At 66.6% G+C, this 56,970-nt stretch carries 54 protein-coding genes, 1 pseudogene and 1 riboswitch (1 of these 56 only partly in view); of the genes and pseudogenes, 16 read left to right on the top strand and 39 right to left on the bottom strand.

What is annotated here, in order from left to right:
• Both trxA and Q0627_RS09520 read left to right on the top strand, forming a co-directional pair.
• Positions 1-312, top strand: partial view of a thioredoxin gene (trxA, locus tag Q0627_RS09525; RefSeq protein ID WP_291013299.1) — the 3' portion only. The gene continues 39 nt to the left of window position 1, outside the view; 312 of the gene's 351 nt are visible here — the last part of the coding sequence; its start codon lies off the left edge, out of view; it ends in the stop codon at positions 310-312.
• 316 nt (positions 313-628) lie between these two features.
• On the top strand, positions 629-1,213 hold the full coding sequence (locus Q0627_RS09520; protein WP_291013302.1) for an FKBP-type peptidyl-prolyl cis-trans isomerase: 585 nt from the start codon (positions 629-631) through the stop codon (positions 1,211-1,213).
• A 19-nt stretch (positions 1,214-1,232) separates the two neighbouring features.
• Here the strand turns inward: Q0627_RS09520 and Q0627_RS09515 are convergent, their stop codons facing one another.
• The 3 genes from Q0627_RS09515 to Q0627_RS09505 are packed head-to-tail and all read right to left on the bottom strand — an operon-like array spanning position 1,233 to position 4,479.
• Positions 1,233-1,646, bottom strand: a complete 414-nt coding sequence (locus Q0627_RS09515) for a VOC family protein (RefSeq protein ID WP_291013305.1) — start codon at positions 1,644-1,646, stop codon at positions 1,233-1,235.
• Between the two features lie 10 nt (positions 1,647-1,656).
• Positions 1,657-2,091, bottom strand: a complete 435-nt coding sequence (locus tag Q0627_RS09510) for a helix-turn-helix transcriptional regulator (protein WP_291013307.1) — start codon at positions 2,089-2,091, stop codon at positions 1,657-1,659.
• Positions 2,092-2,094: 3 nt separating this feature from the next.
• Positions 2,095-4,479, bottom strand: a complete 2,385-nt coding sequence (locus tag Q0627_RS09505; RefSeq protein WP_298809304.1) for an excinuclease ABC subunit UvrA — start codon at positions 4,477-4,479, stop codon at positions 2,095-2,097.
• On the opposite strand from Q0627_RS09505, the gene Q0627_RS09500 reads away from it, so the two are divergent.
• The gene (locus Q0627_RS09500; RefSeq protein WP_291013313.1) at positions 4,441-4,833 is read left to right on the top strand and encodes a hypothetical protein; all 393 of its coding nucleotides are present in this window, start codon (positions 4,441-4,443) and stop codon (positions 4,831-4,833) included. The two genes, Q0627_RS09505 and Q0627_RS09500, sit on opposite strands and share 39 nt — an antisense overlap.
• Before the next feature lie 4 nt (positions 4,834-4,837).
• Here Q0627_RS09500 and Q0627_RS09495 read toward each other — a convergent pair whose 3' ends face one another.
• The gene (locus tag Q0627_RS09495; RefSeq protein WP_291013315.1) at positions 4,838-5,104 is read right to left on the bottom strand and encodes a hypothetical protein; all 267 of its coding nucleotides are present in this window, start codon (positions 5,102-5,104) and stop codon (positions 4,838-4,840) included.
• Between the two features lie 156 nt (positions 5,105-5,260).
• Entirely contained in the window at positions 5,261-5,704 is a 444-nt protein-coding gene (locus tag Q0627_RS09490) for a hypothetical protein (RefSeq protein WP_291013318.1), read from the bottom strand.
• 1,059 nt (positions 5,705-6,763) lie between these two features.
• Between Q0627_RS09490 and Q0627_RS09485 the strand changes: the two genes are divergently transcribed.
• Together Q0627_RS09485 and Q0627_RS09480 are read left to right on the top strand one after the other, a co-directional pair.
• Complete coding sequence (locus Q0627_RS09485) at positions 6,764-7,120, top strand: hypothetical protein (protein ID WP_291013321.1); 357 nt, start codon at positions 6,764-6,766, stop codon at positions 7,118-7,120.
• Entirely contained in the window at positions 7,120-8,901 is a 1,782-nt protein-coding gene (locus Q0627_RS09480; RefSeq protein ID WP_291013324.1) for an alpha/beta hydrolase, read from the top strand. The genes Q0627_RS09485 and Q0627_RS09480 overlap by 1 nt, the downstream gene beginning before the upstream one ends.
• 17 nt (positions 8,902-8,918) lie before the next feature.
• On the opposite strand, the gene deoD is transcribed toward Q0627_RS09480, so the two are convergent.
• Positions 8,919-9,629 carry a purine-nucleoside phosphorylase gene (deoD, locus tag Q0627_RS09475; protein ID WP_291013326.1) on the bottom strand — a complete coding sequence of 237 codons (711 nt, stop codon included), beginning with the start codon at positions 9,627-9,629 and terminating at the stop codon, positions 8,919-8,921.
• A gap of 20 nt (positions 9,630-9,649) precedes the next feature.
• Entirely contained in the window at positions 9,650-11,353 is a 1,704-nt protein-coding gene (locus Q0627_RS09470) for a phospho-sugar mutase (RefSeq protein ID WP_291013328.1), read from the bottom strand.
• A 104-nt stretch (positions 11,354-11,457) separates the two neighbouring features.
• On the opposite strand from Q0627_RS09470, the gene Q0627_RS09465 reads away from it, so the two are divergent.
• From Q0627_RS09465 to Q0627_RS09455, 3 genes are read left to right on the top strand one after another with little or no spacing between them, the layout of a single operon-like run.
• Positions 11,458-11,718: a phosphopantetheine-binding protein gene (locus tag Q0627_RS09465; RefSeq protein WP_291013331.1), complete on the top strand. Its 261-nt coding sequence runs from the start codon at positions 11,458-11,460 to the stop codon at positions 11,716-11,718.
• Positions 11,719-11,769: 51 nt separating this feature from the next.
• Positions 11,770-12,801: an LLM class F420-dependent oxidoreductase gene (locus tag Q0627_RS09460; protein WP_291013333.1), complete on the top strand. Its 1,032-nt coding sequence runs from the start codon at positions 11,770-11,772 to the stop codon at positions 12,799-12,801.
• 43 nt (positions 12,802-12,844) lie between these two features.
• Complete coding sequence (locus Q0627_RS09455) at positions 12,845-14,125, top strand: alpha/beta hydrolase (RefSeq protein ID WP_291013337.1); 1,281 nt, start codon at positions 12,845-12,847, stop codon at positions 14,123-14,125.
• A 17-nt stretch (positions 14,126-14,142) separates the two neighbouring features.
• Here the strand turns inward: Q0627_RS09455 and Q0627_RS09450 are convergent, their stop codons facing one another.
• The 4 genes from Q0627_RS09450 to Q0627_RS09435 form a co-directional block, all read right to left on the bottom strand.
• Positions 14,143-14,466, bottom strand: a complete 324-nt coding sequence (locus Q0627_RS09450) for a hypothetical protein (RefSeq protein ID WP_291013340.1) — start codon at positions 14,464-14,466, stop codon at positions 14,143-14,145.
• A gap of 51 nt (positions 14,467-14,517) precedes the next feature.
• A complete protein-coding gene (locus tag Q0627_RS09445; protein ID WP_291013343.1) occupies positions 14,518-14,742 on the bottom strand; it encodes a DUF3263 domain-containing protein in 225 nt (74 codons plus the stop codon).
• A gap of 145 nt (positions 14,743-14,887) precedes the next feature.
• The gene (locus tag Q0627_RS09440) at positions 14,888-15,778 is read right to left on the bottom strand and encodes an adenylate/guanylate cyclase domain-containing protein (RefSeq protein WP_291013346.1); all 891 of its coding nucleotides are present in this window, start codon (positions 15,776-15,778) and stop codon (positions 14,888-14,890) included.
• Between the two features lie 41 nt (positions 15,779-15,819).
• Entirely contained in the window at positions 15,820-16,161 is a 342-nt protein-coding gene (locus tag Q0627_RS09435) for a hypothetical protein (protein WP_291013408.1), read from the bottom strand.
• A gap of 172 nt (positions 16,162-16,333) precedes the next feature.
• On the opposite strand from Q0627_RS09435, the gene Q0627_RS09430 reads away from it, so the two are divergent.
• Together Q0627_RS09430 and Q0627_RS09425 are read left to right on the top strand one after the other, a co-directional pair.
• Complete coding sequence (locus Q0627_RS09430) at positions 16,334-16,594, top strand: hypothetical protein (RefSeq protein WP_298809297.1); 261 nt, start codon at positions 16,334-16,336, stop codon at positions 16,592-16,594.
• Positions 16,595-16,777: 183 nt separating this feature from the next.
• Entirely contained in the window at positions 16,778-17,122 is a 345-nt protein-coding gene (locus Q0627_RS09425; protein ID WP_291013352.1) for an RNA polymerase-binding protein RbpA, read from the top strand.
• Between the two features lie 104 nt (positions 17,123-17,226).
• Here Q0627_RS09425 and Q0627_RS09420 read toward each other — a convergent pair whose 3' ends face one another.
• From Q0627_RS09420 to cobN, 5 genes are all read right to left on the bottom strand, one after another.
• On the bottom strand, positions 17,227-18,036 hold the full coding sequence (locus Q0627_RS09420) for a polyprenol monophosphomannose synthase (protein ID WP_291013354.1): 810 nt from the start codon (positions 18,034-18,036) through the stop codon (positions 17,227-17,229).
• On the bottom strand, positions 18,020-19,642 hold the full coding sequence (lnt, locus tag Q0627_RS09415; RefSeq protein ID WP_298809313.1) for an apolipoprotein N-acyltransferase: 1,623 nt from the start codon (positions 19,640-19,642) through the stop codon (positions 18,020-18,022). Before lnt ends, Q0627_RS09420 begins: the two co-directional genes overlap by 17 nt.
• A gap of 116 nt (positions 19,643-19,758) precedes the next feature.
• Entirely contained in the window at positions 19,759-21,387 is a 1,629-nt protein-coding gene (locus Q0627_RS09410; RefSeq protein WP_291013357.1) for an amidohydrolase, read from the bottom strand.
• A 35-nt stretch (positions 21,388-21,422) separates the two neighbouring features.
• Positions 21,423-21,950, bottom strand: a complete 528-nt coding sequence (locus Q0627_RS09405; protein ID WP_298809291.1) for an FxsA family protein — start codon at positions 21,948-21,950, stop codon at positions 21,423-21,425.
• Positions 21,951-22,083: 133 nt separating this feature from the next.
• Complete coding sequence (gene cobN / locus Q0627_RS09400; RefSeq protein ID WP_291013361.1) at positions 22,084-25,707, bottom strand: cobaltochelatase subunit CobN; 3,624 nt, start codon at positions 25,705-25,707, stop codon at positions 22,084-22,086.
• 35 nt (positions 25,708-25,742) lie between these two features.
• Positions 25,743-25,880: riboswitch (cobalamin riboswitch) on the bottom strand.
• Positions 25,881-25,898: 18 nt separating this feature from the next.
• Here cobN and Q0627_RS09395 point away from each other — a divergent pair.
• From Q0627_RS09395 to Q0627_RS09385, 3 genes are read left to right on the top strand one after another with little or no spacing between them, the layout of a single operon-like run.
• Complete coding sequence (locus Q0627_RS09395) at positions 25,899-27,047, top strand: precorrin-3B synthase (protein WP_291013363.1); 1,149 nt, start codon at positions 25,899-25,901, stop codon at positions 27,045-27,047.
• 29 nt (positions 27,048-27,076) lie between these two features.
• Positions 27,077-27,703 carry a precorrin-8X methylmutase gene (locus Q0627_RS09390; RefSeq protein ID WP_291013365.1) on the top strand — a complete coding sequence of 209 codons (627 nt, stop codon included), beginning with the start codon at positions 27,077-27,079 and terminating at the stop codon, positions 27,701-27,703.
• 3 nt (positions 27,704-27,706) lie between these two features.
• The gene (locus tag Q0627_RS09385) at positions 27,707-29,203 is read left to right on the top strand and encodes a precorrin-2 C(20)-methyltransferase (protein WP_291013367.1); all 1,497 of its coding nucleotides are present in this window, start codon (positions 27,707-27,709) and stop codon (positions 29,201-29,203) included.
• Between the two features lie 71 nt (positions 29,204-29,274).
• On the opposite strand, the gene Q0627_RS09380 is transcribed toward Q0627_RS09385, so the two are convergent.
• The 6 genes from Q0627_RS09380 to Q0627_RS09355 all read right to left on the bottom strand — a co-directional run bounded on the left by Q0627_RS09380 (position 29,275) and on the right by Q0627_RS09355 (position 34,835).
• The gene (locus Q0627_RS09380) at positions 29,275-30,102 is read right to left on the bottom strand and encodes a thioredoxin domain-containing protein (RefSeq protein WP_291013370.1); all 828 of its coding nucleotides are present in this window, start codon (positions 30,100-30,102) and stop codon (positions 29,275-29,277) included.
• Between the two features lie 160 nt (positions 30,103-30,262).
• On the bottom strand, positions 30,263-30,901 hold the full coding sequence (locus Q0627_RS09375; RefSeq protein WP_291013372.1) for a hypothetical protein: 639 nt from the start codon (positions 30,899-30,901) through the stop codon (positions 30,263-30,265).
• A 424-nt stretch (positions 30,902-31,325) separates the two neighbouring features.
• Positions 31,326-32,108, bottom strand: coding sequence for a cobalt-precorrin-6A reductase (locus Q0627_RS09370; protein ID WP_291013374.1), 783 nt, complete (start codon positions 32,106-32,108; stop codon positions 31,326-31,328).
• Positions 32,105-32,872, bottom strand: coding sequence for a cobalt-precorrin-4/precorrin-4 C(11)-methyltransferase (locus tag Q0627_RS09365; protein ID WP_291013377.1), 768 nt, complete (start codon positions 32,870-32,872; stop codon positions 32,105-32,107). The genes Q0627_RS09370 and Q0627_RS09365 overlap by 4 nt, the downstream gene beginning before the upstream one ends.
• Entirely contained in the window at positions 32,869-34,077 is a 1,209-nt protein-coding gene (gene cbiE / locus Q0627_RS09360) for a precorrin-6y C5,15-methyltransferase (decarboxylating) subunit CbiE (protein ID WP_291013380.1), read from the bottom strand. Before cbiE ends, Q0627_RS09365 begins: the two co-directional genes overlap by 4 nt.
• Positions 34,074-34,835, bottom strand: a complete 762-nt coding sequence (locus Q0627_RS09355) for an SDR family NAD(P)-dependent oxidoreductase (protein ID WP_291013383.1) — start codon at positions 34,833-34,835, stop codon at positions 34,074-34,076. The genes cbiE and Q0627_RS09355 overlap by 4 nt, the downstream gene beginning before the upstream one ends.
• A gap of 68 nt (positions 34,836-34,903) precedes the next feature.
• Between Q0627_RS09355 and Q0627_RS09350 the strand changes: the two genes are divergently transcribed.
• Positions 34,904-35,305 (top strand): TIGR03618 family F420-dependent PPOX class oxidoreductase, encoded by a 402-nt coding sequence (locus Q0627_RS09350; RefSeq protein WP_291013386.1) that lies wholly within the window; start codon positions 34,904-34,906, stop codon positions 35,303-35,305.
• Here the strand turns inward: Q0627_RS09350 and Q0627_RS09345 are convergent.
• From Q0627_RS09345 to Q0627_RS09330, 4 genes and pseudogenes are all read right to left on the bottom strand, one after another.
• Positions 35,294-35,445, bottom strand: a pseudogene (locus Q0627_RS09345) (M24 family metallopeptidase); the annotation flags it as partial. The gene Q0627_RS09350 and the pseudogene Q0627_RS09345 sit on opposite strands and share 12 nt — an antisense overlap.
• Before the next feature lie 39 nt (positions 35,446-35,484).
• A complete protein-coding gene (locus Q0627_RS09340; protein WP_291013389.1) occupies positions 35,485-35,850 on the bottom strand; it encodes a DUF5615 family PIN-like protein in 366 nt (121 codons plus the stop codon).
• Complete coding sequence (locus Q0627_RS09335) at positions 35,847-36,080, bottom strand: DUF433 domain-containing protein (RefSeq protein ID WP_291013392.1); 234 nt, start codon at positions 36,078-36,080, stop codon at positions 35,847-35,849. Before Q0627_RS09335 ends, Q0627_RS09340 begins: the two co-directional genes overlap by 4 nt.
• A gap of 92 nt (positions 36,081-36,172) precedes the next feature.
• A complete protein-coding gene (locus tag Q0627_RS09330; RefSeq protein WP_291013394.1) occupies positions 36,173-37,291 on the bottom strand; it encodes a Xaa-Pro peptidase family protein in 1,119 nt (372 codons plus the stop codon).
• A 138-nt stretch (positions 37,292-37,429) separates the two neighbouring features.
• Between Q0627_RS09330 and Q0627_RS09325 the strand changes: the two genes are divergently transcribed.
• Complete coding sequence (locus Q0627_RS09325) at positions 37,430-38,374, top strand: 5'-3' exonuclease (RefSeq protein WP_291013412.1); 945 nt, start codon at positions 37,430-37,432, stop codon at positions 38,372-38,374.
• 24 nt (positions 38,375-38,398) lie between these two features.
• Here Q0627_RS09325 and Q0627_RS09320 read toward each other — a convergent pair whose 3' ends face one another.
• The 11 genes from Q0627_RS09320 to dop all read right to left on the bottom strand — a co-directional run bounded on the left by Q0627_RS09320 (position 38,399) and on the right by dop (position 50,622).
• Positions 38,399-39,265: a DUF4333 domain-containing protein gene (locus tag Q0627_RS09320; RefSeq protein ID WP_298809276.1), complete on the bottom strand. Its 867-nt coding sequence runs from the start codon at positions 39,263-39,265 to the stop codon at positions 38,399-38,401.
• A 184-nt stretch (positions 39,266-39,449) separates the two neighbouring features.
• Positions 39,450-42,170 carry an RNA helicase gene (locus Q0627_RS09315; RefSeq protein WP_291013414.1) on the bottom strand — a complete coding sequence of 907 codons (2,721 nt, stop codon included), beginning with the start codon at positions 42,168-42,170 and terminating at the stop codon, positions 39,450-39,452.
• 146 nt (positions 42,171-42,316) lie between these two features.
• Positions 42,317-43,246, bottom strand: a complete 930-nt coding sequence (tatC, locus tag Q0627_RS09310) for a twin-arginine translocase subunit TatC (RefSeq protein ID WP_291013400.1) — start codon at positions 43,244-43,246, stop codon at positions 42,317-42,319.
• 16 nt (positions 43,247-43,262) lie between these two features.
• Positions 43,263-43,508 (bottom strand): Sec-independent protein translocase subunit TatA, encoded by a 246-nt coding sequence (gene tatA, locus Q0627_RS09305; RefSeq protein ID WP_291013402.1) that lies wholly within the window; start codon positions 43,506-43,508, stop codon positions 43,263-43,265.
• A gap of 49 nt (positions 43,509-43,557) precedes the next feature.
• Positions 43,558-44,604: a YafY family protein gene (locus Q0627_RS09300; protein WP_291013404.1), complete on the bottom strand. Its 1,047-nt coding sequence runs from the start codon at positions 44,602-44,604 to the stop codon at positions 43,558-43,560.
• Entirely contained in the window at positions 44,601-45,683 is a 1,083-nt protein-coding gene (locus Q0627_RS09295) for a YafY family protein (RefSeq protein WP_298809269.1), read from the bottom strand. Before Q0627_RS09295 ends, Q0627_RS09300 begins: the two co-directional genes overlap by 4 nt.
• 16 nt (positions 45,684-45,699) lie before the next feature.
• A complete protein-coding gene (pafA, locus tag Q0627_RS09290) occupies positions 45,700-47,058 on the bottom strand; it encodes a Pup--protein ligase (protein ID WP_291017272.1) in 1,359 nt (452 codons plus the stop codon).
• 39 nt (positions 47,059-47,097) lie between these two features.
• A complete protein-coding gene (gene prcA / locus Q0627_RS09285; RefSeq protein WP_291017270.1) occupies positions 47,098-47,883 on the bottom strand; it encodes a proteasome subunit alpha in 786 nt (261 codons plus the stop codon).
• Positions 47,880-48,755, bottom strand: coding sequence for a proteasome subunit beta (gene prcB, locus Q0627_RS09280; protein ID WP_298809264.1), 876 nt, complete (start codon positions 48,753-48,755; stop codon positions 47,880-47,882). Before prcB ends, prcA begins: the two co-directional genes overlap by 4 nt.
• A complete protein-coding gene (locus Q0627_RS09275; protein ID WP_291017266.1) occupies positions 48,752-48,943 on the bottom strand; it encodes a ubiquitin-like protein Pup in 192 nt (63 codons plus the stop codon). The genes prcB and Q0627_RS09275 overlap by 4 nt, the downstream gene beginning before the upstream one ends.
• Positions 48,944-49,122: 179 nt before the next feature.
• The gene (gene dop, locus Q0627_RS09270) at positions 49,123-50,622 is read right to left on the bottom strand and encodes a depupylase/deamidase Dop (RefSeq protein WP_291017264.1); all 1,500 of its coding nucleotides are present in this window, start codon (positions 50,620-50,622) and stop codon (positions 49,123-49,125) included.
• Positions 50,623-50,803: 181 nt separating this feature from the next.
• Between dop and glgP the strand changes: the two genes are divergently transcribed.
• Positions 50,804-53,491: an alpha-glucan family phosphorylase gene (glgP, locus tag Q0627_RS09265; protein WP_291017262.1), complete on the top strand. Its 2,688-nt coding sequence runs from the start codon at positions 50,804-50,806 to the stop codon at positions 53,489-53,491.
• Positions 53,492-53,502: 11 nt separating this feature from the next.
• Here the strand turns inward: glgP and Q0627_RS09260 are convergent, their stop codons facing one another.
• Both Q0627_RS09260 and arc read right to left on the bottom strand, forming a co-directional pair.
• Positions 53,503-55,827 carry an FHA domain-containing protein gene (locus Q0627_RS09260; protein ID WP_291017260.1) on the bottom strand — a complete coding sequence of 775 codons (2,325 nt, stop codon included), beginning with the start codon at positions 55,825-55,827 and terminating at the stop codon, positions 53,503-53,505.
• Positions 55,828-55,963: 136 nt separating this feature from the next.
• Positions 55,964-56,970: proteasome ATPase (gene arc, locus Q0627_RS09255; RefSeq protein ID WP_298809252.1), on the bottom strand; the 1,007-nt coding region annotated here is incomplete at its 5' end.

Genomic DNA, 56,970 nt, shown 5'->3' with positions numbered 1-56,970 from the left:
ACGGTCGCCGACAACGACATCGTGCTGGTCGACTTCTGGGCCTCGTGGTGCGGACCGTGCCGCCAGTTCGGGCCGATCTTCGAACGGGTCTCGGAGAAGTACCCGGACCTGGTGTTCGCGAAGGTCGATACCGAGGCCGAGGAGCAGCTCGCGGCCGGTGCGGGCATCAGGTCCATCCCGACGCTGATGGTGTTCAAGCAGGGGTACCTGGTGTTCAACCAGGCTGGCGCCCTGCCGCCGGACGCCCTGGAGAATCTGGTGAACCAGGTTATCGAGCTCGACGTCGAGAAGGCGCTCGCCGAACAGGGCTGAATTGTTCGGTTCCACACTGATCGCTCATACTGTAATGTCTTCGGTTAGCTCCACGGTGGCGCCTGCCGGTCGCTGCCGATTCATCTCACAGAAGGCGACCTCGATGGCCGATCAGCAGCAAGAACCGACCCTCGTCCAGAAGATCCTCACCAAGGTCGCGATCAAGGTCTACGAGATCAAGCAGAAATTCAGCAAGCCCGCGCAATAGTCGCAACACGCCGCCAGTCGAGACGGCCCGCATACCGAACGTGGATGCGGGCCGTTTGCGCTGGTCCCCACCGTGTGGCCGAAGGCACGCTTAGGTAGCGTGTACCCGGTGAAACTCAAGCATGGGATCGTTGTCTGTGTCGCCCTCGCCGGATTGCTGGCCGGCTGCGGATCGTCGGACTCCGACGACACCACCACGTCGTCGGCAGCCGCCGACGCCCCCGACACCAGCAGTCTGTCCTGTCCCACCGACGCTCCCGCTGCCGATACCAAACCCCAGTGGTCGATCGACGGCGAGACCGGAAAATTGGAGATGGCCGGATCGACCGACAGCGCCGGGCCGCTGATCAAGGTCACCAAACCGTTCACCGTCGCCAAGACAACGGTGCAAACGCTGACCGCGGGCACCGGTCCCGAGGTGTCCGACACCGCGACGGTGACAGTCTGCTACACCGGCGTCAACGGCCGTGACGGCAAGGTCTTCGACAGCGCCTACGAGCGCGGCGAGCCGACCTCGTTCGGTGTCGCCGGGGTCGTCGCAGGCTTCGGCAAGGCCCTGGTCGGTCAGAAGGTCGGGTCCACGGTGGGCGTGGCGATCATTCCCGCCGACGGCTACCCCGAAGGTCAGCCGGGCGCGGGGATCGAGAAGGGTGACACCATCGTGTTCGCCATCAAGATCCTCGCCGCCCAGTAGCACCGAACCGGTAGGTCGATCAGGACGGCTTCTGCTGGATCCGGACCATGTTCCCCGACGGGTCACGGACCGCGCAGTCGCGCAGGCCGTACGGCTGATCCATCGGTTCCTGAATGATCTCGACGTCACCGGCGGCCAACGTGTCGAAGGTGGCGTCGAGATCGTCCGAGGCCAGCAGCACACTCGCGTAGGTGCCCTTGGCCACCATCTCCTCGATCATCGCGCTCTCGGCTTCGGTAACGCCGGGATTGACCCCGAGTGGCGTCAGGACGAGCGCGGTGTCGGGCTGGTCGGGCGGGCCGACGGTCAGCCAGCGTTTGCCGTCGTAGCCCACGTCCAGACGCAACTCGAAGCCGAGCAGGTCCCGGTAGAAGCCGAGCGCGGCGTCGGCGTCGGTGTGTGGCAGGAAACTGGAATGAATGGTGACTGTCATGGGCTCGACGCTACGTGCGTGGCCGCGAGCCCGCTTCTCGATTCCTGACCGGTCGGGTGACCGTCTTGGCCACGCACGGCACCATGCCCTCAGTCGCGTCGGCATGCTCGCGCCGGTAGGTGCTCGGTGAGACCCCGACGAGTTCGGTGAACCTGGTGCTGAAAGTGCCCAGCGATGAACATCCGACGGCGAAACACACGTCGGTGACCGACATGTCGCCCCGCCGCAGCAATGTCATCGCCCGCTCGATACGCCGCGTCATGAGATACGAGTACGGCGCCTCCCCATAGGCTTTGCGGAATTCACGGCTCAGGTGGCCGGCCGACATGTGCACCCCGGCCGCAAGCGCGGCCACATCGAGGGGCTGCGCGTAGTCCCGGTCGATACGGTCACGCACCCGTCGCAACGCCGCCAGGTCGCGGGTCCGCTGCGTCGAGATCCCCACCGGCTACGCCCCGACGTAGTCGGCCAGATGGATGCCGGTCAGTGTCGAACGGGCGGCCACCAGATCGGCCGGAGTGCCCTCGAACACCACCTGCCCGCCGTCGTGACCGGCACCCGGACCCAGATCGATGATCCAGTCGGCGTGCGCCATCACCGCCTGATGGTGTTCGATGACGATCACCGACCTCCCCGAATCGACCAGCCGATCCAGCAGCCCGAGCAGCTGCTCGACGTCGGCCAGGTGTAGGCCGGTGGTCGGCTCGTCCAGGATGTACACCTGCCCCTTGTCGGCCATCTGCGAGGCCAGTTTGAGGCGCTGACGCTCGCCGCCCGAGAGTGTGGTGAGCGGCTGACCGAGGGTGATGTAACCGAGGCCGACGTCGACAAGTCTCTGTAAGATCTTGTGCGCGGCCAGGATTCGTGACTCACCCGCACCGAAGAACTCCTCGGCGCGGGCCACCGGCATTTCCAGGACCTCGCTGATGTTCTTACCGGCCAGGGTGTAGTCGAGGACCGCTGCGCTGAATCGCTTACCCTCGCATTCCTCGCAGGTGCTGGCCACCCCGGCCATCATCGCCAGGTCGGTGTAGATGACACCGGCACCGTTGCACGTGGGGCACGCCCCTTCGGAATTGGCGCTGAACAGTGCGGGTTTGACGCCATTGACCTTGGCGAAGGCCTTGCGGATCGGTTCGAGCAGACCGGTGTAGGTGGCCGGGTTGCTGCGCCGCGAGCCCTTGATCGCGGTCTGATCGACCCACACCACGCCCTCGCGCCCAGCCACCGACCCGGTGATCAAAGAACTCTTGCCCGATCCCGCGACGCCGGTGAGGACGGTCAGCACACCGAGCGGAATATCGACGTCCACGTCGCGCAGATTGTGCATGGTGGCCCCACGGACCTCGATGGCACCTGTGGCAGTACGTGTTTCGGATTTCAGGGTGGCTCTGTCGTCGAGATGCTGCCCGGTGAGGGTGCCGCTGGCGCGCAGGCCGTCGACGTCGCCGGTGAACACGATCTGCCCGCCCTCGGAACCGGCGCGTGGCCCGAGATCGACGACGTGGTCGGCTATCGCGATCGCCTCCGGTTTGTGTTCGACGACCAGCACCGTGTTGCCCTTGTCGCGCAACGCCAGCAGTAGCGCGTTCATGCGGGCGATGTCGTGCGGGTGCAGTCCGATCGTCGGCTCGTCGAAGACGTAGGTGACATCGGTCAGCGACGAACCGAGGTGCCGGATCAGCTTGGTGCGTTGCGCCTCACCCCCGGACAGCGTTCCCGACGGCCGCTCCAGCGACAGGTAGCCCAGGCCGATGTCGACGAACGAGTTCAGCGATGACGAGAGCGACGCTAGCAGCGGTGCGACCGACTCGTCGGCCATGGCACCGATCCATTGGGCCAGGTCGCTGATCTGCATGCGGCAGGCGTCGGCGATGTTGATGCCGTTGATCTTGGAGGATCGGGCGCCCTCGTTGAGGCGGGTGCCGTCGCAGTCCGGACAGGTTTGGAACGTGATGGCGCGGTCGACGAATGCCCGGATGTGTGGCTGCATCGCCTCGCGATCCTTGGACAGCATCGACTTCTGAATGCGTGGGATCAGGCCCTCGTAGGTGACGTTGATGCCGTCGACCTTGATGCGGGTCGCCTCCTTGTACAGGAGGGCGTCGAGTTCCTTCTTGGTGAAGCGCTTGATCGGTTTGTCGGCGCTGAAAAATCCCGACGCCCCGAAGATGCGCCCGTACCAGCCGTCGACGGTGTAGCCGGGAATGGTGATGGCGCCCTCGCTGATGGATTTGTTCTCGTCGTACAGGGCGCTCAGGTTGAAGTCGGATACTTTGCCCATGCCTTCGCAGCGCGGGCACATGCCGCCCACGACGGCGAAGTCCCGTCGTTCTTTGACCTCACGACCGCCTTTGGAGTAGCTGACCGCGCCGGCCCCGGATATCGACGCTATGTTGAACGAGAAGGCCTGCGACGACCCGATGTGTGGAGTTCCCAAGCGGCTGAACAGGATTCGCAGCATCGCGTTGACATCGGTGACGGTACCGAGGGTAGATCGCGGGTTGGCGCCGAGGCGCTCCTGGTCGACGATGATCGCGGTGGTGAGCCCTTCGAGGACATCGACGTCGGGGCGGCCGACATTCGGCATGAACCCCTGCACGAACGCGCTGTAGGTCTCGTTGATCATCCGCTGCGATTCGGCGGCGATCGTCCCGAACACCAGTGAGCTCTTTCCGGACCCAGACACCCCGGTGAACACCGTCAGTCGCCGTTTGGGCAGGTCGACATCGACGTTCTTGAGGTTGTTCTCGCGAGCGCCGAGCACCCGGATGGTGTCGTGGGTGTCGGCGGGATGAATCTGCTGCGGTCGGGCTGGCTGACGAGCGGGCATGGGGTCGAGCGTAGTACGCGGCGCCGGGAACGACCGCGATGTCAGGGACCCGACGACCCGGACGACCCTCGCCCCGACACCATCGACGCGCTTGCCGCCCATGCTGAGCATGTCCTATACGCGCTCACCGACGCTGGGTACCAGGTGACGCGGCTACCCGAGGCGATCGCCGAATCCGACACCGTCGAGAACCCGATCACGCCCGCCAAAGAGAAAGCAGCACTACTCCTTAGAGAGTACGCCGCGTACCAGCTCGCCCTCGAATACTCCCGTGCCCGTGGGGACGAGGGGTTGACCTTGACCATCGTGCTCGAGGACATCATGGCGGCAATCGAAAGCTGGCTGGAGCTGTAGCCCCTCAGGACGCCCTGCGCTTGGATACCTTGCGCAGGGCGTCCTTGTGTTCGGGGCGGATTCCCGTGCCGGGCATTGGCTGCCCGGCGAGCTTGAAGATATTCGTCGTCAGGCCGTCGACCATGTGCTTCGGTACCCCGTGGGCGCGGAGCTGTTCGTTCAGCGCTGTCCACGGGTGCGGGCTGGTCGCCCACCGGGCCCGACCCTCTCCGGCCCACCAGAGTTTCAGGCGGCGGGTCTTCGCATCGTCGTCAAGGTTCGAGGCGGCCATTCTGCGTCATCCACTCCGCCCTGAGTCGTGCGAAAACCTCAGCAGCTTCCGCCTCATCTTCGGGAGTTGGCATCATCGTCACTCCCTCAACGAACGTGACCTCCGATGGTGGCGGTGGGCCCATTCGGTAAGGGGGCCCAGACGCTGGCTCACCACTCATGTTGTCCCTTCGATTGGAGTAATCTGTCGCAGAAACACGACGTGGGTGCCATCGCCCCAAACGGCGACCTGCGCCGCGATTCGGAAGTCGCCCGTCGTCACGAACTCACCGACGTCATGCGCAATGTTACCCGCTCGCGCTCCTCGCCCAAGGATATACAGAACCGGGATCGTCGCGTCGTCAGGGATGCGCTGCTTCGCTCCAGGATTGAGTCCACCCTGGGTCGGATCGTGCGCGAAGTCGATCCCGATGCGCGACGAGCTGGCAAAGGATGACAGCGGGAGCGTGACGACTGAACCGCGCTGCATTGCGGCGACAGCCGCGGGGGTGGCTCTAGCTCCCCGGAACAGTTGGATGCCCGTAGCGGGCTGGTTAGCAATCGCGGACATGAGCGGCCCGGCAACAGCAAGGTCAGGATCGTCCATGTCGTCGGGCGTCAAACCCTCACGCTGCACGCGACGAGCAGACTCCCTGACTTCATCCACCGTTGTCGTAAATCGCCTTCGACGCCCAAGCCTTGGCCGCACGTTCCATCTGCTCGGCGCTCACGCGAGTGATCGGGGGCCAGGCCACGCGGGAACGGACGGGGTTGCGAGGTCGTCCAGCTTCTCGATACCGGCGACAAGGTTGGCGCGCTGCTGGGCGGTTAAGGAATCTGGAGCGGCAGCGTCGATGCACTGCTCGATGATCTGCCGACGATGACGCGGATCATACCCAGCCGTATACCGGAGGTCACGTAGGCGAATGCCGAGGTCTTCAACAACGTTGGCGACTACGTCCGGGTCTACGCCTGCAACAACGGGGCGAGCGAACCCTTCGTAAGGGTCGACGTCGTAAGTGTCCGCACGCCCCACAATCGTCCTGAGAAGGTCGGACGGATCAGGCTCATCCGCAGCAGCCGAGACCGTAGGCGGCTTGGGCGGCTCCCCCGGTGGCCCAGCACTCCCTGACGCAGGCACACCCTCCCGCACGTCCCGAGACTCCGGCACATGGTCGGCCGACCCGCCGCTCTCGTGCGACCCACCACCCCCGACCGACGCCAGCACCTTAGGTTTCACGGCTTTCGCCTTCGCGGGCTCGGGGCTCTTGACGGCCACCGCCTTGGTGGCGACATCGGCCACGTGCGCCGACCCCTTGCGGGTAGTGACCGGCTTGACCTTGGCGCTCTTGGCCTTGGCCGCGACGTCCGGCTTGTCGCCGGGTCGTCTCGTGGCTTCATGCCGTCGGGGCGGATAATCTCGCCGATCTTCTGGCCGAACTTCTTCTCACCCTCGGGGGTCTCCACTCTGGACGGCTCGCGCCCCGCAGCTTTCCGCATCGCCGACGAGTGCTTCGGGGAGAGCCTGCGGGGCCGCTCTCCGGGAATGGAATCTGCGCGCCCGACTCAGCGGGATCCATCCTCCGAACAGATGAATCTGATAATTATCAGATATCCGGGGAACCTTTTGGCTCCGGGCTGCGTCTGATCACCGGACAGCACCGAAGGGAAGGGAATCACGATGAGCAGTTGGCAGGATTGGTTCGGCGGAGCGGTGACTGGTTCGCTGGGTGGCGCTGTCACGGACGCCGTTGACGATCTCCTCGTTGTCGACGCGGACGAGGTCAGGGCGATCGCGCGCTGCTGGGAGGTCACGGCTGACGAGGTCGGGGGCATGACGTTCGACCCGCCCCGGCGGGTCACGGGGACCTCGAGCAGGGTGATCGCCGCGCTGCACGTCGCGGGTGATTCCGCCGCGGCGGCGGCCGACATGCTCGCCACGCAACTGCGATCGACGGCGGCCATCTGCCGCAACGGGGTGGCCACCTTGTCGGCCACCGACGAATCGGTGTGCTTGCCGATCGTGGGGCTTTGCTGATGCGGCCGACGTTGACCGAACTGCGGTCCTGGGCCACTCAATCGATCATCGACTCGGCGGGCCCGATCAGCACCGACGCCACGACCATCGGCGACAGCATCTCCATGGCCGCACTGGTACTCGACCGCGCGACCTGGCGGGGAGGCTCCCGTACCGGCGCGGACCAGGCTCTCACCACATTGCGCGACAGGGGAACCCAGTTGCGCAACATCCTCCTGCGGATTGCCGACGAGACCGCCGACGCAGGCGCCGACCTCCACGGTCGGCGTGAACGAATCCTGAGTTATGTCGCCGACATCCAGGCCGCCGGATATCGGGTGTCCGACACCGGGGTGGTCACCCACCCCGACGAATCCAACCGGCAGACCGCCGCGCGCCACACGCAGGCGATCGATCACGGACTCAATGCACTGGACGAGACCGACGAGCAGTACGGATCCACCCTGGCGGCCCTGAACAAGGCCGTACACGACCTCGCGTCCGGCGATGACACCGTCACCATCCGCGGCGGCGGACAGATCTCGCCGACCGACGCGATCAGCCTGCTCAAAGGCATGGACGTGGGCAAACGACGCGAGTTCTTCCTGTCGTTGAGCGAGTCCGACCGCGAACGCGTCATCACCGCCGACCCGAAGACGATCGCCGGTCTCGACGGCATCGACTTCCCGTCCCGGTTCGCCGCCAGTGAGATCAACATCCGCACCGAGATCGTTCGCCTGGAACGCGCAGGAAACCACAAGCGGGCCGACGCGCTGCGCCAACTGCTCGAACAGGCCGAGAACCCGGCGGCCGACAGCACCGCGCCCAAGTCCGTCGGCGACGACACCGACAGCGAACGCACGTTTCTGTATACCTCGGACAAGGGCAACGGCCACCTCATCGAGATGGTCGGTGAGCTGACACCCGAGACGCGCAACGTCACGGTCTACGTCCCGGGCACCGGCACCAAACTCGAAAGCATGGGTAGCAACGTCAAGGCCGCGCGCAATCTCGCGAAAGCCACCGGCGGCCCGGTGATCGTCTTCCTCGACGGCGACCTGCCGCAGAAGCTCGGCTATGAAACCGTCGGCAAGGAGGGACTGAAATCGCTGAAGGATTCGGCGGCCGACCCACGATTCGCCAAGGAGATGGCCCCCAGGCTGGTGGCGTTCGGCAAAACGCTCGACGCGGAGATCGACGCTGTCGCGCCCGGAGCCAAGACCACCTACATCGGCCACTCCTACGGTGGGTCGGTCGTCGGGACCGCCGAACAGCTCGGTTTGCGTGCCGACCGGGTGATCTACGCGTCCTCGGCCGGGACCGGGGCCCTCGACACCGGCTGGCACAACCCCAACAAGGACGTCGAACGCTACTCGCTGACCGCACCCGGCGACCCGATCCATTACTCGCAGCAACTGCCGTCGAACCCGCACGGCGGTGATCCCGACGCCACCGCCGGGGTCACCCGCCTGGACACCGGATACTACGGCCCCGACGAGAACGGCAACCGCACACCGGTCGCCGGAGCCGGCGGTCACGGAGACTATTGGAACGATCCCGGATCCGATGCGTTCAAGAACATGGTCAAGGTGATCCGGGGTGAGGAGCCCACGGCATACACCGAACGCGGATCCGACTATCCGATCGCGGCGGCGGTCGAGGACGTACTCGTCCCGACGACCAGATTCCACCTACCGCCCCTGGCACCCGTACTCGATCTCACCGACGGTGACCTCAACCTGCCGGGACCATTGCCCGACATCACACTGCCCTTCAAGCTCCGACTTCCCGGCCTGTCATGATCGCCTGGCCGGCGGGATCAGCCGATTTCGAGGGCGATCTCGATCATGGTGGTGAACGCCGTCTCCCGTTCGGCCGGCGTGGTCCGCCTTCCGCTGGGAATGTGGTCGCTGACGGTGAAGATGCCCAGTGCGTCGACACCGGCGGCAGCCGCATTCGCGAACAACCCGGCCGACTCCATCTCCACCGCAAGCACACCCATCCGCGCCCACTTGCCCAGCGTCTGGTCGTCGGCGTTGTAGAAGATGTCCGAGGACAGGACGTTCCCGACGTGGCTTGTCGCGCCGCGTTCGTCGGCAAGGCGTTTGGCCTGTTCGAGCAGCCGGTACGACGACAGCGGCGCCCAGGTGCCGGGAATCGAGAACTGGCTCAGGTAATTCGAATCGGTCGAGGCGCCCTGCGCGATCACCACGTCGTACAGGTCCACGTGTTCCTGCATCGATCCGCAGCTGCCGACGCGGATCAGGTTCCGGACGCCGAAGGTGTGGATGAGTTCGTGGCTGTACAGCGAGATCGACGGGATGCCCATGCCGGTGCCCATCACCGAGATCTCCCGGCCCCGGTAGGTTCCGGTGTAGCCGAGCATGTTGCGTACCCGGTTGAAGCACTGCGCGCCGTCGAGGTAGGTCTCGGCGATGAACTTGGCACGCAACGGATCACCCGGCAGCAGGATGGTCTCGGCGATCGGCACGCCCTGTGGGTCGATGTGCGGGGTGGACAGATGGGTCATCGTTCTCCTTACGCGGGTGGCTACTTCGATGGTGCCGGATCGGTCAGGCCCAGGTGCTCGGTGATCTCGGCGGCGATCCTCGCCAGCCGGTCCCGTGCGCGCTCGTGCGGAATGTCGGGACCGGTACACGGTTCGATCACCTCCAGGTAGCACTTGAGTTTGGGTTCGGTTCCCGACGGCCGCACGATCACCCGGTCGCCCTGGGCGGTGCCGATCAGCAGGCCCTCGGTCGGCGGCAGATCCGGGTTCGGTTCGGCCAGATCACGCCACTCGGTCACCGGAGCTCCGGCCAGCGTCGTGGGACGATCGGAGTCCAGCCGGGCCATCGCCGCACCGATCCGCGCAGGGTCGGCGACCCGGAAACTCAGCGGCGCGGTGGCGTGCAGCCCGTGCCTGCGCGCCAGGTCGTCGAGCAGATCCTCGATGGTCCTACCTTCCTCGCGCAGCGATTCGATGAGGGTGATCACCCGCATCATCGCGCCGATACCGTCCTTGTCCCGGACGGCCTGCGGATCGGTGCAGTAGCCGATGGCCTCCTCGTACCCGAACCGCAGGCCGGGGGTGCGGGCGATCCATTTGAACCCGGTCAGGGTGCTCCGGTGAGTCAGTCCGTGATGTTCGGCGATCCGGGCGAGCAGCCTGCTCGAGACGATGGAGCACGCGAGGGTGTCGCCGGAGCGGGCACCGTCGGCCGCGGCCTGCTCCCCCAGCACGGCGCCCAGTTCGTCTCCCGACAGCTGACGCCAACTACCGGTGCGCGACGGAATCGCCACCGCGCACCGGTCGGCGTCGGGGTCGAGGGCGATCACCACGTCGGCGTCCGACGACTTCGCCAGCACCAGTGAAAGATCCAGCGCGCCAGGTTCTTCCGGATTCGGAAACGGAACCGTCGAAAAGTCCGGGTCCGGGGCGAACTGTTCGGCAACCACGTGCACGTCGTCGACGCCGGCCCGGCTCAGCACCCGTGTGGCGGTCTCGCCGCCGACGCCGTGCATCGCGGTCAACACAACCCGGACCTGGGACGGATCGGTCCGCGTGCGGTAGGCGGCGACTCGGGTGATGTAGTCCTCGGCCACACCTGCCACGGCGTCGGCGGGATCCACCGATGCCAGCGGAATCTGGTCGGCGGGCGCGCAGGCGTCGATGCGGGCGGCGATCTGGCTGTCGGCGGGGGCCACGATCTGCACTCCCCGGGCGTGATCCTCGGCGACCGCCCGGCCACCGAGATACACCTTGTAGCCGTTGTCGGCCGGCGGATTGTGCGAGGCGGTGATCATGATGCCGGCGTCGGCACCGAGGGTGCGTACCGCGAAAGCCGTCACAGGGGTGGGCAGTCGCCGCGGCAGCGCCAGCACCCGGAGTCCGGCCCCGGCGAGCACACCGCACGTGGCGTCGGTGAACGCCGCCGAACCGTGCCGGGCATCGCAGCCGACCACGACGCGCGCATCGGGGCCGACCACATCGTGAAGGTAGGCGGCCAGACCCGCGGTGGCCGCCGTGACCACGGCGACGTTCATCCTCGACCGCCCGGCACCGACCGCGCCCCGCAGACCGGCGGTGCCGAACCGCAGCGGCCCGGACATCCGACTGGACAATTCGGCCAGCGCCGACACGTCGGTGCCGGCCCGAGTGCAGAGGCCGGAGAGTTCGTCACGGGTGATCGGGTCCGGGTCGTGACGTATCCACTCGCGCGCCGCATCCACCAACCCACCGGTTTCGCTCACGGACGTGAACCTACCCGTACCCGGCCGTGAGGGCACGCCCATGCTCGGTACCCTTAGTGCAGCCTAAGTAGTGCGCGCCATTGCCCGAAGGAGCGAAGACAACGATGACAGACAGCACACCGACCGAATCCACCCCGGTACTGACCCGCGACCAGATCGTCGGCGACCTCGCCGAGGTTCTCGACATCGCCCCCGGTGAGATCGCCGACGACACGAATGTCCTGGACATCGGCCTTGATTCGGTGCGGCTCATGTCGCTGATCGAACGCTGGCGGGCCCAGGGCGCGCACCGCGCCGACGTGGTCATCCTTGCCGGTGACCCCACCGTCGGCGCGTGGGTGCGCGAGCTCAACACCCCGTCGTAGGCGTCCCCGCCGGACCGTTAGAGTGGTCTGGACCATAGGGTGAGGAGCGCAATGAAGTTCGGTTTGCAGATCGGCTACTGGGGAGCAGAACTGCCCGTCGGGCAGCGGGAGTTGGTCGCCGCCGCCGAGGAATGCGGTTTCGATTCCGTGTTCACTGCGGAGGCATGGGGTTCGGACGCGTACACGCCGCTCGCGTGGCTGGGGTCCGATACCGAACGCATCCGCCTGGGCACCTCGGTGCTGCAGTTGTCGGCGCGTACACCCACAGCCTGCGCGATGGCCGCGCTGACGCTCGATCACCTCAGCGGCGGCAGGCATATCGTCGGGCTCGGTGTGTCCGGGCCGCAGGTGGTCGAAGGCTGGTACGGGCAGCCCTTCGCCAAACCGCTGGCCCGCACCCGCGAATATATCGACATCATGCGTCAGGTCTGGGCGCGTGAGGCACCCGTCGCCTCATCCGGCCCGCACTACCCGCTGCCCTACACCGGACCCGGGTCCACCGGGCTGGGCAAGACGCTGAAGCCGATCGTGCATCCGCTGCGCCGCGACATCCCGATCTTCCTCGGCGCCGAAGGCCCCAAGAACATCGCGCTGACCGCCGAGATCGCCGACGGCTGGCTGCCGCTGTTCTTCACCCCGCGCATGGCCGACATGTACAACGCGTGGCTCGATGAGGGATTCGCCCGGCCCGGTGCACGCCGCAGCCGAGAGGATTTCGAGGTGTGCGCGACAGCGCAGATCTACCTGACCGACGACCCCGCGGCCGTCCTCAACGGCCTCAAGCCGGTGACCGCGCTGTACATGGGCGGAATGGGCTCGGAGGACACCAACTTCCATGCCGAGGTGTATCGGCGGATGGGCTACGGCGAACTCGTCGACGAGGTGACCGCCCTGTTCCGCAGCGGCCGCAAAGAGGAAGCGGCAGCGGCGATTCCGGATGAGGTGATCTCGGAGTCGACCTTGATCGGTGACGCGGACAGTGTGCGTGAACAGATCCGGGTGTGGGAGGCGGCCGGCGTGACCACACTCCTGGTCTCCGCCGGTTCGGTGCAGCAGATCCGGGATATCGCCACACTCGCCTGAAATCCGCCCTGGCGTTTTGAGTGTACGCATGTACACTCATTGCATGGTTGACTGTTCACCGGCCGCGACGGACGCGCAACGCCGTGAAGAAGCACGGGCCCTGGCCCACCTGAGTCTCACCGAACTGGGCAAGGCCGCCCGCGGAGTGTCGAAGGTGCATCGTTCGATTGCCGCGGGTGTCTTCGGCACGCTGGGCCGGACGCCGCTGCGGACATGGTCGGATCCCACGCGCGCGGTGCACGATGCGATCAGCGAGGGCGTCTACGCGGCCACCGCCGGCTCGCTCGAGACCGCCGGTGGCGTCGCGGGTTCGGTGGTCGGTGGCTGGGGCCGGCCGCCGTCGCATACGGTGCCCGGCGCACTCGGGATCGCTGTGCTCAACGGGTTGATCGGCGACGAGCTCACCGCATCCGGATCGCCGCTCGCCTCGTCGATGCAGATCTGGCATGGGGGCCGGCCGGTCGAACCGACAGTCGAAGCGTTGCGGTCGGCGTTCGGTGCGCCCTCCGACGTCGCCGCGGTTCCCGGTCATCTCGTGGTGTTCATGCACGGTCTCATGGAAACCGAGATCGCCTGGAACGCAGGAGAAAAGCCCGGCTATGGGCTGCGGCTGCACGAGGAGATCGGGGCCTGTCCCGTTTACGTGCGGTACAACTCCGGCAGGCATATCAGCGACAACGGGCGCGAACTCGACAACCTGCTTTCCGCGCTGGTGGTGTGCTGGCCGGTGCCGGTCCACACACTGACACTGGTCGGTCATTCGATGGGCGGGCTGGTGGTGCGCAGTGCCTGCCACCACGCATCCGACGGCCATTCGCTGTGGCTACGCGTGCTGCGCCACACCGTGTGCCTGGGTTCTCCGCATCTGGGTGCGCCCCTCGCGCGGGGCGTCAACGCGGCAGCCGTGGCGCTGCACACGACGCCGGTGACCCGGCCGTTCGCCAACCTGCTGCGCAGGCGCAGTGCGGGTGTGCGGGATCTGCACCACGGCACCGTGCTCGCCCGCGACTGGGAACAGAATCCGGACCCGGACAGGTGGTCTCAGCCGATGGCGACCGATGTCTGGCTCTCGCCGCACGCCCGGCACCTGTACGTGATCGCGACGGTCACCCGAAGCACCCGGCACGTCGTCGGCAAGGTCGTGGGCGACGGGCTGGTCCTCGCCGACAGCGGTCGTGGCCGCAACAAGCGGCGCCACGTCGGCTATCTCGCCGACGACGGCCTGCATATCGGACGATCGAACCATTTCACACTGCTCAACGACGACACGATCTACGAATGGATGCGGGACCGGATCAGGCCGCAACGCGCGATCACCGCCTGACCGAACGCCTGTGCCGGTCAGTGCCGCCGGCCCCGCCGTCTACGCTCACGCGGGTGGTCACCCGTGTGGTCACCATCGCCGCGGTAGTCCGGGCTGCTCGTCAAATGCCAACTGCCACATTCGCAGTGGTAGCTACGAAGCCACGGCACGCCGTACCTGGTGCTGCGTGATCGTTCGATCGCCTCGGTGGCCTCCACCGGGGTGCGGTAGCAGTCCTTGTACTGCGTCGGGCACTGTACCGTCTGCGGTTTGCCCCGGCGCAGCGGGCGTGGCCTGCTCCACGCCGTGCGCTGCTCGACGGCGCGATAGAACTCCTCGAGTTCGTCGTCCGAGAACGCCACGGCGGACCTTTCGCTGGATGGCCGACCGATCCTACGTGCCTGCCGGTGAGGTCAGCGCGCCATCCACAGGCGCCTGCGCACAACCTTACGCATCCGATCGAGCTCAGCCGTGGTCAGCTTCTCCGGAGGAGCCACCTCGATGAGCCGATCGACTTCGCCGAAGAAGTCGCGGTCGGACAGGCCGAACTGCTCGCGGATCGCCACCGATGATCCGCCGCCGAGCGGGTACCAGTCGGTCTCGAAGGCCAGCATCTTCTGATGCGTAGGGTTGTCCATGCGTTCACGTCCTTGTGAGCGGGAGGGGGCGGCAACGATCGCCCCCCTGGCGATCAGCCTTTGCCGACACAGTACACAAGAATCCGGCCCGCTCAAGTGATTCCCTCACCGAAGGCCGACACCCTGGGATCCCCGTCGGTGGCAGTCAGGATCCGTAGCGGGGCACTGCCGCGAAGACCTCCACGCTGCGCGGTACGCCTTTCGCCTTGAATCTGCGGCGGCGCAAGGCATATCGCGTCGACGGGTCGACGTCGTCACCGACCGCGGCCGTCAGGGTGTCGCGGGTGACCAGCAGTTCGCCGGCTCCGGCGGCATCGGCCACCCGGGCGGCGATATTGACATCCACCCCGAGGTAGTCGTCGTCCACGACCCGAGGTTCACCGGTGTGCAGCCCGGCTCGCAATTGCGGCCGGTAGCCCTCCACCTGCAACGCGCTCACCGCGCCGACCACCTCGTACCCCGCTTCGATGGCGGCGGCCGCGTCGGTGAACACGGCCATCGTGCCGTCGCCGAGATGCTTGACGATCCTGCCGCTGTGGTCACGGATCACCTTCTCCGTCGCGGAGTTGACCTCGGCGAGCAGAGTCAGGACCAGGTCGTCGCCGGCACGTAACGCCCACGTCGAGAAACCGACGAGGTCTGTGAACAGAATCGTTGCCTGTCTCGGTTCGGTCGCCCGGGGCGGGCGTCTGGTGACCAGCCCCTGCCAGGCCGACACCGCCGCCAGGCCGAGCTCCCGCACGGCACTGGGCTGATCGGGGCGGGACTTGTCGATCAGGCGCCCCACCCGCCCGGAGAAACGATCTGAGTCGGTGTCCACAGCCGACGGCAGGAGGCTGCGGGCGGCACGGGCTGCACGCACGGCGGCGTCGGACGAGTCTGTTCGGGACAGGAGTTCGGCGGCCCGGCGCCCCGCAGCGGCCGGCCCCCTGCGCTCGGTTCCCTCGTTTTTCCGTTCGCCGGACTCGGTGTTGCCGCCACGCTCACGTGGGTCGCCGCCGTCCCCGGACGGCGGTATGTCATCAGTCCCGCTCACGCGAGACAGTGTAGTGGTCGGGTGCTGTCAACCGTCGGCACTTATCGCAGCCGCTCGGCATCACGTGCCACGTCGAGGAGCGCCCCCGCCATGTCCCGGAGCTGAGCCCGGCTGACGTCCTCGGCGATTGCTGTGGCCAGATCCTCTGCAGCACAACGTAATTCGAACATCCGGTCGCCGAATGCCTCGACCTCGGCCGCGCTCAGGATCATCGCGTCCGCGGGTATCGACGTCCCCTCGGCCAAGGTGCGTTGCTCGTAGGCCCGTTGCCTGCACGATCTCTTGCAGTACTTGCGTCGACGCCCGAGTTCGGAATCGACCATCGACCGGCCGCACCATGCACACGAATACGGTCGGCGTCGCTGGGATTCCTGCACGTCCATGACCGTACTCACCCGCCCCCGGACCCCCTACCGTGACACGCACCACCGTGACACGCACCACTACGACAGTCACCCGATCGGGCCACACGTGACAAAGAGTGTGTTCACTATACTTGTCGGCGATCCTGCCGCTTGGCACCTCAAGGCCCGAACCACTCCCGAAGGAGCACCAATGAGTCAGACCGAGATTTCTCCGGATTCCTCCGCGGAGGGGGGTGCCACCGTCAACAGCAGGGTTCGGGTCACCCTCGAAACCGGCGAGGTCGTCACCGGGGTGATCGTCGAGGATTTCGGCGAGCTCATCCCCACGGGCGGGTCGGTCGAAGCGACCATCGATGACGAGCGTGGCGCCGCGCGGCTGCGTCGGTTCCTGATCAACACCGACCGCGGTGTGGTGTTCGGCGACCCCGATACCGTCGAGGTCATCGGCTGACGCTCTTCGGGAACCTTCCCGCCACAGTCGACGTTGATAGCCCGGACAACGTCGACCTTCGTGCGCGTACCCCTCGTGCGCGTAGTATTGGCGGGTAGTTGTCCGAGTCCGGTGCGCCGACCACGTCCATGTGGCCGGATTGCTCCGGCGGTTGACCAAGCGTTTTGAGAGGAACAAGAACCTATGGCTGATCGAGTACTTCGCGGTAGCCGCCTCGGTGCGGTGAGCTACGAGACCGATCGCGACCACGACCTCGCGCCACGGCGGATCGTCCAGTATCGCACCGACAACGGTGAGATCTTCGACGTCCCGTTCGCCGACGACGCGGAGGTTCCGTCCAAGTGGCCGTGCAAGAACGGCATGGAAGGCACGATCCTCGAAGGTGCCGAGCCCGACGAGAAGAAGGTCAAGCCGCCGCGCACACACTGGGACATGCTTCTCGAACGCCGTTCCGAAGAGGACCTGCAGGTGCTGCTCAACGAGCGTCTTGAGCTGCTCAAGCAGCGTCGGCGCGGTGTCGTGGGCTGAGCGCGCCCGCGCACGTATTCATCACGACGAACTTCATCACGACGAAGAATGTCCGGTGGCCTGCAGAGGTCACCGGGCATTCTTCGTGGGAACGACGGTCGGCGTCAGCGTCGCCGCAACTGTGCCAGGCGGCTCGCCACACCCCAGCGGGCCACCATCATGAATGCCTCGGTCATCACGCCGCCGTCCATCTTCGACTCGCCCACCTCACGTTCGGTGAAGGTGATGGGTACCTCGCGGACGTCGAAACCGGCCTGCACCGTTCGCCAGGCGAGGTCGATCTGGAAGCAGTATCCGGCGGAGTCGACGGTGGCGAGGCTGATCTTGTCCAGAACCTCCCGACGATAGGCACGGAAACCCGCGGTGATGTCGTGGATGTGTGCGCCGAGTGCCAGCCGGGCGTAGGTGTTGGCGCCCCGGGACAGCCATTCGCGGCGCTTGGGCCAGTTCACCAGGCGTCCGCCTGGAACATATCGCGACCCGATGACCAGATCGGCACCGTCGTTGACGGCCGCGAGCAGGGAGCCGAGCTGCTCGGGGGCGTGTGAGCCGTCTGCGTCCATCTCGATGATCACTGTGTAGGTGCGCGCCAGCCCCCACGCGAACCCGGCGAGATAGGCCTTGCCCAGTCCGTCCTTGACCGTGCGGTGCAGCACATGCACGCGGCCGTCGGTGTCGCCGGCGGACAGTTGGTCGGCGAGTTCACCGGTTCCATCCGGGCTGGAGTCGTCGACGACCAGCACATGGATGCCGGGCAATGCCCCGTGCAGACGAGCGAGGATGCCGGGCAGGTTGTCGCGTTCGTTGTAGGTCGGGATGACCACCAGTGCGCGTGTGCCGTCAGCCGCAACGACCCCGGCCTGCCGGTCTGCTCCGGGACTGCTGCCGGTGGTGGCGCTATCTGGCGATTCCATCGATCTCCTCGGATGTGGTGTCCGCACTGTCCTCGCGGTCACTGGTGGTGCCCATCCGCCGGATAGGAAACCTTTGGGAGAATCTAGTACGCCGCGTGATTGCAAACAAAAATGCTGCGATCGCGATCACTACCGCGGCGGTCTGCGGCAGACCGCCGAGCCGGGTCGCGATGGTCGTGTCCGAGCGCAACGCCAGGTGCGAGGTGAGAGTTGCCGGGGTGAAGAACCCGGACTTCGATTCGATCATGCCGTCTGCGCCGACGATCGCGCTGACCCCGCTCGTTGCCGCCACCACCACCGACCGGCCATGTTCGACCGCCCGCACCTGGGACATCGCCAGTTGCTGATAGGTCATGTTGGTGCGGCCGAAGGTGGCGTTGTTGGTGGGCACGAACAAGAACTCGGCACCGTCGCGGACCGCCTTGCGTGCCGAGCGGTCGAACGCGACCTCCCAGCAGGTGGAGATTCCGACGCGGACGGTTCGGCCACGGGCGTCGACATCGACGGCCCCGGGACCGGTTCCGGGACGGAAGTCTCCGGCCATGTCCGCGTACGAGGAGAAGAGCCGGAAGAAGCTGCGCCACGGGAGGTATTCGCCAAACGGCTGGACGATGTGCTTGTCGTAGCGGGCGGTGGGGCCGCGGTGCGGATCCCAGACGAGCACAGAGTTGGTGGGGTGTCCGCCGTGGTCGTACAGGAGGGTGCCCAGCAGGATAGGCGCGTCGATGAGGACCGAGGTGTCTTCGATCGCCTGTGCTGCGTCGGTATTGATCTGTGGTGAGATGTCCGAGGCGTTCTCGGGCCACAGCACCAGGTCGGGGGCCATCGCCCGCCCGGCCTGGACGTCGTCGGCCAGGCGTTTCGTTTCGGCGATGTGGTTGTCGAGCACGGCCCGGCGCTGGGCGTTGAAGTCGAGGCCGAGCCTGGGTACGTTTCCCTGGATCGCCGCGACATTGACGGTCGACGTCGAGACCGTGCGGTCGATGGTGTCGGGGGTGACCAGGATCGCGCTCACCGGTCCCACCAAGGTCAGAACCGCCGCGATCGCAGCCCACGTGACCGTGTCCGGGCGGCCGGCTTCCGGTTCCGGAACGATCTGGTCGCGAGTCTGTGCCCGGGTACGCAGGGAAGCCGCGATGATCACGACGAACCACGCCCCCGCGGCCCCGAACAGAGCCACCGCCCCGGACAGGCCCGGTGCGCCGAGGATCGAGGCCAGCGGCAGCAGCGGTCCGTCGACCTGGCTGAACGCGGTCCGGCCCCATGGGAACCCGCCGAAGGGGAACGACGATCGCACCGCTTCGACGAGGATCCACGCCAGGGTGAACCAGACCGGTGGCACCGGCAGTCGCATCGTGATCGTCGCGATCACTCCGAACAGTGCCAGGTAGCCGGCCATGACTGTGGCCAGCGCCAGCCACGGCAGTGGCCCCACGTACTCGCCGATCCACGGCAGCAGCGGAACGAAGAAGCCCAGGCCGAACGTGAAACCGATCCAGGCGCCGGTACGGGCACGGGGTCTGCCCACCGACAGCAGCGCGAACAGCGCACCGAGTGCGAGCACCGACAGGTACCACGACGACCGGGGTGGGAACGCCAGGTACATGCCGGCGCCGGCGACCACCGCGAGTGCGGTGCGGATCAGCCACAGTCTGCGATCAGCCGGCGACCACTGCCGCAGGCGTGTCAGCGGTCCGGGTCGCCCGGTGCCGTCGGGCCCGCTCACCCGGCCGTCTCCGCCGAGTACACGCAGACGCCGTCGCGGAAGGTCTGTACGCACCGCGGCAGGTCGGCGGCCGGGGAGACGTCCGGGAGTGCGGGCACGCGGGCACGCGGGTCGGTCGACCAGCGCTGGACCCCCGCGTGGGAGCCGACGACCACCAGTTCGTCGGCCTCCCAGACGGCGAAGTGTGCGGGTGCGCCGGGGACGAGGGTGCCGGTGAGTCCGTCGTTGATCCCGCCGGCGCGCCAGCCGCCGCGGGTGGTCGCGGCGAACGCGGCGCGCGCTGAGATCGCGTTGCGGGGCTGATGGTGATGGACCGCGGCCCTGATCGTGGCCCATGGATCGATGCCGGTGACCGGGGCGTCCGAGGAGAACGACAATGCGACACCGGCCTTGGCCAGTGCGCCGAAGTCGTTGAGTCCGGCCGCCCGATCAGCCCCGAGACGCTGTTCGTACAGTTCGCCGGACCCTCCCCAGGCGGCGTCGAACTGCGGCTGCATGCTGGCGATCACGCCGCAGCGCGCGAGGATGTCGGTGTCGCGGGCCGAGATCATCTCGGCGTGTTCGAGCCGGTGGGCGCACCGGGCCAGTGCCGGGGTGCCCAGTTCGTCGGCGACCTCGCCGAACGCGGCGGCCACCGAAGCGGCGGCGGCGTCGCCGATGACGTGGAAACCGGCCTGGATCCCGGCGGTCGTGCAGGCGACGATGTGTCGGCGGATGATGTCGTGGTCGAGGTAGGTGATCCCGGTCCGCTCCGGCGCGTCGGCGTAGGGCTGCGACAGCCAGGCGGTGTGCGACCCCAGCGACCCGTCGACGAACAGGTCACCACCGAGGGCGTCGGCACGCAGCTCCCGCATCAGTGTGTGTGCCTCGTCGGGGTCGGCGGCGGCCTGCCCCCAGTAGCGCCGGACCGATATCGGATGGTCGAGGTCGGCGATCGCCAGGAAGTCGGCTCTGCCGCTGATGTCGGGGCCGCCGTTCTCGTGTACGGCCACCACCCCGACGGACGCCGCGTGATCGAGGGCCCGGATTTGGGCTCGTCGCCGCTGGTCATCGTTCAGCAGCGCCCGCGCCGCGCCGCGCAGCAGGTGGTGCGCGTCGGCGACCAGGGGTTCGGCGGGATGAAAACCGGTCGCATCGGCCAGCCCGGGCAAGCGCCTACGCAAGGCGGTGGACGCGACGGCCGAATGCTCGTCGATACGGGACAGGTAGACGGGACGCTCGCCCACGATCGCGTCGATCTCGGCGGTGGTGGGGAATCGTCCCTCGCCGGCGACTGCGGTGTCCCAGGCCGAGTCGTCCCAGCCGGTCCCCCAGAGCAGCGCGCCGGGCGCCGCCACGGCGTGGGCCGCAGCGAGCAGTGCCAGGCAGTCGCTGCGGCTCGTCGCCGACGACAGGGTCAGCCCGCCGAGCGCGAGGCCGGTGGAGGTGAGGTGGACGTGCGAATCGACGAACGCCGGGGCCACGAATCTACCGTCGAGGTCGACGATGCGCGCGCCCGGATGTAGGGCATGCCCGACGTCGTCGCTGCCCACCCACACGACGATGCCGTCGGTGACGGCCAGTGCCGTCGCGTCGGGTGCGGCAGGTGAGTACACCGCACCGCCCACATACAGATCAGTAGCCACGATCGTCCAGTGTGCCTGACGTCTACCGGCCCGGGCTATTTCGCCTGTGGCAGACTCCGCATGCTGCTTTGATAGTGGTCCGGGGTGGCGACCGGGTCGGTGTAGACGACGTCGCCGTCGAGGATGTCTCCGTCGATGACGTCGCCGGGGCGTACGCGGTCGTCGGTGAACAGGCTCACCGAGTACAGGCCGATGCGGTCCATCGACGCGTTGAAGCGGCGGGTGCCGTAGGCGGTGACCGTCGGCCGGGCCAGCTTGCGCACCGGTGGGGCCAGCAGGCCCATCCCGGCCACCGTCGAGACGACTCCGGGAAGCAGGAGCAGGGTCGCGGCCAGTGCGGTCAGTCCGGTGTCGGCCATCGCGGGCACCGGGTCGATCTCGTTGCGTGATGCGCGCCGCAGGTCGGCGGCCAGTTTCCGGGTGTGGCGACGCAACACGATCAGGCCGACGGTGAACACCGCCAGTCCGGCGAGCACAGCCCAGCCGAATCCGAGCAGGTGGATGGCCAGGGCGAAGGCGCCGATCTCCACTGCCACGTAACCGAGAACTATCGCAAGGCGCATGAGAATGACACCTGACCTCTCCGTTGGGTGCTGTTCGGTCGTTCCGGATGCACCCGTCGAGATGTTCAACGTACGAGTGTCCGGATTTTCTCCCGGGACTGCTGTGAACCCGCTGTGCGCGGTTCGCGGAGTGTCAGCCGTCCGCGTCGCGACCTTCGATATCGCCTTCGGCCTCGACGTAGATGCGGCGCAGTTCGGCGAGCAACTCGGCGGGCGGTTCGTGCCACATTTGTCGCTGCGCCGCCTCCAGCAGACGTTCGGCGATTCCGTGCAGCGCCCACGGGTTGGATTGGCGCATGAACTCCTGATTGGTCTCATCGAGCACGTAAGACTCGGTGAGCTTTTCGTACATCCAGTCGGCGACCACATCGGTGGTGGCGTCGTAGCCGAACAGGTAGTCGACGGTGGCGGCCATCTCGAAGGCGCCCTTGTAGCCGTGGCGCTGCATCGCCGAGATCCAGCGCGGGTTGACCACGCGGGCGCGGAACACGCGGCTGGTCTCCTCCGACAGGGTGCGGGTGCGCACTGCATCGGGTCGGGTGGAGTCACCGATGTAGGCCTCGGGGTCCTTACCGGTGAGGGCGCGGACGGTGGCGACCATGCCACCGTGGTACTGGAAGTAGTCGTCGGAGTCGGCGATGTCGTGTTCGCGGGTGTCGGTGTTCTTGGCGGCCACCGCGATCCGTCGGTACGCGGCGCGCATGTCGTCGACCGCCGGCACACCGGCCAGGTCGCGGCCGTAGGCGTAGCCGCCCCACTCGGTGTAGACGCGGGCCAGGTCCTCGTCGCTGCGCCACTCGCGGGAGTCGATGAGCTGCAGCAGACCCGCACCGTACGTGCCGGGTTTGGACCCGAACACCCGCGTCGAGGCCCTGCGCCGGTCCCCGTGTTCGGCCAGTGACGCGCGCACATGGGCGGCGACGAAGTTCTGCTCGTCGGGTTCGTCGGCGTCGGCGGCGAGGGCGACGGCGTCATCGAGCATGGTGACCACGTGCGGGAAGGCGTCGCGGAAGAAGCCGGAGATACGGACGGTGACGTCGATGCGCGGCCGGCCCAGTTCTTCGAGGCCGATCAGTTCCAGGCTCGATACGCGCCTCGACATCTCATCCCACACGGGCATTACGCCGAGCAGGGCCAGGACTTCGGCGATGTCGTCGCCGGAGGTGCGCATGGCACTGGTCCCCCACACCGACAGACCGACCGAGCGGGGATATTCACCGTGATCGGCCAGGTAGCGTTCGAGCAGCGAGTCGGCCATCGCCCGGCCCGTCTCCCATGCCAGCCGTGACGGCACCGCCTTGGGGTCGACGGAGTAGAAGTTGCGGCCGGTCGGCAGGACGTTGATCAGGCCGCGCAGCGGCGAGCCGCTGGGCCCGGCCGGGATGAAACCGCCGTCGAGGGCGTGCAGCACCCGGTCGATCTCGACGGAGGTCTGCCGCAGCCTGGGCACCACCTCGGTGGCGGCGAAGGTGAGGATGTCGGCGACGGCCTGCGGGTGGCCCTGGGCTGCGGTGGCCACCGATTCGGCCGACCAGTCCCCTTTCGCGCAGGTGGTGACCAGGCCGCGGGCGATGGTCTCGAACTCATCGACCTCGGTGCGTGCGGCGGTGCCGTCCTCGGTAAGTCCGAGTGCTTCGCGCAGACCGGGCAGCGCCGACGTTCCGCCCCACAATTGGCGCGCCCGCAGCATCGCCAGGACCAGGTCGGTTTCGGTATCGGCGTCGGGGGCCTGTCCGAGGACGTGCAGGCCGTCGCGGATCTGCACGTCCTTGATCTCGCACAGCCAGCCGTCCACGTGCAGCAGCATGTCGTCGAATACGTCCTCGTCGGGGCGTTCTGCCAGGCCCAGGTCGTGGTCCATCTTGGCCGCGGTGAGCAGTGTCCAGATCTGCTGGCGGATCGCGGGCAGTTTCGACGGGTCGAGCGTCGAGACGTTGGAGTGCTCGTCCAGGAGCTGTTCGAGTCGGGCGATGTCGCCGTAGGATTCGGCGCGCGCCATCGGCGGGATGAGGTGGTCAACGAGCACGGCGTGGGCGCGACGTTTGGCCTGCGTGCCCTCACCCGGATCGTTGACCAGGAACGGGTAGATCAGCGGCAGGTCGCCGAGCGCGGCGTCGGTGCCGCAACCCGACGACATACCGAGGGTCTTGCCGGGCAGCCATTCGAGGTTGCCGTGTTTGCCCACGTGCACGACGGCGTCGGCCCCGAAACCATTGTCGCCGTAGCCGGTTCCGTTGAATCCGGCGACCCAGCGGTAGGCGGCCAGGTAGTGATGCGAGGGCGGCAGATCGGGGTCGTGGTAGATGGCGACCGGGTTCTCACCGAAGCCGCGCGGCGGCTGCACCAGGATCGCGATGTTCCCGAAAGTCATTGCCGCGATGACGATATCGCCGTCGGGGTTGGCGGACCGGTCGACGAACAACTCCCCCGGTGCCGGACCCCAATGCTTTTCGACCCCCTCGCGCAGGTCGTCGGGCAGCGTGGCGAACCACGTGCGGTAGTCGGCGGCCGAGACCCGAATGGGGTTGGCGGCCAATGTTTCCTCGGTCAGCCAATCGGAATCCTGTCCGCCCTTGGCGATGATCGCGTGGATGAGCGCATCCGAATCGTCTTCTGCCAGACCGGGAATCTCCCCGTCGTCGCCGATGTCGTAGCCGGCCTCGCCCAGCGCCGCTAGCAGCCGTAGCAGGCTGCGCGGGGTGTCCAGGCCCACGGCGTTGCCGATGCGGGCGTGTTTGGTGGGGTATGCCGACAGCATGATCGCGACCTTGCGGTCGGCGGGCGCGGTCTTGCGCAGCCGGGCGTGGGAGACGGCGATGCCGGCGACGCGGGCGCAGCGTTCGTGGTCGGGCTGGTACCAGGGCAGGCCGTTCTCGTCGAACTCCTTGAACGAGAACGGGACCGTGATGATCCGGCCGTCGAATTCGGGGACCGCGACCTGGGTGGCCACATCCAGCGGCGACAGACCGTCGTCGTTGGCGGCCCAGTCGTCCCGCGAACCCGTCAGGCACAGGCCCTGCAGGATCGGGATGTCGAGGGCGGCCAGGCGTTCGATGTTCCAGGCCTCGTCGTCCCCACCGGCCGATGCGGCGGCCGGGGTGGATCCGCCCGCCGCGAGGACGGTGACGACGAGCGCGTCGGTGGTGCCGAGCAGGTCGATGAGTTCGTCGGGTGCGGTGCGCAGCGACGCGCAGAAGATGGGCAGCGCGCGTGCCCCTTTGGCCTCGACGGCGGCGCACAGGGCGTCGACGTAGCGGGTGTTGCCGGCCAAGTGTTGGGCCCGGTAATACAGGACGCCGATGGTGGGCGCGCCGTCGGGAACCTCGGCGACGGTGCGTTCGAGCACGCCCCAGCCGGGTGTCTGCTGCGGTGGCTCGAACCCGTGTCCGGTGAGCAGCACCGTGTCGGACAGGAAGTGGTGCAGGTTCGTGAGGTTCTCGACGCCGCCGGCGGCGAGATAGTTGTGCGCTTCGGCCGCCACACCGGCCGGTACCGTCGACACCGCCATCAGGTCCGGGTCGGGCTGCTGCTCGCCCGAGAGCACCACCAGCGGCTTGCCGAGCGCCGTCGCCGCGGCCAGGCCGTCCTCCCAGGCGCGAACGCCACCGAGGATGCGGATCACCACCAGATCGGCACCGTCGGCAAGTTCGGCGACATCATCGACGAGAATCCGGGCGGGATTGGCCACCCGGAAGCCGGCCCCGGACGCCGAGGCGGTGATGAGGTCGGTGTCGGAGGTCGACAGCAGCAGAATCATGGCTCTCCTCACCGGGAAGCGCGCCCGGGATAGTCGGTCGTGGCAAGGCGAGCGGCAGGTCTGACTTCGGTGCCCCGAGCCGGGCACACCGTTACAGTGACGCGACCGTGCCGGATTCACACCGGCTTCCGCTACTCGCACGTCACAGCCTAGCCATCGGTGTGCGGTCGTAGCGGGCCTACCCTGGGTGGGTGACCGACTCCCATCGCGACCGCACCGACCGCTGCCCCGGCGTGTTCACCACCCATGCTGCGGCCGACGGTGCGCTGGCCCGGATCCGGCTGCCCGGCGGGTCGATCACCGCACCGCAACTGGAGGCACTCGCCGAGGGGACAGCCGAGTACGGCGACGGATTTCTGGAGATCACCGCCCGCGGCAACCTCCAGATCCGCGGCATCGGCGACACCGATGCTCTCGGCGCGCTGATCGTCGACGCGGGGCTCGCGCCGACGTCGACCCATGATCGGGCCCGCAACATCGAGGTCTCTTCGCTCACCGGACGTATCGGCGGTGCGGCCGACCTGCGGCCGGTGGTGGCCGAGCTCGACGACCTGCTGCGCGCCGACGAGGTGTTCGCCAGGTTGTCGGGGCGGTTCCTGTTCGGTCTCGACGACGGCCGGGGCGACGTCCTTGCCCGACACCCCGACGTCACGGCTGTTGCCCGCACCGGATCGGTCGCGGACGTGCTACTCGGCGAGCTCACGCTCGGTTCGGTACCCGTTGACGCGCTGGCCTCCGAGATGACCGCGGTCGCGCGTGACATGGTGCAGGTCGCACCCTCCGCGTGGCGGGTAGGCGACCTGACCGGTACCGAGCACGCGGCGATCGTGACGGCCGCGTCCGCCAGGCTTGACGCGGCCGTCGGCGAACCCGGAACGCCTCTCGCAGCGTCGCCGTCACCGATCGTCGGCTGGTTTGACCAGGACGACGGCGCGGTGCTGCTCGGCGGTGTGGTGGAACTGGCCCGGCTGCCGGCCCGCCTGGCGCAGTTCCTCGCGGCCGTCGGCAAGCCGATCATCTTTACCCCGGAACGCGAGATCCTCCTGTGCGACCTCGACGAGGCAGTCGCCGAGACCGTGGTTCGGGTGCTGGCGCCGATGGGCCTGATCTTCGATGCGGCGTCGCCGTGGACATCGGTAAGCTGCTGCGTGGGTGCCCCCGGCTGCGGGCGGGCGCATGCGGCGGTCCGTGAGGATCTGGTGCTACGGGTCAAGCAGGACCCGGTCGATGAGCGTGAACATTGGTCGGGCTGCGAACGCGGTTGCGGCGCACCCACCGACGCGCACCTGCGGGTGGAGGCCACGCCCGACGGGTATCGGCGCACCCACGCCCACGGGTGAACGCACGCGCATTTACGCTGAGGGGCACCATGAGTGACTACCTGCGCGACGGTGCCGCCATCTACCGTCAGTCCTTCGCCATCATCCGCTCCGAGGCCAACCTGTCGGCTTTTCCTCCCGATGTCGCGAACGTGGTGGTGCGGATGATCCACGGCTGCGGCCAGGTCGATCTGGCCGACGACGTGGTGGCCACCCCGGGTGTCGTCGCGGCGGCGCGGGCCGCACTGGAAGCCGGTGCCCCGATTCTGTGCGATGCGAACATGGTCGCCTCCGGTGTCACCCGGCGACGGCTGCCCGTGGACAACGACGTCTTATGCTTTCTTGGTGAGCCCGGTCTGGCGGAACTGGCTCAACGCCTGAATACCACCAGAACTGCTGCGGCGCTGGAGTATTGGAAACCACTGCTGGCCGGATCGGTGGTGGCGATCGGCAACGCACCCACCGCCCTGTTCGCTTTACTGGACCTGATCGACGCCGGAGCCGACAAGCCTGCCGCGATCGTCGGCGCCCCGGTCGGGTTCGTCGGTGCGGCCGAATCGTGTGAGGCTCTCGCCGCCCGCACTGATCTGGAGTTCCTCACTGTGCGTGGACGGCGTGGTGGTTCGGCGATCGTCGCCTCCGCGCTCAACGCCCTGGCCTCCACATCGGAGGTATGAGCGATGACCGCGAACGGCAAACTGTGGGGCGTCGGACTGGGCCCCGGGGACAGCGAACTGGTCACCATCAAAGCGGCGCGGCTGATCGGCGAGGCGCCGGTGATCGCGTATCACTGTGCGCGCCACGGCAACAGCATCGCCCGGTCGGTGGCGTCGCCTTATCTTCGGGACGGGCAGATCGAAGAGCGGTTGATGTATCCGGTGACCACCGAGACCACCGACCATCCGCGCGGCTACACCGGGGCGCTCGCCGACTTCTACACCGAGTCGGCCGCGCGGCTGGCCGAACACCTGCGCGCCGGGCGTGACGTGGTGCTGTTGGCCGAGGGCGATCCCCTGTTCTTCAGTTCCTACATGCACATGCACAAACGTCTGGTCGGCGAGTTCGACGCCGAGATCGTGCCCGGCGTGACCTCGGTGAGCGCGTCGTCGGCGGCGATGACGATCCCGCTGGTCGAGGGTGACGAAACGCTGACCGTAGTCCCCGGCACTCTGTCGCAGGAGGATCTGACGGCACGGTTCCGCGGCGCCGACGCGTTCGCGGTGATGAAACTGGGCCGCACCTTCACCACCGTGCGGGCCGCACTGGAGGCCGCGGGACGGCTCGACGAGGCCTGGTATGTCGAGCGGGCATCGACGTCGGCGCAGCGGGTGCTACCGGCGGCCGACGTGGATCCGGCTCAGGTGCCGTACTTTTCGATGATCGTAGTGCCAGGTGGACGCAACAACCCGTCCGCGGCGGGTGTGAGTGGTTCCGGTGAGGTCGTCGTCGTCGGTCTCGGTCCTGGCCGCGACAGCTGGACCACCCCGGAGGTCCGTGCCGAATTGGCCGCCGCCACCGACCTCGTCGGCTACACGACCTACCTCAAGCGACTCACCCCGCGACCGGGGCAACGCGTGCACGCGAGCGACAATCGCGTCGAATCCGAACGCGCCGAGTTCGCTCTCGCCCTGGCCCATCGGGGTGCGCGGGTGGCGGTGGTGTCCTCCGGCGATCCCGGGGTATTCGCCATGGCCACCGCGGTCGCGGAGGTTGCTTCCGAGCCAGCCTGGCAGGACGTGCCGGTGCGGGTGGTGCCCGGCGTCACGGCCGCGACAGCGGTCGCGGCCGCGGTCGGTGCCCCGCTCGGCCATGACTTCGCGGTCATCTCCCTGTCGGACCGGCTCAAGCCGTGGGAGGTGATCTGCGAACGCATCCGCCACGCGATCGCCGCGGACCTGGTCATCGCGATCTACAACCCGGGCTCGGCGAGCCGATCCTGGCAGGTACCCGCCCTCAAAGAGCTACTCCTCCAGTCGGTGTCACCCGAGCGTGTGCTCATACTGGGACGCGATGTGGGCGGTCCGGAGCAGTCCTTACACACCACCACCGTAGGCGATCTGGATCCGTCGGTCGTCGACATGCGCACCCTGCTCATCATCGGATCATCGGCAACAACAGCAGCATCCCGCCCCGCCGGCAACCTGGTCTTCACCCCCCGCCGCCACCCGGCCACCTGAGACACTCCGAACCCAGAAAATTTCCGGCGGAATAGCGGGCGGCCAATCTGCCAGAAAATCGTGCGAGACGGCTATCGGATCGCTTGCTCGACGGCGCTGAGCAGGTCCGACGGTGCGGTGAGGTCGACGGCGTGGCCGTTGATCTGGACGGTTGGGGTGGCCTGGACATCGGTGAGTGCGTCGCGTGTGCCGGCGCTCACCCAGTCGGCGTACGTGTTTGCGGTGATGCACCCTTGCACGTCGGTCGATCCAGCGTCGAGTGCCAGGGAGGCAAGCTTGGCGTCGTCGTGGCCCGCCCCGCCCTCGGCGGGCTGCTGGTCGTACAGCATCGCGTGATAGCGCAGCCAGGTCGACCAGTCGCCACCTGTCGCAGTCGCCTCTGCCACACACGCCGACGCATTGGTGGCCCGCGACGAGTACCTGTTGGTGGACGCACCGTCGAGGAACGAAATCATCCGATACTCGACGATCACATCGGGGTTGGCGCGCAGGGTGGTCAGTGCGTCACCGAACATGATCTCGAACTGTTTGCACGCCGGGCACTGCAGATCCTCGAACACCGTCACCACCACCCGGTTGTCTATGTCGTGGGCGCTGGGCGGTGCGACGCGAAGACCGTAGCCGGTCGCCACGGACGGCACACCCTCCACCTTCAACGGCGCCGATCGCGCATTCGCCGGGGCGGCAGCCGTCGGCTCACCAGACACACGTGTCACCATCGGGTAGGCCACCGCACCGGCCACGACGACCACCACCAGCGCCACCGCAACGATCACACCGATCGCACCCGCGGTACGAGACGGTTTCGGTGCCGAACCCGGCCCGGACCCGAACGGTTCGCCCGGCGCGGGCTGATACTGAACCGGATGCTGTGGTGGCAGGTACTGTGGCGAACTCATCGCTGCTCAAAGTAACAGGGGCGCAATCTCGTCACTGCGTATCGTGACGAATTCGATGACCAGGCTGGGTGGAGCTCCGCCACGAGGCATCAACCGAAAGGACGATCACCAGCTCCAGGGCGGAACTGCGCCGGCAATCGGAGAGTCGATCTCGCCGGACTCACCTCCACTCCCAGTCAATCTGGTCAAGGTCGTCCGTCGGGTATCCGTGGTGCTCGACAAGATGCTCGAGCGTGAATGACCGGTCCTCCGGGCTGATGAGGCGAGCAAGAGGCTCATCAATCACTTCGAGTACGTCCCGGATTGCGTTGTTCACGTGCCGAACTCGTGTCAGGCCGAGCCAGACGATCTTCGGTGCCTCCAGGATTCCATCGGTGTGCTGTAAACACCTTTCGACCTCCCTGCGGTAGGCCAGCAGTGTGCGGAAGAGCGATGGAAGTCCATTGAACTCTTCGGGTTGCAGCGGAGCGAAGGTCGCACGCACCGATCCGTCGACGAGACTGGTGCTGAATTTTCCGACGGAATTGTCATTCATATCCACCAGTTCGGGAATTAAGGCAGCGTACAGTGGGTCGGCCGCATCGATAAAGTAGCCCGACGAAAACATCTCAGGGTCCTCCGGCAGGCCAAACGCCGCGAGTAGGGCACGGAATCGACGGAACCGGATGAGACGGGGCGGATTGCTTGCCAATCCCTTCTCCGTCCACGTGCGCAGATCTGATTGGAGTCCTTTCAGGTCGAGGTAGACGGCAAGCAGATCTCGTGAGGTGAAGGCTCGCGCGGATGTCGGGTTGGTCATTGTGGTCTCCTTTCGACAGGAAATGAGTACCACTGGGGTCTGACATCGACGCGACACCAAAGCAGATGTGAGGACGATGTGGTCAGTCATCGCTGCACTGGACCGTGCAGTTGTCATCGCAGACCGAGACGAACTGGTGGACATAATGAACGCATCCGAACAGTCAGAATGGTGTGCAGATCCTCATGGGTTCAATATGCGCGACGTTGCCACTCTGAAACCTATGGTCCGGGCACAGGAGACCAAGTACTCGACCGCAGCCCGAAAGTTCCGGGAGCGAAACGATCACGTTGGACTTGTGCGGTTGTTTCGGGCATATCTGGACCACCGAGTTCGCGCTGGCCGACGCTTCGCAAGAGCTTTGAGATGTGGCGGAATCTACCCTTCTGGTCCAAACGATTCGGCGACCGTTGACCTTGGCACGTCAATCGACATTCCTGAAGCACCAGGTGAAGGCGTCCGTGGCGGTGTCGACGACGAATTTCATCTGGGGTTCGGTGGGTCGGTCGACGACGACGATGTCGATGTCGAGTTGGCCTGCGACGTCGAGTTTGGCTCGGGTGAGCGCTCCGCCGCTGTTCTTGGTGACGAGGACGTCGATGTGGTGGTCGGTGAGCAGCTGCCGTTCGGAGTCGGCGTCGTAGGGGCCGCGGGAGCGCAGGATCTCGTGGCGTGGCGGCAACGGTCCGGTGGGGGCGTCGACGACGCGGATCAGGAATGACGCACTGTCGATGCCGGCGAACGCCGAGGCGTCTTGGCGGCCGGTGGTGAGCAGTATCTGATCGCGGCCACCGGTTGTGGTGAGTTGCGAAACCAGTTGGGCTGCTGCCTCGATCGAGGCGACGTGGTGCCAGCGGTCACCGCCCGGGAAGTCGGCGGGGTCCCACGCGGGCCGGCGTAAGCGCAGCAGTGGCACTCCGGCGCGACGGGTTGCTTCGGCGGAATGGTGGGTGATGGTGGCGGCGAACGGGTGGGTTGCGTCCACCACGGCCTGGATGTTGTTGTCACGCAACCAGTTCGTCAGACCCGTCACCCCGTCGCCGGAGGCGTACTGGCCGAATCCGCCGATACGAACCTCCCCTACCGGCAGCCGGGGTTGTGCGACACGACCCGCCAGTGAGGTGATTACCTCGATCCCGGCATCGTGCAGGAGGCCTGCCAGTTCGCGGCCCTCTCCGGTACCGCCCAGAATCAGGATCGCGTTCACGGGTGGTTCCGAAGCTTGGACATACGGGCGGCCGAATACAGATAACTGTCGGTAATCGTGTGTACCCCTTGCGGTTCCAGGACACGCCCGACGAAGATGACGGCCGTCTTGGTGATGGACGCAGCCGCGAGCGCATCGGGTAGCGCGGCGAGTGGGCACCGAACCACCTGTTCGTCGGCGCGGCTCGCGAATGCGACCGTGGCCGTCGGGCAGTCGGCACCGTAGTGAGGGGCGAGGGCGCCGACGATCTCCTGTGCACGATGCGCCGCCAGATGCAGAGCGAGGGTGACGCCGGCTGCGGCGAGTTCGGGCAGCGTCTCGCCCGGCGGCATGTCGGTGGACAGCGTCGACACCCGGGTGATGAGCAGGCTTTGTCCCACCCCCGGCACGGTCAGCTCGGAGCCGAGGGCGGCGGCCGCCGCCGCGAATGCCGGTACGCCGGGCACGATCTCGGTGACGACGCCCCGTTCGGATAGTAGGCGTTGCTGTTCCGTCATCGCCGAGTACAGGGACAGATCGCCCGAGTGCAGCCGGGCGACGTCGTGACGGGCGGCGTCGGCGGTCGTGATGACATCGATGATCGCATCGAGCGGCATGCGCGCGGTGTCGACGAGGTTCGCGCCGTCCGGGCACAGCTCCAGCATCTCTTGCGGCACAAGGGAACCCGCGTAGACGCACGTGCGGCAATTGCCGAGGACCCGGGCACCGCGCACGGTGATCAGGTCGGCGGCGCCGGGGCCGGCGCCGATGAAGTAGACGGTCACCGCTGCTGCTCCTGACTCTTGTCCGCTGCCCACTGCACGATCGGGAGTGCGGGCCGCCACGTGGTCAGCGACCCCAGCGGCGCGGCCGTTTCGATGCTGAAGCGGCGCAGCGTGCCCCCGTGTTGCGCCGCAGCCCCCGTGAGCAGGTTCTGTGATTCGATGGCCACACCGTTGGCCACCAGTCGTCCACCCGGAGTCAGTGCGTCCCAGCACTGTTCGAGGACCTGCTCGGACAAACCGCCGCCGATGAACACGGCGTCGGGTGTGCCGTGCCCGGCGAAGGCCTCCGGGGCCTTCCCCGCGACCCGCAAGCGGTGGGCGACTCCGTGCCGGACGGCGTTACGGGCCAGGCGTTCTGCCCGCACCGGATGGGCTTCGAAGGCGACCGCGCGGCCGTCGGCATCGGCTCGCAGCCATTCGATGGCGACGCTGCCGGACCCGCCGCCCACATCCCACAGCAATTGGGTGCCGCCGGGACGCAACGCGCACACGGTCAGCGCGCGCACCGGTTCCTTGGTGAGCTGGCCGTCGTTCTCGTACTCGTCGTCGGGCAGGCCAGGGGTGGCCGGCCGGCGTGGTCCGCGGCAGTCGACGGCAACAATATTGAGCGGATTCACGTCGGTGATGTCGCAGTCGGCGCCGACGATTCGTTCGGCGGATCCGCCGAGGCGTTCCAGGATCCTCACCTGCGAGTCACCGAATCCGTTGTCCCGCAATATGGTCAATACCTGTGACGGTGTGTGCTCGTCGCGGCTGAGGATCAGGATCCGGCGACCGCCGGACAGGTGCGCCGCGATCGCTTCCGGCGGCGCGGTGACGGCGCTGACGATGCTGGTGCCGGCCAGGTCCCAGCCGAGCCGCGCACACGCCAGTGACGCGCTCGACACATGCGGCAGCACGGTGACCCGTTCGGCGCCGACCTTCCGCACGATCGACGCTCCCACGCCGTGGAACATCGGATCGCCGCTGGCCAACACGTGCACCACCGGCGACGGCGGAGCGTCGAGAACCTCGGCCAGGTGCCCGGACATCGGCGATCTCCACGGGCGTAGACGGGCACCGTCGACGTCAGCGCTGATCAGTGTCAGCTGCCGGGGCGAACCGTAGACGGCATCGGCGTGCGCCAGGGTGTCACGGGCCGCGCCGCTCAGACCCGCCCACCCGTCCTCCCCGATGCCTACGACGACGAATCGTGTTGCCGTCACCTGGGCAGTCTCCGCCAGATGGCGCGTGGCAGCAGACGCATACCGAAGAACATCGGCCGAAGCGCCCACGGAATCCACACCTCGCCCTTCCCGCGCCGGTACGCCCGAACCACCGCGTCGGCGACGGTATCGGCCGTGACCGACAGCGGCGCTGGTGTGGTGCCCGCGGCCATCAGATCCTTGGTCATCGCCCCGATCACAAACCCCGGCCTGGTCAGCAAGAGCCGAACACCGCTGCCGTGCAACGCATCTGCGAGGCCACTGGCGAAGCCGTCGAGGCCGGCCTTGGTGGAGCCGTACACATAGTTCGCCCGCCGCACCCGGATACCGGCGACGGACGAGAACACGATGATGGTGCCCGACCCCTGCGCCCGCAGCGCCGTGGCGAGCGGGGTGAGCACACTGATCTGCGCCACATAGTCGGTGTGTGCGATCTGCAGGGCGTGTGCGACATCGGTTTCGGCACGCTGCTGGTCGCCGAGGATCCCGAACGCCACCACCGCGACCGGGATCGGTCCGTGATCGGCGACCAGTTGACTGACCAGTTCGGTGTGCGAGCCGGTGTCGTTCGCGTCGAAGGCGACGGTCACCACCTGCGCGGCGCCGGCGGCTTCCAGTCGTGCGCGCTGGTCGGCCAGGTCGTCGGGGCGGCGCGCGGCCAGCACGACGGTGCGGCCGGCGGCGAGCCGTTCGGCCACGGCCACACCGATCTCACTGCGCCCGCCGAACACCACCACCGAACCGGGACTGTCAGCCATGCCGACCAGTATTCCACCCCGCCCTCCTCGCGCCCGATCGCCTCAGTCGCTCCCCTAGGCTGTGGCGCATGGCCCGAACCCCGGAAGCACTCAACGACGCCGCCCTCGAGTTCCTCACCGAACGCCACCTCGCGACCCTCGCCACCACCCGGCCCACCGGCACTCCGCACGTGGTCGCGGTCGGTTTCACCTACGACCGGGACACCCGGATCGCGCGCGTCATCACCGTCGACGGCAGCCAGAAGGTGCGCAACGTCGAACGCGGCGGTTACGCCGCCGTCACCCATGTCGACGGCCCGCGCTGGCTCACCCTGGAGGGGTCTGCGGTGGTGAGCCGGGAACGGCTGCGGGTCGCCGACGCCGAGGACCGGTACGCCCGCCGCTACCGGCAGCCAAAGGAGAATCCGCGCCGGGTGGTCATCGAGATCACCGTGACCCGGGCCATGGGGTCGGCAAGCCTATTCGGCTGACAGGTTCACCAGGTGATGGGGACGGTTGTTGACCGCCTCGCATCCGTCCTCGGTGATCACCACGATGTCCTCGATGCGGGCACCTCAGCAGCCCGAAAGTACGCGCCCGGTTCGATACTGAACGCCACACCTGGTCGCAGGGCAAAACAGGGCAGCGGTGCCGTGATAGCCCGGGCCGATCAACGTACAGGCAAACGCCGAATCCGGACCCGGTCGTCAGTGAAGACGACGATCGCGCCCACGTCGATATCGGCTGCGATATCTGCCAGGTGGGCGATCAGTGTGCCGGCCTGGTGCTGCGCGCGGCGATCGGTTTGCCGAAAGAGGATAAGGCTGGGTAGTGCTGCACCTGACCGCGCCAGCAACTCTCCGAAATCCGTATCGGCCGAAACCAAGGTCCTGCCCGAGTGGCGTGCGGTTTCAAGCACCTCGTCGTCGACATGTCCGAGGAGTCCCAGGTCGCGTACATGCACAACGTCGTGGCCGTCCTCGCTGAGAAGTGCGGCGAGACGGTCGCTCAGACATTCGTCGAGGAGGAACCTCACGCTGGGACGCGGAGGGGAAGCTGACGCTCGGAAATGGCGGAAGCGGCAAATGCCAGCGCAGCGCGAACGTCATCAACGGTAAGCTGAGGGAAGTCGGTGATCACGTCGTCGATTGGCGCGCCCTGTGCGATCAGGCCGACCACAGTCGCAGCGGGGATCCGCGTGCCGCGAATACACGGAACACCACCCATGATCTGGTGGTCCGCGATGATCCGATTGTGCTCAGCCATAGTGTCAGTGTAAGTCGCGTACGTGGGAACCGCGATGACTTATCTGCCGCGCTTCGCCAGTATCGGGTCGGGATTCTCCTCGGGAGGCGAGCCTACTCGGCTGACAGGTTCACGAGGTGGTGCGGGCGGGCATTGACCGCTTCGCACCCGTCGTCGGTGACGATGACGATGTCCTCGATCCGCGCGCCCCAGCGGCCGGAGAAGTACACACCCGGCTCGATGCTGAATGCCATCCCGGGCCGCAGAGTGATGTCGTTGCCGCCGACGATGTACGGCTCCTCATGCACCGACAACCCGATGCCGTGCCCAGTGCGGTGGATGAACTGCTCCCCCAGCCCATGTTCGACGAGGATGTCGCGGGCCACCGCGTCGACGCTTTCGGCACTGACCCCTGGTCGGGCCGCCTCGACCGCAGCCCGTTGAGCGCGTTCGAGGACCGCGTAGGCATCGGCGATGTCAGCCGGTGGTTCGGTGAAGCAGTACGTGCGCGTCGAGTCCGAGTTGTAGCCGGGCTCCACCGGACCCCCGATGTCGATGACGACGATGTCCTCGCGTTCGATCACCCGGTCGGAGAACTCGTGATGCGGGTCGGCCCCGTTCGGACCTGAACCGACGATGATGAACTCGGCCCCGGTGTGTCCTTCGGCGACGATCGCCTCCCGGATGTCGTCGGCCACTTCACGTTCGGTGCGGCCCGGTGTGAGCCATTCCCCCATCCGCGCATGCACCCGGTCGATCGCCGCCCCCGCCGCCCGCAGCGCGTCGATCTCGGCCGGGTCCTTGATCATCCGCAACTCCCGCAGCACCGCTGTCGCCAACGCCGGCGTGCCTCCGGTACGTTCGGCCAGCGGAATCACATGCAGCGCGGGCATCGCATCCGACACCGCGATCACCGGGTCGACCGGCAACGCCGCCAGCGCCAGCGCATAGGGGTCTTGCCCATCCACCCAATCGGCCACCTCGATATCGAGTTCACCGACCGCCGACTCCGCCAGCGACGCCAACTCCAGCCGTGCCACCACCAACCGCGGACTCCCCGCCGCCGGAATGACCAGCGCCGTCAACCGCTCAAAGGTGTTCGCGCGCGACCCGGTGAGATACCGCAGATCCGGGCCCGTCGACACGACGATCCCGTCGAGACCGGCATCGCCGGTCAGGACCGCTGCGCGGGCCAAGCGTTCGCGGTACACATCCGAGGAGAAGCGCTGCATGTGTCACAGGTTAGCCGTGCCCGTGTCGGGGAGGGCTATTCGCCGGACACATCCGGCGGGATACGAGACGCGGGACGTACTCCGTCATATCTCGATCGAAGTGAGACGTGACAGACTGGCGGGGTGACCGGATCAGTGATGCTTCTCGACGGCGCGAGCCTGTGGTTCCGTTCGTTCTATGCCCTGCCGGAGAAGATGACAGCGCCCGACGGGCGGCCGGTGAATGCGGTGCGCGGGTTCATCGACACGATCGCGTCGCTGGTTACGCGGGAGCAGCCGAGCCGGCTGGTGGTGTGCCTGGATCTCGATTGGCGGCCGAAGTTCCGGACCGATCTGATCCCGTCATACAAGGCGCATCGGGTGGCTGAACCGGCCGGCACCGAGTCCGGCGGCGACATCGAGGATGTGCCCGACACGCTCACCCCGCAGGTCACGATGATCCTAGACGTCCTCGCCGCGGCGGGGATCGCCACATCCGGCGCCGAGGGCTGTGAGGCCGACGACGTGATCGGGACGCTCGCCTTCGCCGAGGCCGACGATCCGGTGGTGGTGGTCAGCGGCGACCGGGACCTGTTGCAGGTGGTGGCCGACGATCCGGTGCCTGTGCGCGTGCTGTACGTGGGCCGAGGGCTGGCCAAGGCCGAAATGATGGGACCTGCAGAGGTGGCCGAGAAGTACGGGGTGCCAGTGGATCGGGCGGGCGTCGCGTACGCCGAGATGTCGATGCTGCGCGGCGACCCGTCCGACGGCCTGCCGGGGGTGACGGGCATCGGCGAGAAGACCGCCGCCAAGCTGATCACCGCGTTCGGCAACCTGGATGCTCTGGAAAAGGCTGCGCTGGAAGGTGATTCGTCGGTGCCCACCCGCAGCCGCAACGCGCTCGCCGCGGCGACCGACTATCTCGCCGCAGCCCGCGTGGTGGTGGCCGTGCGCACCGACGCCGACACCATCGACTCAAGCGATTCGGACATACTGCCGCACACACCCGCCGACCCCGACAGGCTCGCCGAACTCGGTGAGGAACTCGGGATCGGCGCTTCACTGGGTCGGCTCTCGAAGGCGCTCGGCTGGCCCGGATCCTGAACTACAGAAACCTGCCCACGGCCATCAGCCCGGGCGCGCCACCTCGTACTTGCCGTCGTTGTCGATGATGGTGATGGTCACCTGCTGCGCCTGGCCGCCGACCGTGACATCACAGCTGAACTTCTTGCCCGAGGACACCGACTGACCCGGAGGGCACGACACCTTCTCGACGTTGTCGATGCTGTAGTCGGTGCTCAGCACCTTCTTCACACCGTCCTCGACGGCGCTCTGCGAGAACGTCTTCGGGAACCAGCCGGGAAGCCACAGGCCGGTCACCAACACGATCGCGGCGATTGCCAGGATCGCGCCACCGACCAGTCCCAGAATTTTGGGCAGCTTCGATGACGAACCCGTCTGCTGCTGCATTGCATTGAACGGATCTGCCCCATACTGCGGAGTCCCCGGCAGTGGCTGCTGACCGAACTGACCGGGCTGCTGGCTGTACTGACCGTACTGATCTGGTTGCTGACCGAATGGAGCCGACTGCGGGCCGTAATCGGGCGCAGGCTGACTGAACTGCTGGCCCGGTGCGGCGTAGGGCTGGGCGGGCCGGCCGTACGCGGTCTGGCCGAACTGGCCGGGATCGCCGAAGCCGGGAGGACTCACCGGGGCCTGCGGCTGCTGACCGTATTGACCTGCCGCAGGCGGAGCGTAAGGATTGCCGGCACCAAAATCGTCAGGACCGGTTGCCGGGGCTCCATAAGCGGGTGCCACGTAGCCGGGCGGACCGTACGGTGAGCCCGCCGGCGGTGTCCCGTATGGCGGGACCTGGCCTGGAACACCGGCGCCCGGATCTCCGAAAGGCGCCGTGTTGCCCACCGTGGTCGCATCGCCGTCAGCACCGGGCAATCCCGATCCCGGTGATGTGTTCGGCCAGTTGGGATCGGTCATCAGTTTCCCCGCCTTCTCCCCGATCGTCACGACCGGGTACTTCGGTTTGCCAAGGTGGCACGCGTCGGCGTACCGGCTCTGTGCTGCGCCGACCCTGTTCCGGGGCGCAATGCTGCCCTGCACGTTACCGCAGCGACACACCCGGCAGCGCCGACGGTGTTCGGCGGTCCAACCGGGAACCTGATCAGCCCAGTTCGGCGGCGACCACACCCCGGCGGATCGACCCGACCGCGCGTGCTGCCGCCGTCGCCAGCGGAGCGTCGGGGCCCACGCCTATCCGGATCTGCTCCAGCAGATCGATCACCTGACGATTCCATCGTACGAAATCACCAGGCGACAGCAATTGACCGGCCAATCCCGCGGCAGCCAGCGAATCGGTCAGCGATCTGCCCGACGACCACAGCGATACCGCCACCGAGAACCCCGTATCGGGTTCGCGTGTCGCCGGAACACGGTGGCGCCGTTCGGTTTCGTTCAGTCGCTGCCACACCTGCACGGTCTCGGTCAGCGCCTCCCGCAGTCGCGGATTACCCGGCACCGAATCGACGTCCGAGGTGCCATCGCGTCGCGATTCGTATGCCATCGCCGATACGACCGCGGCGAGATCACTGTGCGAGAGCCCCTCCCACACACCGGCGCGGATGCACTCGGTGACCAGCAGATCGCTTTCGCTGTAGATCCGGCTCAACAGTCGCCCGGCATCCTCCACCTCGACGGTGTCGCCAGTGCGCCTGACGTATCCGAGTTCGGCCAGCACGTCCACAATCCGGCCGAATGTGACACCTAAAGTGGATGTGCGAGAGGTGATCTCGCGTTCAGCGCTGACGATCTCACGTAGCAACCGATTACGCTGCTCGGCCAGCCGGAACAGCTGATCCCCGGGATCGAGACGATGTGCGGGATGCGCCCGCAACGCCGTCCGCAATCGTTTGAGTTCGGCGTCGTCGGCGGCCGGTGCGCGTTTGTTGCCGCGTCCACGCGGCATCTCGATGCCGGTTGCCCGCAGCGCCGACGCCAGATCACGCCGGCCACGTCCGGTACCGCGGTCGGGGTGCCGGGGCAGACGCATGTTGCCCAGTACCTGTGGTGGGTTGACGAAGTCACGTGCGTCGATCCTGCCGCACCATGCATCCTCCACCAGCACAAGAGGTTTCGGATCAGAGGTGTGGGCGGCCGGCTCCAGGACCACGGCCAGACCACGATGGCGGCGGCTCTGCAGACCGATCACGTGACCCTTCTTCAGGGCACCCAGATCGTCGACGATCGACTGTGTGTTCTCCACCCGGCGATGAAACTTCAGATCCCGCTCGCGGCGGCGAATATCCTCGCGCAGATCGATATAAGAGAGAAAACCACTCGCCGACTCGGTGCCGTCCTGATCGACGCCGCGTTCGGCGGCCAGCTGCGACAATTGCGCGTCGGTCTTGCGCAGCCGCAACCGCGCGTCGTCGAGCTTGCGGGCCTGACCGACCACCGACCTGTCCGCCTGGAACTGGGCGAACGAGCGATGCAGGAGCTCCTGGGCCCCGCTCAGCCCCATCCGGCCCAGCAGATTGACCGCCATGTTGTATTCGGGTGCGAACGAACTGCGCAACGGGAAGGTGCGTGCCCCGGCCAGGCCGGCGAGCTGTTCCGGTACCACCTCGGGCGTCCAGAGCACGATCGCGTGCCCCTCGGTGTCGATGCCACGGCGTCCTGCCCGGCCGGTGAGCTGGGTGAACTCACCGGGAGTCAGATCGACGTGTGCCTCACCGTTGTACTTGACGAGCCGTTCGAGCACCACCGAACGAGCGGGCATGTTGATACCGAGAGCGAGAGTCTCGGTAGCGAACACCACCTTCACCAGACCGTTGACGAACAGTTCCTCCACCGCGTGCCGGAACGTGGGCAGCAGCCCCGCGTGGTGGGCGGCGAAACCACGCCGCAGGCCGGCCCGCCACTGCTCCACACCCAGGACTTCGGCATCCGCGGGCGCGATGTCGGTCACGTGCCTGTCGACGATCTCATCGACCCTGGCCGCCTCGTGCGGTTCGAGCAGCGACAACCGTGACCGCTGACACTGAGCCAGTGCCCCGTCGCAGCCCTTGCGGGAGAAGATGAACATGATCGCGGGCAACAGCCCGTCGCGGTCCAGGCTCGCCACGACATCGGGCCGCGATGCGCGTGGTGCGCCACCGCGGTGTCCTCTGCCCCGGCCGCGGCCGCGCGAGTCGGAGAACCGGTCGTCGGCGGTGAGCATCTTGTGCCTGATGTAGCGCTTGAGATCGGCATTGACCTCCCGCGCACTCCTCTTCGCCACACCATGGGCCGACCTTTCGTACAGGTCGAACATGCGGTTGCCGACCAGCACATGCTGGGACAGCGGCACCGGACGGTGCTCGTCGACGATGACGGTGGTGTCGCCGCGCACGGTCTTGATCCAATCGCCGAACTCCTCGGCGTTCGATACGGTGGCCGACAGACTCACCACGCGTACCGCGGGATCCAGGTGCAGGATCACCTCTTCCCACACCGCACCACGGAACCGGTCGGCCAGGAAATGCACCTCGTCCATCACCACATACGACAGACCGGCCAGCGCCGACGAACCCGCGTAGATCATGTTGCGGACAACCTCGGTGGTCATCACCACCACCGGCGCGCCCGGATTGATCGCGACATCACCGGTCAGCAGGCCCACCGAAGCAGCACCGTGCACGGCGACCAGGTCGGCATACTTCTGATTGCTCAGCGCCTTGATCGGTGTGGTGTAAAAGCATTTTGTGCCGGCCGCCAGCGCCAGGTGCACCGCGAACTCCCCGACGATCGTCTTGCCCGCACCCGTCGGGGCGCACACCAGAACACCGTGTCCGGCCTCCAATGCGACACATGCACGAGATTGGAACGGGTCGAGAGCGAAACTCAGGCCCGCAGTGAACGTGGCGAGCTGCGGACCAAGTCGGTCGGCGGGGCGGTGCCCGTCCCCAGGATGGAGACCACCGCCCGTGTGGTCAGCGGAGCGTTCGTCGTTGTCCGGATTCATTTCCCGTCGCTTCGCTCGCCCCTGCACCCTCATAGAATGTCATCGAATGCCTTCGCCGGTGTGACCGCCGACGCGTGCGGCGCTGATGTCGGCTCGGGTAGCGTACTGGCCTCGTTGTCGGCGAGCTGTTCGGTGCGTGCTGACTTCCTCGCCTTACGCCGGTCGGAGACCCGTGCTACCTGGATCGCGACCTCCTGCAACACAGTCAGCGCCAGTGCGAGTGCAAGCATCGTGAACGGATCCGAGCCCGGGGTGACGATCGCGGCGAACACGAACATCACCAGGATCAGTCCACGCCGCCACGACTTGAGGCGCGCATAGCTCAGTACCCCGATCAGGTTCAGCGCGACGATCAGCAGCGGCAACTCGAAACTCACCCCGAATACGATCAGCAATCGCAGGATGAAGTTGAAATACTGGTCGCCGGCCAGGGCAGTGATCTGTACATCGCTGCCCACCGTGAGCAGGAAGTGGAACGCCTTGGCCACCACCAGATATGCGAGGACCGCGCCGGCCACGAACAGCACCGCGGCACACGACACGAACGACATTGCGTAGCGTCGCTCATTCTTCATCAGCGCCGGGGTGATGAACTGCCACACCTGATACAGCCAGATCGGGCATGCCAGGACCACACCGGCGGTCAAACCCACCTGAAGGCGCAACATGAACTGGTCGAACGGGCCCGTGGCCAACAGCCGGCACTCCCCGTCCGCCGACAGCGCCGCCCGCGTCTCCGGCGGCAGGTCGCAGTACGGTCCGCGCAGCAGCTCACCGAGAGACTCCAGCCCCAAGAACGACGTGCTGTACCAGATGAAACCGATGATGGTCGTGACGACGATCGCGACCAACGAGATGATCACCCGGGACCGCAACTCATACAGGTGCTCGACCAACGACATTGTGCCGTCGGGATTGACCTTACGTTTGCGCTTCTTCGGGTCGAAGGGAATACGCACCGGCTACCCGAGCCGGTCAGGCGGACTTTTTGACGTCATCCACCGTCGGCGCGGAGCTTGGATCGGCCGGTTTGGCCGGGAGTTCGCGCGTCGCCTCCGGCACTGCCTTTTTGCCGTCGTTCTGCATCTCGGACATCTCGCTCTTGAAGATGCGCAACGACTGCCCGAGTCCGCGTGCCGCCTCGGGCAGCTTCTTGGAACCGAAGAGAACAATGACCACGATCGCGACGATCGCCCAGTGCCACCACGACATAGCGCCCATGACGCCCAACCTCCCAGGTAGTTACCCGGCCATGCTACCCGAACACCGGTTACGCGTATCTCGCGCGAGCAGCGGCGGCCAGATCCGCCATCGCCGCGGTGACCGCGTCGGCCGTGGCCGGAGGGGGTGGGCCGGCCACCGGCGACTCGATCCGGACCAGGCGGACGTCGCCACCGAACCCGAGCAGGAAACGGGTCAGCCAGTTGACGGAACCGAACACGAGCCGCGCACGGACCGGCCGATCCTTCGTATCGGCGGCGAGAACGTCGTCGATGGGTTCGGCCGACGAGTAGTCGAGAATCCACAGCGCCTCGTGGTCGATCTCGATCACTGCCACCGGCAGATCGGGATTCTGGCTCAGGACCGGGGATACCGCCGCCGACTCGGGATCGGCACGCGGACGGGACGGTTCATCGAGCGCCTCGGCCTCATCGACCCTGTCGAACCGGAACAGTCTGCGGTCCTCGGCTTCGCGGCACCACGCCTCCAGGTACATGGCGTTGTCGACGACCTTGACCGCGATCGGGTCGACGGTCCGGGTACTGGTGGTGTCACTCGTCGCGGTGTAGTACTTCAGCCTCAGCGCGCGCTGATCGCGCACTGCGGACTTGATCGTCGCGTATGTCGAGTCCGCGTCATCGGGCCGAGCGGTGTCGACGGCGGCGGCCACTCCTGTCACCCGGGCACCCACCGCGTTCTCGATCTTCGCGATCGCCCGATCGACCGCCGCCGAATCCACCAGTCCCGGCGTCTTCACCAACTGCCGTAACGCCACCAGCAACGGTGTGGCCTCTGCGCGGGTCAGGCGCAGCGGTCTGTCCATTCCCGCCGAGAAGCCGACGCGCACGGTGCCCTGCCGGAACTCGACCTCTACCAGATCCTTCGGGTCGTCGTAGAACGGGAAATTCAGCTCGATCAGGTCGCCGCCGTACCCTCCGGGCAGACCGCACACGAACAACAGATTCAGGTCCGCGTACAACTCACGCTCGGTGACGCCCAGATCGGCCATCGCCTGCGAGATCTGGATACCGTCGCGCGCCTGGAAGTACGGCACGATCGCCAGCAACCTGCTCAAACGCGAAGGTTTCGGAGTCATCGTGCGGTCACATTCCCCGTCGCTGCGCTCGCCCCGGTCACATTCCCCGTCGCTGCGCTCGCCCCGGTCACATTCCCCGTCGCTGCGCTCGCCCCGGTCACCTCGATCAGGTTGTCGAGGGCACTGATCACCATGTCCCGCAAGGCAGGTGGATCAAGAACCACCGCGTCGGCCCCGGCGCCGAGAATCACCCGCACCACCGACGACATGTAGCGCACCTCGATCTCCAGCAGATCGCCGGCCTCCTCACCCAACCGCTGGGGCGTCACCCGCCGAGCCATCCGGCGCACACCGTTCGCCCGCCCCCGCGCAGCCCACACATGAGCGATGATCTCGGTCGTACCGACGGCGGTGTCGACGGTGTCGGCAACGACCTGTTGTAGGTCGATACCGTCGGGAATCGTCACCGAGCCGTCCTTGCCGATCGACACCACATCGGCCAACCGCGACAACCGGAACGTCCTTGTCTCCTCACGCGTGCGATCGTGGCCGACCACATACCAGTGGCCACGATGGGTGACCACACCCCACGGCTCGAGCGTCCGCGTGACAGGTGCCGCGGTGGTGCCGGCACGGTAGACGAAGGTGACCGCGCGACCGGTGTCGATCGCCCGAACCAGCGCCGCCAGCACCGGTTCGGCACCCGCGGAACGCCCTTCGGGGGTTTCGATACCGGCGAACGCATCACCGGGCAGATCAATCCCGGCGGCCCCGAGCTTGAGCATCGCCGTCCGCGACAGTGTCGCCATCTCGGGCATCTCCCAGAACGCGGCCGCCATCGCCACCGCCGCGGACTCCTGCTCGTCGAGCGCGATCTCGGGAAGCTCATAGCTGGCCGGGTCGATCCGGTAACCCTCGTCACCCTCGGCGGTCAGACCCGTGATCACCGGTATCCCGGCATCACGAAGCTCTTTCTTGTCACGCTCGAGCTGCCGTTTGAACGACAGATCGGTCTTCGACTCCGCATACCCGTTCACATTCGCGCGAATATACTCAGCGGTAACGAACCTTGGTGTATGGAGTAAACAGATCACCAGATTCAGGACTCGCTCGTCCTTCGTGATCTTCGATGTGGCCACCCGAGAAACCCTACGACTACATGGACGCGATCAAACGATCAACGCGCTCATCGACACTCCGGAACGGATCTTTGCACAAGACCGTGCGCTGCGCCTGATCATTGAGCTTCAGATGCACCCAGTCGACCGTGAAATCCCGGCCCGCCTTCTGCGCCGCCGAAATGAAATCACCCCGCAACTTGGCGCGAGTCGTCTGCGGAGGCTCATCGACGGCCTCTTTGATCGCCTCATCCGTGGTGACCCGCGCCACCAGACCCTTCCGTGTCAGCACATCGAACACCCCGCGGCCACGTTTGATGTCGTGATAGGCCAGATCGAGCTGAGCGATCTTCGGATCGGCCAAATCCATCGAATATCGATTCTGGTAGCGCTCGAACAACTTCCGCTTGATCACCCAGTCGATCTCGGTATCGACCTTCGAGAAGTCACCTGATTCGACGGCATCGAGCACCCGACCCCACAGATCGACCACCAGATCCATCTCCGGATCGGGTTTCCGGTTGGTCATATGCTCGACGGCCCGCGCATAGTATTCACGCTGAATCTCCAACGCGCTCGCCTGCCGGCCACCGGCCAGACGCACCTGACGACGACCCGTCGTATCGTGGCTGACCTCGCGAATCGCCCTGATCGGATTGTCGAGGGCGAAATCGCGGAAACTCACGCCCGCCTCGATCATCTCCAGTACCAGCGTCGCCGAGCCTACCTTCAGCAGCGTCGTCATCTCCGACATGTTCGAATCGCCCACGATCACATGCAGACGCCGATACTTCTCGGCATCGGCATGTGGCTCGTCCCGGGTATTGATGATCGGCCGCGACCGGGTGGTCGCCGACGACACACCCTCCCAGATATGTTCGGCTCGCTGAGACAGACAAAACGTGGCCGCCTTCGGCGTGTGCAGAACCTTGCCCGCCCCACAGATCAGCTGCCGGGTCACCAGGAACGGCAGCAGGACATCGGAGATCCGGGAGAACTCCCCCGCGCGCACCACCAGATAATTCTCGTGGCAACCGTATGAATTGCCCGCTGAATCAGTGTTGTTCTTGAACAGATAGATATCGCCGCCGATGCCCTCATCGGCCAGCCGCTGCTCTGCGTCGATCAGCAGATCCTCCAGAACCAGTTCACCGGCCCGGTCGTGATTGACCAGCTGAATCAGGCTGTCGCACTCGGCCGTCGCGTACTCCGGATGCGAGCCGACATCCAGATACAGTCGAGCGCCGTTCTGCAAGAACACATTCGACGACCGACCCCACGACACGACCCGCCGGAACAGATACCGGGCAACCTCGTCAGGACTCAGCCGACGATGACCATGAAAGGTGCACGTGACACCAAACTCCGTTTCGATCCCCATGATTCGACGCTGCACGGCTCAACCCTACTCGTTCTGTGTTCTGTGTTCGGGGGACTACTTCGACGGATCTTCGGTTGTGGTCGACTCTTCTGCTGAGACCGCTTCGGGATCATCCGGTGTCGTCTGGGCGAGCAGTTCCTCGATGGTCTTGGCGGTGAGCCTGCGGAATGCCCTTCGGGGACGGTTGTGATCGAGGATCGCCACCTCCAGGTCGCTCGCCGTCAACTCGCGTCGTGGCGATTCCGCGGCGCCATTGGCAGCGGGGGGCGGCGTGGCCAGCGCGTCGACGGCCAGGGTCAGCGCGGCGGCCAGACTCAGGCCGGACTCGTACTTTTCCCGCAGTGCGGACGCGATGGACTCGGTGGCCCCGCCCATCACCAGGAACCTTGTCTCGTCCGAGATCGATCCGTCGTAGCTGATCCGGTACAGCTGCGACACCCCGGATTTGCCGGGCTTGGTCACCTCGGCCACACACAGCTCCACCTCGAACGGCTTGGGCTGCTCGGTGAACACCGAACCCAGCGTGTTGGCGTATGCGTTGGCCAGCGACAACCCGGACACATCCGCTCTGTCGTAGCTGTACCCACGCATGTCGGCGAGCTGAATCCCGGCTTTGCGCAGACTCTCGAACTCGTTGTACTTGCCTACTGCGGCGAATCCGATGCGGTCGTAGATCTCGCTGACCTTGCGCAATGTGTTCGACGGATTCTCGGCGACGAACAGCACGCCGTCGGCGTACGTGAGCGCCACGACGCTGCGCCCACGCGCGATACCCTTGCGGGCCAACTCCGAACGATCGCGCATGATCTGTTCGGCACTGGCGTAGTACGGAAAAGTCATCGCGCATCCCCCTCATGTGCCTCGGCACGACGATCGGCCACAGCATGGGCCGCCGCCTCGATCTCGGACGATGCCACCTCTCGGGACCCGGACGCATCGACCACGGCCGCCGTCGGGAAGATCCTGCGGACCAGGTCCGGACCGCCGGTCGCCGAATCATCGTCGGCGGCGTCATACAACGCCTCCACTGCGATGGCCAGCGCCGACGCCTCGTCGAGGTCGGGCCGGTACAGCTTCTTGAGGGACGATTTTGCGAACACCGATCCCGACCCGATCGCCTGATAACCACCGAACTCCTCGTGCCGGTCACCGGCCACGTCGAAGGAGAAGATCCGGCCCCGCTCATCGGGACTGTCGTGGTCGATGTCGTAGCCGACGAGCAACGGAATGGCAGCCAGGCCCTGCATCGCCGCACCCAGATTTCCGCGCACCATCGACGCGAGGCGGCTTACCTTGCCGTCGAGAGTAAGTGGCACTCCTTCGAGCTTCTCGTAGTGCTCCAGCTCGACCGCGAACAGCCGGACCATCTCGATCGCAATACCCGCGGTGCCCGCGATGCCGGCCGCCGAGTAGTCGTCGGTGAGGTACACCTTGCGCACGTCGCGGGTGGCGATCAGGTTGCCCATGGTGGCGCGGCGGTCGCCCGCGAGCACCACCCCACCGGGGTATGACACCGCCATGATCGTGGTGCCGTGCGGGATGTCCGAGGCGTCGGCACCGCGCATCGCCGCGAGCCGCTCCGCCCGGGCCGCGGGCAACTGCTCGGGAGCGTGCATGCGCAAATACTCGGTGAACGAGGAGATGTCAGCCCCGAAAGACAGGTGGGGACGCAGTGACGAACCGGGAGTGGATGAACTGAACCGGTCGCTCACTGGCCGCCCTTCTGCACGTAAGCGCGCACGAAGTCCTCGGCGTTCTCCTCCAGCACGTCGTCGATCTCGTCGAGCAGGTCGTCGGTGTCTTCGGCCAGCTTCTCGCGCCGCTCCTGACCGGCACTGCCGTCGGGGCCGAGACCCTCGTCATCGCCGCCGCCACCGTGTGTGGTCTGTTCCTGCGCCATCTGCTGCCTCCTTACCGATCGCCTGTCGGCGAGCCGTATCGATGACGGCCGACGGTGCCTGGCACCGGTACGACCGTGTCACCGATTGTCGTGCGATCCACCCTACCGGTGCCGGTGGCCTCGCGGGTGGCCACTGCGCCAGGGTGTCGTCACATAGCGCGTGTTCTCGGGGGCAAGCCCTAGTTGGTGAGCTGCCCGACCAGTTCTGCGGCCGAGTCCACCGAATCGAGGAGCGCTCCCACATGTGCTCTGCTGCCGCGTAGTGGTTCGAGCGTGGGGATCCGGACCAGGGATTCGCCGCCGAGATCGAAGATGACCGAGTCCCAGCTCGCCGCCGCTACCTCCCCACCGAACCGGCGCAGGCACTCACCGCGGAAGTAGGCGCGGGTGTTCTCCGGTGCGCAGGTGATCGCCCGGGTGACGTCGGCCTCGTCGACAAGCCGTTTCATCGAGCCACGCGCGACCAGCCGGTTGTACAGGCCCTTGTCCAGGCGCACATCCGAATACTGCAGGTCGATCAGTTGCAGACGGGGCGCCGACCACGTCAGTCCCTCCCGCTGGCGGAAGCCCTCGAACAGCCGCAGTTTGGCCGGCCAGTCGAGGATGTCCGAGCATTCCATCGGGTCGCGTTCAAGCTTGTCCAACACATCGGCCCACGTGTCGAGGACATGCTTGGCCCGCGCGTCGTCGCTGTGGTTCTGCTCGTGGAAACGGGTGCACCTCTGCAGGTACTCGCGTTGCAGCGCCAGAGCGGTGAGTTCGCGTCCGTCGGTGAGGGCGACGGTCGCCTGCAGCGTCGGATCGTGGCTGATGGTGTGCACGGCGGTCACCGGGCGTGCCAGTTCGATGTCGGAGAAGTCGACCCCGGCTTCGATGAGGTCGAGTACCAGGGACGTCGTTCCCACCTTGAGGTAGGTGGCGGTCTCGGCGAGGTTGGCGTCGCCGATGATCACGTGCAGTCGGCGGTACCGTTCCGGGTCGGCGTGTGGTTCGTCACGGGTGTTGATGATGCCGCGTTTGAGGGTGGTCTCCAGACCCACCTCGACCTCGATATAGTCGGCACGCTGCGAGAGCTGGAAACCGGCTTCGTCACCGGACTGGCCGATACCGACTCGCCCGGACCCGCAGATCACCTGACGGGACGCGAAGAACGTCGTCAGTCCGGCGATCACGGCGGTGAACGGGGTGCTGCGGTCCATCAGATAGTTCTCGTGGGTGCCGTAGGAGGCGCCCTTGCCGTCGATGTTGTTCTTGTACAGCTGCAGCTTCGGTGCACCCGGAACACTCGCGACGTAGCGGGCCGCGGCCTCCATCACCCGCTCGCCGGCCTTGTCCCAGATGACCGCGTCCAGCGGATCGGTCACCTCGGGTGCCGAATACTCGGGATGGGCATGGTCGACGTACAACCGGGCACCGTTGGTGAGGATCATATTGGCCGCACCGATCTCGTCGGCGTCGATGATCGGGGCCGGTCCCGACCCACGGCCGAGGTCGAAGCCACGGGCATCACGCAACGGCGACTCGACCTCGTAGTCCCAGCGTGTGCGCTTGGCTCGGGGAACGCTGGCGGCCGCGGCATAGGCCAGAACCGCCTGGGTGGACGTCATGATCGGGTTCGCGGTCGGGTCGCCGGGCGCAGATATGCCGTACTCGACCTCGGTACCGATGATTCGCTGCATACTTCGAGCCTAGTAGCCGCATGATCGGTTTCCGCACGTGCCCGGCCGGGCCGGTCCGGTGTCATCGTCGTGTCCGGCCCGGTGTCATAGAACAGACCCGGCGGCTTCGTCGCACAGTGTTAACCCGGCGGCAGCCGCAACCGGTCGCAGCGACGGCCGGGGCTCGGTAGCGTACAGGCGTGTGAAAGCCTTTCGCCGGTTCACCGTCCGGGTGCCACTGCCCGAGTCCCTCGCCGACCTGTCCGTCCTCGCCCACAACCTGCGATGGTCCTGGCACACGCCGACGCAGAACATCTTCGCCGCCGTCGACCCCGACCTGTGGTCCGCCGACCGCGACCCACTGCGGCTGCTTTCGGAGGTCTCCCCCGAGCGCATCGCAGAACTGTCCACCGACACCGACTTCATCGGCCGACTTCGTGAAGCTGCCGCCGACCTTGAGTCCTACCTCGCCGATTCAGCATGGTTCGGTGACTACGCGGCAACTCTCGACGGCGACCCGACCCACGCCGCGCCGTCCGGAATCGCCTACTTCTCGATGGAGTTCGGTATCTCGGAGGTACTGCCCATCTATTCCGGCGGCCTCGGCATCCTCGCCGGCGATCATCTCAAAGCGGCATCGGACCTCGGGCTGCCGCTGATCGGGGTCGGGCTGTTCTACCGCTCCGGCTACTTCCGGCAGAGCCTGAGCCACGACGGCTGGCAGGTCGAGCGCTACCCGGTCAACGATCCGACCGCCCTGCCACTGACCTTGCTGACCGGCACCGACGGTGCCCCGGTGTTCGTCACCATCCCGATGCCGAGCAGCCGCGTGCTGACCGCCCAGATCTGGGTGGCGACCGTCGGCCGGATACCGCTGCTATTGCTCGACTCCGACCTCGCGGGCAACGACGAGGAGATGCGGGCGATCACCGACCGGCTCTACGGCGGTGACCAGAACCATCGCATCAAGCAGGAGATCCTGCTCGGAATCGGCGGCACCCGCGCGATCCGCGAGTACACGCGCCTGTCGGGCCGGACCGCGCCGTCGGTGTTCCACATGAATGAGGGGCACGCCGGGTTCCTCGGTGTCGAACGCGTCCGTGAACTGGTGACCGGGCCGGACGGACTCGATTTCGACACCGCCGAGTCCGTGGTGCGCGCCTCGAACATCTTCACCACACACACTCCGGTGCCCGCGGGTATCGACCGGTTCCCAGTGGATCTGGTCCGCTACTACCTCGATCCCGACACCGAGGGCCGATCCCGGCTGCTCGGCGGTCTCGACGCGGCCACGGTGCTGGACCTGGGCGACGAGGCCGACCCCAACGTCTTCAACATGGCGCACATGGGTTTTCGGCTCGGTCAGCGCAGCAACGGCGTCTCGGAACTGCACGGGAGGGTGAGCCGCGAGATGTTCGCCGACCTGTGGCCGGGTTTCGATGCCGACGAGGTGCCGATCGGGTCGGTCACCAACGGCGTGCACGGACCCACCTGGGTGGCCCCCGCGTGGCAGCATCTCACCGATCCCGACTCACCGTCGGCCGATGCGGTATACCGGGAACTGACTGCCGGGAAGATATGGAACCAGCGCAACGAACTGCGCGCCGATCTCGTCGACGAAGTCCGGCGGCGGGCTTTCACCAGTGGACGCGACCGCGGATTCACCGACGCCGAACTCGGCTGGACCTCCGACATCTTCGACCCCGACGCGCTCACGATCGGGTTCGCCCGGCGCGCGGCCACCTACAAGCGACTGACGCTGATGTTGCGTGACCCGGAGCGGTTGCGGGCGATCCTCACCAATCCGGACCGCCCGGTGCAACTCGTCATCGCGGGCAAGGCCCACCCGGCCGATGACGGCGGCAAGGCGCTGATCCAGCAGGTGGTCCGGTTCACCGAGGACCCCGAACTGCGTGATCGGATGATCTTCCTGCCCGACTATGACATCTCGATGGCCCGGCACATCTATGCCGGGTGCGACGTGTGGCTCAATAATCCTGTTCGCCCGTTGGAGGCGTGCGGAACGTCGGGGATGAAGTCCGCCCTCAACGGCGGACTGAACCTGTCGATCCTCGACGGATGGTGGGACGAGATGGCCGACGGGGAGAACGGGTGGGCCATCGGTTCGGCCGAGGGGGTGACCGACGAGCACCGCCGCGACGATCTCGAGGCGCAGGCACTCTACGAGCTGCTCGAGGAGTCGGTGATCCCGCTGTTCTACGGCCGCGACGACGACGGCGTCCCGCAGCGTTGGGTGGAGATGGTGCGGCATACGCTCGCCGAACTCGGCCCGAAGGTGCTGGCCTCACGCATGGTCCGCGACTACACGACCGCCCTGTACGCACCGGCGGCCGCCTCGTTCGAGCTGATCTGCGCCCACGATTACGCCGGCGCCCGCGACCTCGCGCGGTACCGGGACCAGCTCAATCAGAAGTGGGGTGCGGTGCAGATCCTTGGAGTCGAGGACTCCGGTTCCGACGCGGCGACTGCCGCCACTGCAACACCTGATGCTGAGCCCGGTGCGTCGGTGACACTGACCGCGCACGTCGAACTCGGCGGATTCACCCCCGAACGGGTCGCCGTGCAGGCACTCGTCGGCCGAGTCTCACCGGAAGGCGACATACTAGACCCGGCCATTACCGACATGACGCCGACCGGCGGACCCGATGCGTCGGGACGCACCCTGTTCTCCGCCGTGGTGTCGCCCCGGCATTCGGGCAGACACGGTTACACGGCCCGCGTACTGCCCAAACACGCGAATCTGACCGACGACGCAGAGCTCGGATTCGTCCGGTACCCGTCGGGAACGGCCGAGGACGCCGGGCCCGGGGTCACGATCACCGACTCGGGATACGGCGCGACCGCGGCCGCGGCCGTCACTTCTTCCTGATACCGGCCGTCCTAGCCGCGGTTGGCTGCTCCGGGCTGGCTCTTACGTTTGAGGGTCAGCTTGGAGTAGGTGACGAATACCAGCAACGCACCCATAGCGATCAGGATCCCGTAGCTGAGGAACGCCGACGTCGCCGTCTGCTCCCACAGCGGTTCGTCCTGCGTCTGCGGTGCCAGCGGTGCGATCTTTGTGAGGTCGACGGCGATCGCGGATGCCGCGTACCCCCAGCGGCCAGGGAACAGCCAGGCGAGTTGCTCGAGACCGGCACGCCCGGCAAGTGGGAACAGACCGGCACAGAACACCAACTGCACCATCACGACCAGGACCAGCGGCGGCATCGTCTGCTCGGCCGAGCGCACCACCGCCGAGATGGTCAGACCGATGAGGGCGCTCACGCAGGCGAGCAAGGCGAGCGCGACGAACAGCTCGAGTGAGCTGGCCAGGAAGAAGCCGTTGCCGGCGGGTGTGCCGCGGCCGGCGTAGGTGATGGCCAGCATGACCGCCGCCTGCAGGATGGCGATCACGAAGAAGACCAGGATCTTGGCACCCAGATACGACGACGGACGCAGTCCGACCGCCCGTTCTCTCTCGTAGATGGCACGTTCGCTGACCAGGTCACGCACCGTCAGCGCCGCACCCATGAACATCGCGCCCAGGACCAGGACCACGATGATCTGGACGGCCTCACCCGGATTGTCGGCGTTGTTGAGGGTCAGGCCCTTGTCGCCGGGTATGACCAGGGTGAGCAACCCGAGCACGAGCGGCAGCACACCGAGGAACACCAGATATCCGCGGTCGGCGAAGATCAGCCGGACCTGTCTGCGGCCGATGGTGCTGATCTGCCGCACCATGCTGGTCTGCGGCGCCCGGATCGGTTTGCCGCTGCGCGGGGCCGGAGGTGCGGGGGGCGTGGGAATGCGTCCGGACTCATACCGCGATGCGGCAACGTCCGGGGAGGACGCGACGAACTCGAAGATCTCGGCCCAGTCGTCGGTTCCCATCGCCGCGATCACGTTCGATTTGGCAGGCGAGCCGCAGTAGGCGGTCTTACCGCCCGGGGCGAGCAGTAGAACCTGATCGCACATCGACAGGTAGCTGAGCGAGTGCGTCACCACCATCACCACCCGGCCGGCATTGGCGAGCAGGCGCAGAGTCTTCATCACCTGGCGGTCGAGGGCCGGGTCGAGACCGGAGGTCGGCTCGTCCAGGATCAGCAGCGACGGCCCGGTCAGCAGTTCCATCGCCACCGAGGCACGTTTGCGCTGGCCACCGGATAGTTTGTCGACGCGCGTGTCCAGATGCTCGGTCAGCTGCAGCTCGGCGAGCACTCCCATGATGACCTTGTCGCGGTCCGCTTTGGAGGAGTCGGTGGGCAGGCGCAGTTCGGCCGCGTACCTGAGTGCTTCCCGCAATGTCAGTTTCATGTGCAGCACGTCGTCCTGCGGCACCATCCCGATGCGGGTGCGCAGCGCCTCATATTCCTCGTGGACGTTGCGGCCCTCGAATGTCACGTAGCCGGCGGTGGGATTGGCCAGGCCGGCGACGATCTTCGACATCGTCGACTTGCCCGCACCCGAGGGCCCGATGATGGCCGTGAGCGTGCCTGGAGCGGCGTTGAACGAGACATTCTGCAGCAGCTTCTTGTTGCCGTCGACGGTGAGGCTCACGGCGGTGACCTGCACGCCGTCGGCGACGGCGGACTCCTCCTGGCCGCGCAGCAGGGTGCCGTGACTGACCACGAAGTCGCTGTTACCGATGGTGACGACATCGTTCTCGCGCAGTACCGCCCGGCTGATGCGGGAGCCGTTGACGAAGGTGCCGTTGACGCTGTGCAGGTCTTCGAGGACCAGGCCTTCGCCGACCTGCGACAGCTTTGCGTGGTGGCGCGATGCCAGGACGTCGTTGACGACGATGTCATTGTCCGGTGTGCGGCCGATGGTGCGGGCAGGTCCGCCGGCGCTGACGCTGATGGTTTCGCGGGACGGCTGACGGTTGGGAGGTGGCATGTGCGCCGGCCGCTGTGCCTGCTCTGGGATGACCTCGATGACCGGTCCGGTGTTCGGGTCGCCGAGCCGGATCTGCACCGGTCCGCTGATGGCGAACTCGCCGAGGCGTCGTCCGTTGACGAAATATCCGTTGGTGCTTCCGGCGTCGACCACCGCCCAGTGGTTACCTCGCCACACGAAGGCCAGATGCCGACGCGAGACGAGTGGGTGGTTGACGACGATATCGTTCTCAGGCGTCCGGCCCAACGTTGTCTGCGGGGCCCCGCCGAGGCGGAAGACCTGCCCGTTGACATGTACCCGGCATGGCAGCAATCCCTGGGGAGTGGTCACGCGATGACTCTAATCGCAGATCGGCAGTCGGGCTATAGATCGTCGTACGACCGGACTACGGTCGGCGCGCCGCATATGCGAAAGCCCCGGGTGCCACGCATGTCCGTGGTAGGGCACCCGGAGCGTTCACGTGCCGCTACAGATACTGACCGGTATTGGTCTCGGTGTCGATAGCCCGGCTGGCACCGGAGTTCTTGCCGGTGACCAGGGTGCGGATGTACACGATCCGCTCGCCCTTCTTACCCGAGATCCGCGCCCAGTCGTCGGGGTTGGTGGTGTTGGGCAGGTCCTCGTTCTCGGCGAACTCGTCGAGGATCGAGTCGAACAGATGCTGCACCCGCAGGCCGGGCTGGCCGCTGTCGAGCTGCGACTTGATCGCGTACTTCTTGGCCCGGTCGACGACGTTCTGGATCATCGCGCCGGAGTTGAAGTCCTTGAAGTACATGACCTCCTTGTCACCGTTGGCGTAGGTGACCTCGAGGAAGCGGTTGTCCTCGCTCTCGGCGTACATCCGCTCGACGACCCGCTCGATCATCGCCCGGATGCACGCGGCCTTGTCTCCACCGAACTCGTTGATGTCGTCGACGTGCACCGGCAGCGCGTCGACGAGGTACTTGGAGAAGATGTCCATCGCCGACTCGGCATCGGGCCGTTCGATCTTGATCTTCACGTCCAGTCGCCCCGGACGCAGGATGGCCGGGTCGATCATGTCCTCACGGTTGGAGGCGCCGATGACGATGACGTTCTCCAGGCCCTCGACGCCGTCGATCTCGCTGAGCAACTGCGGGACGACAGTGGTCTCGACGTCGGAGGACACGCCCGAACCGCGGGTGCGGAAGATCGAGTCCATCTCGTCGAAGAACACGATGACCGGGGTACCTTCGGAGGCCTTCTCCCGTGCCCGCTGGAAGATCAACCGGATGTGTCGCTCGGTCTCGCCGACGAACTTGTTGAGCAGCTCGGGGCCCTTGATGTTCAGGAAGTACGACTTGGCTTCTTTGGCGTCGTCACCGCGCACTTCGGCGATCTTCTTGGCCAGCGAATTGGCGACGGCCTTGGCGATGAGCGTCTTACCGCAACCGGGAGGTCCGTACAGCAGCACACCCTTGGGCGGGCGCAACGCGTACTCGCGGAACAGGTCCT

Origin of the sequence: uncultured Gordonia sp., from assembly GCF_937858515.1 — a bacterium.
GTDB lineage: Bacteria > Actinomycetota > Actinomycetes > Mycobacteriales > Mycobacteriaceae > Gordonia.
This window is presented reverse-complemented; position numbering and strand designations above follow the sequence as displayed.

What these genes read in the sequence shown, in the direction of transcription:
- Q0627_RS09325 (WP_291013412.1), top strand. Translation starts at nt 37,430, where the DNA reads ATGCTTCTCGACGGCGCGAGCCTGTGGTTCCGTTCGTTCTATGCCCTG.
- Q0627_RS09455 (WP_291013337.1), top strand. Translation starts at nt 12,845, where the DNA reads ATGGTTGACTGTTCACCGGCCGCGACGGACGCGCAACGCCGTGAAGAA.
- Q0627_RS09505 (WP_298809304.1), bottom strand. Translation starts at nt 4,479, where the DNA reads ATGCCCGCTCGTCAGCCAGCCCGACCGCAGCAGATTCATCCCGCCGAC.
- Q0627_RS09465 (WP_291013331.1), top strand. Translation starts at nt 11,458, where the DNA reads ATGACAGACAGCACACCGACCGAATCCACCCCGGTACTGACCCGCGAC.
- Q0627_RS09420 (WP_291013354.1), bottom strand. Translation starts at nt 18,036, where the DNA reads ATGGAATCGCCAGATAGCGCCACCACCGGCAGCAGTCCCGGAGCAGAC.
- Q0627_RS09390 (WP_291013365.1), top strand. Translation starts at nt 27,077, where the DNA reads ATGAGTGACTACCTGCGCGACGGTGCCGCCATCTACCGTCAGTCCTTC.
- Q0627_RS09385 (WP_291013367.1), top strand. Translation starts at nt 27,707, where the DNA reads ATGACCGCGAACGGCAAACTGTGGGGCGTCGGACTGGGCCCCGGGGAC.
- Q0627_RS09335 (WP_291013392.1), bottom strand. Translation starts at nt 36,080, where the DNA reads ATGGCTGAGCACAATCGGATCATCGCGGACCACCAGATCATGGGTGGT.
- Q0627_RS09405 (WP_298809291.1), bottom strand. Translation starts at nt 21,950, where the DNA reads ATGCGCCTTGCGATAGTTCTCGGTTACGTGGCAGTGGAGATCGGCGCC.
- Q0627_RS09275 (WP_291017266.1), bottom strand. Translation starts at nt 48,943, where the DNA reads ATGGCGCAGGAACAGACCACACACGGTGGCGGCGGCGATGACGAGGGT.
- tatA (WP_291013402.1), bottom strand. Translation starts at nt 43,508, where the DNA reads ATGGGCGCTATGTCGTGGTGGCACTGGGCGATCGTCGCGATCGTGGTC.
- Q0627_RS09380 (WP_291013370.1), bottom strand. Translation starts at nt 30,102, where the DNA reads ATGAGTTCGCCACAGTACCTGCCACCACAGCATCCGGTTCAGTATCAG.
- Q0627_RS09515 (WP_291013305.1), bottom strand. Translation starts at nt 1,646, where the DNA reads ATGACAGTCACCATTCATTCCAGTTTCCTGCCACACACCGACGCCGAC.
- Q0627_RS09460 (WP_291013333.1), top strand. Translation starts at nt 11,770, where the DNA reads ATGAAGTTCGGTTTGCAGATCGGCTACTGGGGAGCAGAACTGCCCGTC.
- Q0627_RS09350 (WP_291013386.1), top strand. Translation starts at nt 34,904, where the DNA reads ATGGCCCGAACCCCGGAAGCACTCAACGACGCCGCCCTCGAGTTCCTC.
- Q0627_RS09445 (WP_291013343.1), bottom strand. Translation starts at nt 14,742, where the DNA reads ATGGACAACCCTACGCATCAGAAGATGCTGGCCTTCGAGACCGACTGG.
- deoD (WP_291013326.1), bottom strand. Translation starts at nt 9,629, where the DNA reads ATGACCCATCTGTCCACCCCGCACATCGACCCACAGGGCGTGCCGATC.
- prcA (WP_291017270.1), bottom strand. Translation starts at nt 47,883, where the DNA reads ATGACTTTTCCGTACTACGCCAGTGCCGAACAGATCATGCGCGATCGT.
- Q0627_RS09500 (WP_291013313.1), top strand. Translation starts at nt 4,441, where the DNA reads ATGAATCTGCTGCGGTCGGGCTGGCTGACGAGCGGGCATGGGGTCGAG.
- Q0627_RS09480 (WP_291013324.1), top strand. Translation starts at nt 7,120, where the DNA reads ATGCGGCCGACGTTGACCGAACTGCGGTCCTGGGCCACTCAATCGATC.
- Q0627_RS09435 (WP_291013408.1), bottom strand. Translation starts at nt 16,161, where the DNA reads ATGGACGTGCAGGAATCCCAGCGACGCCGACCGTATTCGTGTGCATGG.
- Q0627_RS09330 (WP_291013394.1), bottom strand. Translation starts at nt 37,291, where the DNA reads ATGCAGCGCTTCTCCTCGGATGTGTACCGCGAACGCTTGGCCCGCGCA.
- Q0627_RS09375 (WP_291013372.1), bottom strand. Translation starts at nt 30,901, where the DNA reads ATGACCAACCCGACATCCGCGCGAGCCTTCACCTCACGAGATCTGCTT.
- Q0627_RS09320 (WP_298809276.1), bottom strand. Translation starts at nt 39,265, where the DNA reads ATGACCGATCCCAACTGGCCGAACACATCACCGGGATCGGGATTGCCC.
- Q0627_RS09430 (WP_298809297.1), top strand. Translation starts at nt 16,334, where the DNA reads ATGAGTCAGACCGAGATTTCTCCGGATTCCTCCGCGGAGGGGGGTGCC.
- Q0627_RS09300 (WP_291013404.1), bottom strand. Translation starts at nt 44,604, where the DNA reads ATGACTCCGAAACCTTCGCGTTTGAGCAGGTTGCTGGCGATCGTGCCG.
- Q0627_RS09425 (WP_291013352.1), top strand. Translation starts at nt 16,778, where the DNA reads ATGGCTGATCGAGTACTTCGCGGTAGCCGCCTCGGTGCGGTGAGCTAC.
- dop (WP_291017264.1), bottom strand. Translation starts at nt 50,622, where the DNA reads ATGCAGCGAATCATCGGTACCGAGGTCGAGTACGGCATATCTGCGCCC.
- Q0627_RS09355 (WP_291013383.1), bottom strand. Translation starts at nt 34,835, where the DNA reads ATGGCTGACAGTCCCGGTTCGGTGGTGGTGTTCGGCGGGCGCAGTGAG.
- Q0627_RS09485 (WP_291013321.1), top strand. Translation starts at nt 6,764, where the DNA reads ATGAGCAGTTGGCAGGATTGGTTCGGCGGAGCGGTGACTGGTTCGCTG.
- lnt (WP_298809313.1), bottom strand. Translation starts at nt 19,642, where the DNA reads ATGTACCTGGCGTTCCCACCCCGGTCGTCGTGGTACCTGTCGGTGCTC.
- Q0627_RS09495 (WP_291013315.1), bottom strand. Translation starts at nt 5,104, where the DNA reads ATGGCCGCCTCGAACCTTGACGACGATGCGAAGACCCGCCGCCTGAAA.
- cobN (WP_291013361.1), bottom strand. Translation starts at nt 25,707, where the DNA reads ATGATTCTGCTGCTGTCGACCTCCGACACCGACCTCATCACCGCCTCG.